Source organism: Streptomyces sp. NPDC057136 (assembly GCF_042670885.1).
GTDB lineage: Bacteria > Actinomycetota > Actinomycetes > Streptomycetales > Streptomycetaceae > Streptomyces.
Genome location: NZ_JBHUUV010000050.1, coordinates 1 through 41,454 on the forward strand (window position 1 = coordinate 1; position 41,454 = coordinate 41,454).

32 protein-coding genes are annotated in these 41,454 nt (G+C 71.9%); 14 read left to right on the forward strand and 18 right to left on the reverse strand.

The annotated features are described in order from the left end of the window. Positions 1–452 precede the first annotated feature (452 nt). Both ACFT7S_RS34935 and ptsP read left to right on the forward strand, forming a co-directional pair. On the forward strand, positions 453–902 hold the full coding sequence (locus ACFT7S_RS34935) for a PTS glucose transporter subunit IIA (RefSeq protein WP_382739273.1): 450 nt from the start codon (positions 453–455) through the stop codon (positions 900–902). Between the two features lie 75 nt (positions 903–977). Further along, a complete protein-coding gene (ptsP, locus tag ACFT7S_RS34940) occupies positions 978–2,648 on the forward strand; it encodes a phosphoenolpyruvate--protein phosphotransferase (RefSeq protein WP_382739276.1) in 1,671 nt (556 codons plus the stop codon). Positions 2,649–2,722: 74 nt separating this feature from the next. Here the strand turns inward: ptsP and ACFT7S_RS34945 are convergent, their stop codons facing one another. Continuing rightward, complete coding sequence (locus ACFT7S_RS34945; RefSeq protein ID WP_382739279.1) at positions 2,723–3,622, reverse strand: hypothetical protein; 900 nt, start codon at positions 3,620–3,622, stop codon at positions 2,723–2,725. A gap of 78 nt (positions 3,623–3,700) precedes the next feature. Further along, complete coding sequence (locus tag ACFT7S_RS34950) at positions 3,701–5,677, reverse strand: acetoacetate--CoA ligase (RefSeq protein ID WP_382739281.1); 1,977 nt, start codon at positions 5,675–5,677, stop codon at positions 3,701–3,703. Between the two features lie 374 nt (positions 5,678–6,051). On the opposite strand from ACFT7S_RS34950, the gene ACFT7S_RS34955 reads away from it, so the two are divergent. Further along, complete coding sequence (locus ACFT7S_RS34955) at positions 6,052–8,430, forward strand: glycoside hydrolase family 31 protein (protein ID WP_382739284.1); 2,379 nt, start codon at positions 6,052–6,054, stop codon at positions 8,428–8,430. An 89-nt stretch (positions 8,431–8,519) separates the two neighbouring features. On the opposite strand, the gene ACFT7S_RS34960 is transcribed toward ACFT7S_RS34955, so the two are convergent. Beyond that, positions 8,520–8,978 carry an NUDIX domain-containing protein gene (locus tag ACFT7S_RS34960; RefSeq protein WP_382739287.1) on the reverse strand — a complete coding sequence of 153 codons (459 nt, stop codon included), beginning with the start codon at positions 8,976–8,978 and terminating at the stop codon, positions 8,520–8,522. A gap of 141 nt (positions 8,979–9,119) precedes the next feature. On the opposite strand from ACFT7S_RS34960, the gene ACFT7S_RS34965 reads away from it, so the two are divergent. The 4 genes from ACFT7S_RS34965 to ACFT7S_RS34980 all read left to right on the forward strand — a co-directional run bounded on the left by ACFT7S_RS34965 (position 9,120) and on the right by ACFT7S_RS34980 (position 12,156). Next, positions 9,120–9,926 carry a M15 family metallopeptidase gene (locus ACFT7S_RS34965; RefSeq protein WP_382739290.1) on the forward strand — a complete coding sequence of 269 codons (807 nt, stop codon included), beginning with the start codon at positions 9,120–9,122 and terminating at the stop codon, positions 9,924–9,926. A gap of 131 nt (positions 9,927–10,057) precedes the next feature. Then, positions 10,058–10,405, forward strand: coding sequence for an Mpo1-like protein (locus ACFT7S_RS34970; RefSeq protein ID WP_382739293.1), 348 nt, complete (start codon positions 10,058–10,060; stop codon positions 10,403–10,405). 48 nt (positions 10,406–10,453) lie between these two features. Then, on the forward strand, positions 10,454–10,969 hold the full coding sequence (locus ACFT7S_RS34975) for a Zn-ribbon domain-containing OB-fold protein (protein WP_382739295.1): 516 nt from the start codon (positions 10,454–10,456) through the stop codon (positions 10,967–10,969). Further along, the gene (locus tag ACFT7S_RS34980; protein WP_382739298.1) at positions 10,966–12,156 is read left to right on the forward strand and encodes a lipid-transfer protein; all 1,191 of its coding nucleotides are present in this window, start codon (positions 10,966–10,968) and stop codon (positions 12,154–12,156) included. The genes ACFT7S_RS34975 and ACFT7S_RS34980 overlap by 4 nt, the downstream gene beginning before the upstream one ends. Positions 12,157–12,243: 87 nt before the next feature. Here ACFT7S_RS34980 and ACFT7S_RS34985 read toward each other — a convergent pair whose 3' ends face one another. The 4 genes from ACFT7S_RS34985 to ACFT7S_RS35000 are packed head-to-tail and all read right to left on the reverse strand — an operon-like array spanning position 12,244 to position 16,485. After that, positions 12,244–12,849, reverse strand: coding sequence for an ATP/GTP-binding protein (locus tag ACFT7S_RS34985; RefSeq protein WP_382739301.1), 606 nt, complete (start codon positions 12,847–12,849; stop codon positions 12,244–12,246). Next, complete coding sequence (locus tag ACFT7S_RS34990; protein ID WP_382739303.1) at positions 12,830–13,267, reverse strand: DUF742 domain-containing protein; 438 nt, start codon at positions 13,265–13,267, stop codon at positions 12,830–12,832. Before ACFT7S_RS34990 ends, ACFT7S_RS34985 begins: the two co-directional genes overlap by 20 nt. Positions 13,268–13,276: 9 nt before the next feature. Next, positions 13,277–13,720 (reverse strand): roadblock/LC7 domain-containing protein, encoded by a 444-nt coding sequence (locus tag ACFT7S_RS34995; RefSeq protein WP_382739307.1) that lies wholly within the window; start codon positions 13,718–13,720, stop codon positions 13,277–13,279. After that, positions 13,717–16,485, reverse strand: coding sequence for a nitrate- and nitrite sensing domain-containing protein (locus tag ACFT7S_RS35000; RefSeq protein WP_382739310.1), 2,769 nt, complete (start codon positions 16,483–16,485; stop codon positions 13,717–13,719). The genes ACFT7S_RS34995 and ACFT7S_RS35000 overlap by 4 nt, the downstream gene beginning before the upstream one ends. A gap of 473 nt (positions 16,486–16,958) precedes the next feature. Here ACFT7S_RS35000 and ACFT7S_RS35005 point away from each other — a divergent pair, with 473 nt between their 5' ends. After that, complete coding sequence (locus ACFT7S_RS35005) at positions 16,959–17,399, forward strand: hypothetical protein (protein ID WP_382739312.1); 441 nt, start codon at positions 16,959–16,961, stop codon at positions 17,397–17,399. Positions 17,400–17,437: 38 nt separating this feature from the next. Here the strand turns inward: ACFT7S_RS35005 and ACFT7S_RS35010 are convergent, their stop codons facing one another. From ACFT7S_RS35010 to ACFT7S_RS35055, 10 genes are all read right to left on the reverse strand, one after another. Next, a complete protein-coding gene (locus ACFT7S_RS35010) occupies positions 17,438–22,237 on the reverse strand; it encodes a hypothetical protein (protein WP_382739315.1) in 4,800 nt (1,599 codons plus the stop codon). Between the two features lie 78 nt (positions 22,238–22,315). Then, positions 22,316–23,221, reverse strand: coding sequence for a hypothetical protein (locus ACFT7S_RS35015; protein ID WP_382739318.1), 906 nt, complete (start codon positions 23,219–23,221; stop codon positions 22,316–22,318). Continuing rightward, positions 23,218–23,343 (reverse strand): hypothetical protein, encoded by a 126-nt coding sequence (locus tag ACFT7S_RS35020; RefSeq protein WP_382739321.1) that lies wholly within the window; start codon positions 23,341–23,343, stop codon positions 23,218–23,220. Before ACFT7S_RS35020 ends, ACFT7S_RS35015 begins: the two co-directional genes overlap by 4 nt. Then, positions 23,340–24,866, reverse strand: coding sequence for a hypothetical protein (locus tag ACFT7S_RS35025; protein ID WP_382739324.1), 1,527 nt, complete (start codon positions 24,864–24,866; stop codon positions 23,340–23,342). Before ACFT7S_RS35025 ends, ACFT7S_RS35020 begins: the two co-directional genes overlap by 4 nt. A 99-nt stretch (positions 24,867–24,965) precedes the next feature. Beyond that, positions 24,966–28,583, reverse strand: coding sequence for a hydantoinase B/oxoprolinase family protein (locus ACFT7S_RS35030; RefSeq protein WP_382739327.1), 3,618 nt, complete (start codon positions 28,581–28,583; stop codon positions 24,966–24,968). Next, entirely contained in the window at positions 28,580–29,509 is a 930-nt protein-coding gene (locus ACFT7S_RS35035; RefSeq protein WP_382739330.1) for an SGNH/GDSL hydrolase family protein, read from the reverse strand. The genes ACFT7S_RS35030 and ACFT7S_RS35035 overlap by 4 nt, the downstream gene beginning before the upstream one ends. A gap of 5 nt (positions 29,510–29,514) precedes the next feature. Further along, positions 29,515–30,690 (reverse strand): glycosyltransferase, encoded by a 1,176-nt coding sequence (locus tag ACFT7S_RS35040; RefSeq protein ID WP_382739333.1) that lies wholly within the window; start codon positions 30,688–30,690, stop codon positions 29,515–29,517. Further along, on the reverse strand, positions 30,687–31,841 hold the full coding sequence (locus tag ACFT7S_RS35045) for a glycosyltransferase family 4 protein (protein WP_382739336.1): 1,155 nt from the start codon (positions 31,839–31,841) through the stop codon (positions 30,687–30,689). Before ACFT7S_RS35045 ends, ACFT7S_RS35040 begins: the two co-directional genes overlap by 4 nt. Before the next feature lie 123 nt (positions 31,842–31,964). Beyond that, complete coding sequence (locus ACFT7S_RS35050; RefSeq protein ID WP_382739339.1) at positions 31,965–33,383, reverse strand: HEAT repeat domain-containing protein; 1,419 nt, start codon at positions 33,381–33,383, stop codon at positions 31,965–31,967. Between the two features lie 277 nt (positions 33,384–33,660). Next, positions 33,661–34,053, reverse strand: a complete 393-nt coding sequence (locus ACFT7S_RS35055; protein ID WP_382739342.1) for an ankyrin repeat domain-containing protein — start codon at positions 34,051–34,053, stop codon at positions 33,661–33,663. A gap of 314 nt (positions 34,054–34,367) precedes the next feature. Here ACFT7S_RS35055 and ACFT7S_RS35060 point away from each other — a divergent pair, with 314 nt between their 5' ends. Both ACFT7S_RS35060 and ACFT7S_RS35065 read left to right on the forward strand, forming a co-directional pair. Beyond that, positions 34,368–34,562: a hypothetical protein gene (locus tag ACFT7S_RS35060; protein WP_382739345.1), complete on the forward strand. Its 195-nt coding sequence runs from the start codon at positions 34,368–34,370 to the stop codon at positions 34,560–34,562. A 37-nt stretch (positions 34,563–34,599) separates the two neighbouring features. After that, positions 34,600–36,219, forward strand: a complete 1,620-nt coding sequence (locus ACFT7S_RS35065) for a hypothetical protein (RefSeq protein ID WP_382739348.1) — start codon at positions 34,600–34,602, stop codon at positions 36,217–36,219. A gap of 76 nt (positions 36,220–36,295) precedes the next feature. On the opposite strand, the gene ACFT7S_RS35070 is transcribed toward ACFT7S_RS35065, so the two are convergent. Further along, on the reverse strand, positions 36,296–37,795 hold the full coding sequence (locus tag ACFT7S_RS35070; RefSeq protein ID WP_382739351.1) for a PLP-dependent aminotransferase family protein: 1,500 nt from the start codon (positions 37,793–37,795) through the stop codon (positions 36,296–36,298). A 101-nt stretch (positions 37,796–37,896) separates the two neighbouring features. Between ACFT7S_RS35070 and ACFT7S_RS35075 the strand changes: the two genes are divergently transcribed. From ACFT7S_RS35075 to ACFT7S_RS35090, 4 genes are all read left to right on the forward strand, one after another. After that, positions 37,897–38,577 carry a YitT family protein gene (locus tag ACFT7S_RS35075; RefSeq protein WP_382739354.1) on the forward strand — a complete coding sequence of 227 codons (681 nt, stop codon included), beginning with the start codon at positions 37,897–37,899 and terminating at the stop codon, positions 38,575–38,577. Continuing rightward, positions 38,574–39,338 (forward strand): glycerophosphodiester phosphodiesterase, encoded by a 765-nt coding sequence (locus ACFT7S_RS35080; protein ID WP_382739357.1) that lies wholly within the window; start codon positions 38,574–38,576, stop codon positions 39,336–39,338. The genes ACFT7S_RS35075 and ACFT7S_RS35080 overlap by 4 nt, the downstream gene beginning before the upstream one ends. 45 nt (positions 39,339–39,383) lie before the next feature. After that, on the forward strand, positions 39,384–40,748 hold the full coding sequence (locus ACFT7S_RS35085) for an MFS transporter (RefSeq protein WP_382739360.1): 1,365 nt from the start codon (positions 39,384–39,386) through the stop codon (positions 40,746–40,748). A gap of 274 nt (positions 40,749–41,022) precedes the next feature. Beyond that, positions 41,023–41,397: an RNA polymerase-binding protein RbpA gene (locus tag ACFT7S_RS35090; protein ID WP_382739363.1), complete on the forward strand. Its 375-nt coding sequence runs from the start codon at positions 41,023–41,025 to the stop codon at positions 41,395–41,397. Positions 41,398–41,454: the final 57 nt, after the last annotated feature.

Here is a 41,454-nt window from a genome sequence, read left to right on the forward strand (position 1 = left end):
CTTCCCTTCGTTCTTGCGTTTCCGACTCTATCAGACTCTTTCGTGTCCGATTCCCGGTCGAAGCGGGCCCCCTGCAGAGCAGGAGAATTTTTACTGCGCCTTTCAGGAATTCGCTTTCGCGTTTCCCTTTCCGGCGAGTCCGACTCTATCAGGCCTTTTCCGTTCCCTTTGACCAGTCCTGCAGGCATGCAGAAGCAGGAGTCAGGGTTAGGATCTGGGCTTAATGGTCGCCGCCGACCCCCGACTCAATGTCGCGTTGGGGTCAGGCAGAAGTACGACAGTACAGGCCGCCGGGAGTCGAGGCAAATCGTTTCTGGTGCACCCCTAGGTCCGCCAACCGGTAGGTCTCGGGCGGAACCATGACTTCATATGACTTACCCTGCTGATCAGTACGCCGTCCCCCATCAGCCGCGGCGGCGACACACCAAGCTCCACCCCCTGGGAGGCTCCCCATGACCCACGTGACGTCCCCTCTTGCTGGACGCGCCATCGGACTCACCGCGGTGCCGGACCCGGTCTTCTCCGGCGCCATGGTCGGCCCCGGAACCGCTATCGATCCCGTGCGCGAGCCCTCGGAGGCCGTATCCCCGGTCGACGGCATTGTGGTCTCCCTCCACCCGCACGCCTTCGTCGTCGTCGACAGCGAAGGCCATGGAGTGCTGACGCACCTCGGTATCGACACCGTCCAGCTCAACGGCGAGGGCTTCGAGCTTCTCGTCAACAAGGGCGACACCGTCGTCCGCGGGCAAGGCATCGTGCGGTGGGACCCGGCTGCCGTCGAGGCGGCCGGCAAGTCGGCCATCTGCCCGATCGTCGCGCTGGAGGCCACCGCCGACTCCCTCTCCGACGTCCGCGAGGACGGCGACGTGAAGATCGGCGACACACTGTTCGGCTGGCAGTAGCACCTTCGTAGACGTAACAGCCAGTTGGACAACCGCCGCGGTGGCACGATCACCGCACAACCGGAGACGGGTGAAATGGAGACAACGCTGCGAGGCGTCGGTGTGAGCCACGGTGTGGCGATCGGCGAGGTTCGGCACATGGGTACGGCGGTCCTCGAACCGCCTGCCAAGCAGATTCCACCGGAGGAGGCCGAGCGCGAACAGGGGCGTGCTCGCCAGGCTGTGGAGGCTGTGGCCGCCGACCTGATTGCACGCGGCAATCTGGCCGGGGGCGAGGCTCAGCATGTGCTCGAGGCCCAGGCCATGATGGCGCAGGACCCCGAGCTCATCGCTGATGTGGACCGGCGTATCGCTGTCGGCAGCACCGCCGAGCGCGGTATCTACGACGCGTTCGCCGCCTACCGTGCTCTGCTGGCCAACGCCGGTGAGTATCTGGCGGGGCGCGTCGCGGACCTCGACGACGTGCGGAACCGGATCGTCGCCCGGCTGCTCGGTGTCCCGATGCCGGGCGTGCCCGACAGTGACGAGCCGTACGTGCTCATCGCGCGGGACCTCGCTCCGGCCGATACGGCTCTGCTCGACCCGACTCTGGTTCTCGGGTTCGTGACCGAGGAGGGCGGGCCCACCAGCCACAGCGCGATCCTCGCGCGGGCGCTCGGTGTGCCCGCTGTCGTGGCGCTGCCGGGTGCCGGTGAGCTGGCCGAGGGAACAGTTGTCGCGGTGGACGGCTCGACCGGCGAGATCTTCGTCGATCCGAGCCCCGAGAAGCGCGCGGAGATGGAGAGCGCCGCCGCGGCCCGCAAGGCCGCGCTGTCCGCTTCGACCGGTCCCGGTGCGACCTCGGACGGGCACAAGATGCCGCTGCTCGCCAACATCGGCGGTCCCGGCGATGTGCCGGCGGCTGTGGAGGCGGGCGCCGAAGGCGTCGGGCTGTTCCGCACGGAGTTCCTGTTCCTGGACAACAGCAAGCAGGCGCCGTCCGAGGAGAAGCAGGTCGCGGCGTACCGCGCGGTGCTGGAGGCGTTCCCCGAGGGCCGTGTGGTTGTGCGGGTGCTGGACGCGGGTGCCGACAAGCCGCTGGACTTCCTGACTCCGGCGGACGAGCCGAATCCGGCGCTGGGCGTGCGGGGGCTGCGCAGTCTCCTGGAGCACCCCGATGTGCTGCGCACGCAGCTGACGGCGCTGGCGAAGGCCGTTGAGGGGCTGCCCGTCTATCTCGAGGTCATGGCGCCCATGGTGGCCGACCGTGCTGACGCCAAGGCGTTCGCCGATGCCTGCCGCAACGCCGGCCTGCAGGCGAAGTTCGGTGCGATGGTGGAGATTCCGTCCGCCGCGCTGCGGGCGCGTTCGATCCTGCAGGAGGTGGAATTCCTGTCGCTGGGCACCAATGACCTGGCGCAGTACACCTTTGCCGCCGACCGTCAGGTGGGGGCCGTGTCCCGGCTCCAGGACCCGTGGCAGCCGGCGCTGCTGGACCTCGTCGCGCTGTCGGCCGATGCCGCCAAGGCCGAGGGCAAGAGCTGTGGTGTCTGTGGTGAGGCGGCCTCGGACCCGCTTCTCGCCTGTGTGCTGACCGGTCTGGGTGTCACCTCTCTCTCGATGGGTGCCGCGTCCATTCCCTACGTACGCGCCACGCTGGCGAAGCACACGCTGGCCCAGTGCGAGCGTGCGGCCGCCGCCGCGCGTGCGGCCGACTCCGCCGAAGAGGCGCGGAACGCCGCGCAGGCGGTGCTGTCGGGCGAGTAGTCCGGCACAGGTGCTGGTGAAGGGGCTTCCCGCCGATGGTGGCGGGGAGCCCCTTCGTCTTGTCAGCAATGCTGTCAGTGATGCGTTTCCGGTTCGTCGGCGCCGATGTCGAATCCGGCGCGGTACTCCACGCCCGATTCCGGGGCGACCGGTTCGCCCGTGTCGGCGTCGGTGCAGTAGGCGCTGAAGACCTCTCCTTCGGTGAGGGGGACGAGGCCGCCGCGGATCAGCCGCCAGCCGTGGACCCGGTCCGGGGTGTCCGGGCCGCTCGTGCGGAGCACTACTCCCCCGCGGGTTTCCAGGGCGATGCCCACCGCGAGGACGGTGGCGAACTCGGCTCCTTCCGTGGAGTCGAGCCGGGCCGGGCCCGTGAGGCCGCGCTCGGTGTGGAGGACGGCGAGGAGCTGTTCGTTCTCCGTGGGGGTGCTGCACACCATGTGGTGGGTGCCGGGGCCGGCTGTTTCCATGAGGCGGGCCAGTAGGTGGGAGGCCCGGTCGAAGGCGGCGCGTCCGATGTCCTGCCCGCAGTCGACGCACTCGCCGAGGCCGGCCAGGAGCATCGTGGCGTACTCCCAAGTGGCCCGGCGGACGGCCCGGCTGATGAGGAGTGGCACCAGTGTGTCGATGGGCTGGCCCGTGTACGCCACGGTGGCGCCGCCCGCCGCGATCTCCGCGGTGAAGCGGGTGCGGCTGGAGCCGCTGTCCGGATCGAGGTCCGATTCGGCGCAGAACTCCGCGTAGTCCTCGGGGTCGAAGAGGGCGACCGTGGTGTGCATGCCCTGGGCCGCGAGTGTCTTGAGCAGTCCTTCGACCTGCTGGAGATAGACGGTGTGGTTGTCGAAGGTGAAGCTGCGGTAGTCCCGCATAGCCGCGAAGTCCTGGGCGTCGACCAGGAGGCCGAGGGTGCTGGGTGCTTCGCGGCGCAGCGTGCGCCGCATGGATGTGCCCTGCCTGTACTGCCGGGTGTGCGCCATGTGTCCCCCTGTGCGCTGTCGATCAATGCTCACTCAGCGTAATCAGGGGGACTGACAGTGGCTTCGCCGTGCGGGCGGTCATTGGCGTGTGCGGGCCAGGTCCACGTAGAAGTGGAGGAGTTCGAGGTTGTCCACGGAGCCCGGGTTGACGGCCTTGGCCAGGGGTGTGCCCTGGAGGAGGCGCTTGACCGGAACCTCGATGCGCTTGCCGGTGAGGGTGTGCGGGACGGCGGGCACCTCGATGACCTCGTCGGGAACGTGGCGTGGGGAGAGGTTCTCGCGGATGGTCCGTTTGATGGTGTCGCGGAGCTTGTCGTCCAGGGTGGCGCCTTCGGCGAGGTGGACGAAGAGCGGCATCCAGTAGCCGCCGTCGGGTTCCTCCAGGCCGATCACGAGGGATTCGCGGATCTCGGGGAGCCGTTCGACGGCCTCGTAGATGTCGGCGGAGCCCATGCGTACGCCCTGCCGGTTGAGCGTGGAGTCCGAGCGGCCGTGGATGACGACCGAGCCGTGGTCGGTCATCGTGATCCAGTCTCCGTGACGCCAGACGCCGGGGTACATGTCGAAGTAGCTGTCGTGGTAGCGGCTGCCGTCGGGGTCGTTCCAGAAGCGGATGGGCATGGAGGGCAGCGGGTTGGTGACGACGAGTTCGCCGACCTCGCCGATGAGCGGTTGGCCCGCGGGGTCCCAGGCCTGGAGGTCCGTGCCTAGGCAGGGGGCCTGGAGTTCGCCGATGTGTACGGGGAGCGTCGGGACCGCGCCCGCGAAGCAGCTGCAGACGTCGGTGCCGCCGCTGACCGAGGCGATCCAGAGGTCTTCGGCCACCTCGTCGTGGAGCCAGCGGAAGCCGTCGGGGGGCAGCGGGGAGCCGGTGGTGGCGACGCACTGGACACGGGAGAGGTCGTAGTCGCGTCCGGGGTGGATGCCGGCCTTGCGGCAGGCCATGACGTACGCGGCCGAGGTGCCGAAGAGAGTCGCTCCGGTCTGTTCGGCGACGCGCCACTGGGCGCTGACGTCGGGGTAGCCGGGGCTGCCGTCGTACAGCACGACCGTGGTTCCGGTGAGCAGGCCGGAGACGAGGAAGTTCCACATCATCCAGCCGGTGGAGGTGTACCAGAAGAGGCGGTCGTCGGGCCCGAGGTCGCAGTGCAGGCCGATCTGCTTGAAGTGTTCGAGCAGGATGCCGCCCTGGGACTGGACGATCGCCTTGGGGAGTCCGGTGGTGCCGGAGGAGTACAGCACCCAGAGCGGGTGGTCGAAGGGGACCTGCTCGAATAGGGGCTCGATGTCCGCGGAGGTGAGCGCGGACCATTCGAGGGCGCCTTCGGGAGCGTCCGTGCCGAGCAGCGGGATGTGGACGACGGCGCGCAGGGTGGGGAGCTCGCGGCGCAGTTCCTCGACGGTGTCGGTGCGGTTGTGTACCTTGCCGCCGTAGCGGTAGCCGTCGACGGTGAACAGGACGACGGGTTCGACCTGCTGGAAGCGGTCGAGGACGCTGCGGGCGCCGAAGTCGGGGGCGCAGGAGGTCCATACCGCGCCGACGGCCGCGCTGGCGAGGAAGGCGACGACGGCTTGCGGAACGTTGGGCAGGTATCCGCTGACCCGGTCGCCGGGGGTGACGCCGAGTGCGCGGAGTTCGGCGGCGAGGGAGCCGACCTGGCGGCGCAGGGCCGACCAGCTGATCGGCACCTGGGTGTGGGTCTCGTCCACGTGGATCAGGGCCGGGGCTTCGGCGCGGAGGGGGTCCTCGGCGGTGCGCAGGGCGTGCTCGGCGTAGTTGAGGGTGGCGCCGGGGAACCACTGGGCGCCGGGCATGGAGCGTTCGCCGATGACGGTCTCGTACGGGGTGGAGAACCGTACGTCGAACCAGTCGGCGACGGCCTTCCAGAAGGTGTCGAGTTCATCGACCGACCAGCGGTGCAGTGCGGCGTAGCCGCCCTCGGCCGGTGCTCCGTACCGTCCGGCCGCCCAGTTCTGGAAGCGGGTGACGGCCGCGGCGGCGATGCGGTCGGCGTCGGGCTGCCACAGGGGGGCTTCTTCGGCACGTGCGGTCATGGGTCGGCTCCCTGGCTGTACGGGTACGCGGGGTGGGCGTGTCGCGCGCGCGAGGGGAGGGTGCTGAAGACCTTGGCCGGCTCAGGGAGCCCGTCTGGTGCGTGCAGCTGCAAGGCGCTGAAGTGTCCTCGTAGCGGAGCTACCACGACACTTCGGCAACGCCGCAGATATGCGTGCCAGACGCCGCGAGCCCGGCCAAGATCTTCAGCACCCTCCCGTGCGCGTGAGCGGGTTTTACGGACGATGCCATGTGATCGTCTTTCGCACCAGGGTCGCCCTGCCATGGTTGCCCGTCCCGTTATGTGGTCCGGCCACGGGTGAACGGAAGTTGAACGCGGCCTGTTTCGCCGCGGCCGGCTGGCAGGGTGGGCCGTATGGACGGTCGTGACCTGGTGCGCTCGGTGAAAATGGTCGGTTCGGTACAGGGGCTGCGCACGGTGCGCACGGCCTGGCGGCACCGGCGTGCGGATGCGCGGGCGCTGCCGCCGCGCGGGGCGGAGCGGGCGAGAGTGCCGGGCCTGTTGACGGGGGCAAAACCGGGTCCCGGCGGGGGTGTCGTGAGGTTCGCCCGTTCGGAGCTGCGGATACGGGTCGCGGCGGGCGGCGCAGTGTTCTGGGCCTGGGACGGGGCGGCGGCGTTGCCGTCGTACGCCTTGCCCGGTTCCGAGCCGGAACCGGACCCGCGTGCCGCGCTGGAGCCGGACAAGGACGGCGGCTGGCAGGTGGTCTCGGAGCGGCTGACGGTGGCGGTGTCGCGGCACGGGGCGATCGAGCTGCGTACGCCCGGCGGGCTCGTGCTGCGGCGGGAGTTGCCGCCGCGCTGGTGGGAGCCGGTGGCGGGAGGTGCGGCGCGGTGGGTCCAGCGGTCCGAGGTACCGGCCGACGCACGCTATTTCGGGCTGGGTGGTCGGGTATGCGGTGCACGGCTGCGTGAGGGGACGTACCGGTTGTGGAATCCCGGTCCGGGCGGAACGTCCGGTCCTGGTGACGAGCTGGGCGATCTCCCGATGCCCGTGCACCTGGTCGTGTCCGACGCGGGAACGCACTTGTTCTTCCACGACAACTCGTGGGCGGGGCAGGTGACCTTGCGTGAGGGCGAGGAGGGTGCGGGCTCCGGGCACGACAGGCCGGGGACCTGTGAGGTGCGGATGGACGGCGGTCCCCTCCGGTGCTGGGTCGTCGCGGGGACCCCGGCGCGGGTGCTGCGGGGCTGGACGGCATTGACCGGTGCGCCCGCGCTGCCGCCGTCCTGGGCGCTGGGTGCGCAGCATGCCGGGTCGGGGGCCGGCGGTGAGGAGGAGGTGCGGCGGATCGTGGCGGCGTACCGGGAGCGGGGGCTGCCGCTGTCGGTACTCCACATGGACATCGGCCAGGGCGACGGGCGGCAGGTGTTCGGCGTCGACCGCGAGCGGTTTCCCGGTCTGCCGCGGCTGGCGAAGGAGCTGCGTGAGGACGGTGTCCGGCTGGTGTCGGCCGTCGGGCCCGCGGTGCCGGCGGAGCCGGGGAACGCCGTGTTTGACGGCGGGCAGCGGATCGGGGCGGCTGGTGCGTACGTCCGGGACGCCGGGGGGCGTGCGGTGCGGGGTGCGGGGCGTGCGGTGCGGGTGGCGGGGCGTGCGGTGCGGGGTGCGGGGCGGCCGGGCACGTGCGTCTATCCGGACTTCACCGATCCGCTGGTGCGGGAGTGGTGGGGTTCGCTGTACGAGGAGCGGCTGGAGCAGGGGTTCTCCGGGGTGTGGCACGAGCCGGGTTCCCTGTCGGCCGAGCCAGGTCCGGCGCTTCCGCTGTCGGCGCGGTACGCGCTGGAGGGACGCGGTGGTGATCATCGCGAGGCGCACAACGTGTACGGGCTGGCCATGGCGAGTGCCGGGTACGAGGGGGTGCGCCGGCTGCGGCCGGACGAGCGGCCGTTCCTCGTCTCGCGTTCCGGGTGGGCGGGGGTGCAGCGGTACGGGGGTGTGCGGTCCGGTGAGGGGGCGGCCGGCTGGCATGGGCTGCGGGCCTCGCTGGCGCTGGTGCTGGGTCTTGGGCTGTGCGGGGTGCCGTATGCGGGGGTTGACGGGGGCGGGGCGGAGGAGTCGGACGAGCTGTATGTGCGCCGGCTTCAGCTGGATGCCTTTCTGCCCCTGTTCCGTACCCGTGCGGACATGGGTTCGGGTGGGCGGGAGCCGTGGGAGTCCGGGCCGCGGGTCCTTGAATACGCGAAGGCCGCGTTCGGGGGGCGTGAACGGCTGGGCCCGTACTTCGTGACGCTGGCTCAGGTGGCCCGTCTGACGGGCGCCCCGTATGTACGGCCGTTGTGGTGGGGGACGCCCGGCGACCGGGCGCTGCGGGACTGCGAGGACGCCTTCCTGCTGGGCGATGCGCTGCTCGTGGCGCCGGTGCTGGAGTGCGGAACGGAGCGGCGGGCGGTGCGGCTGCCGCGCGGGCGCTGGTACGACACGGTGACCGGGGAGGCGTACGAGGGCCCCGGCCAGGTGCTGATGGATGCCCCGTTGTCACGGATTCCTGTGCTGGCGCGGGCCGGTGCGGTGATTCCGGTGCGGGGTGCGGAGGGCGGTCTCGAACTGGAGGTGTGGGCTCCGCCGGTGGGCCGTACGGGCGGAGGTCTGGTGGTGCGTGACGCGGGCGACGGATGGGCGCGGACGGCGGTCGAGCGGTATACGTCGCGGATGGCGGGCGGGCGCGTGGTGGTCGAGCGGGACGGTGGGGAGGAGGGGGCGATGCCTCCGGTGCGGGTACGCGGGCTGTAGGGCCTGTCCGGCGGATCACGGTCGCCGTGACCCCGGCCATGATCCGCCGGACAGGCCATAGGCGGCTCGTTGCCCGGTGTGCCGGGCGGTCAGCCGTACTGGCCTGCGAACCAGGCGTGGGCGGCTCGGGTGTGCAGGGGGAAGGCCAGTTCGCGGGCGGAGCGCAGCACTGCGTGGCCGTCGGTCTCGTCGGTGGGTACAGAGGGCGGCAGGGCGTCGGCAGGGCGTGGGGGCAGCAGGCCGAAGAGCAGCAGGTGGCCGTCGGGGCTGCTCATCGCGTCGGCCAGGCGGACGTCCTGCTCGTGGGCCTCGATGCCGGTTTCCTCGCGAAGCTCTCGTACCACCGCGTGGCGCCAGTCCTCCGCGTGGTCGACGAAGCCGCCGGGGAGCGCGATGCCGCCCTGCTGGGGTGGGATCGTGCGGGTGATGACGACGAGTCCGCCGCCGTGCGCGTCGGTGACGGGGAGCAGGGCCACGGCGACCGGCAGCGGATTGCGGTAGGCGGTGGCGCCGCACGTCGCGCAGGTCCTGGGCCAGACAGCGGACATCCGCGCGGAGTACGGCGTACCGCAGCTGCCGCAGTGAGAGTCCCGGGCAGGCGCCGTGGGCGGGTTCGTGAGTGCGGACACGGGCGGACTGTATCCGATCACCCTTTCGCAGCGGCCCCGGAGCTGATAGACGATGTGCCCATGACAGGAATTCGCACCGCCTTCCGTGCTCTGGCGGCCACCGCCGCCACCCTGCTCGCCGTGACCGTCGCCGCCCCGGTGGCCGGGGCCTCACCCGAACCGAAGGCCCCCCGGGAGTTCGTCTCGCTGCGCTCCGTCGATCCGACGATCATCCAGGAGATGCGCTACACCACCGCCCACAACTTTCTGGGGACGCCCGTCGACGGCTACCGGCAGCCGGTCTGCATCCTGACCCGGCCAGCCGCCCGCGCGCTGCACGAGGCGCAGAAGCTGCTGCTGCGCCAGGGCTATTCGCTCAAGGTGTACGACTGTTACCGGCCGCAGCGGGCGGTGGACCACTTCGTGCGCTGGGCGAAGGATCTCGACAATCAGGCCATGAAGGACGAGTTCTACCCGCTGGTCGACAAGACGCGGCTGTTCGAGGACGGTTACATCGCGGAGAAGTCCGGTCACAGCAGGGGCAGCACGGTGGACCTGACCCTGGTGAAGCTGCCGGCGCTGCCCACCAGGCCGTATCTGCCGGGCGAGGTGCTGACGTCCTGCTACGCCCCGCAGTCCGAGCGCTTCCCCGACAACTCGGTGGACATGGGGACGGGTTACGACTGTTTCGACACCCTGTCGCACACCGATGACCCGCGGATTCAGGGGGTCCAGCGCGACAACCGGCAGTTGCTGAAGCAGACGCTCGTCGGTCTGGGCTTCGTGAATCTGGCCGAGGAGTGGTGGCACTTCACCTTCAAGCCGGAGCTCTTCCCCGACACCTACTTCGACTTCCCGGTGGCGAAGCGTTCCGTCGCGGGCCACTGAGGCTCCGGCGCCGGCTCCGGCACTGGTGAACGGGCGGCCGGGACCACCCCCGTGGGCTCCGGCCGCCCGTTCTCCTCTTCGGACGCGGACGGACCGTATCCGGTTGCCGTTCCAGCCATTACGGTGCCCGTATGTCGCAGCAGACGTTCGATTCGTACGAGGAATTCTGGCCCTATTACGTGGCGATGCACTCCCGGGCCGCGACCCGCTGGATGCATCTGACCGGGACCCTGACCGGCCTCACGATCGCCGCCTACGGGCTGACACGCGGGCGGCGGCGGTACGCGGCGGCGCTGCCGCTCATCGGGTACGGGACCGCCTGGCCGGCGCACTTCTTCATCGAGAAGAACAACCCGGCCTCGTTCGGGCACCCCGCGTGGTCGCTGCGCGGTGACGTGCAGATGATCCGGATGATGCTCGCGGGCCGGGACCGGGAGCTGGCCGAGACCGCTGCCAAGTGGCTCGCCGAGAACCGCTGACCGTGGCACACTTCTGACGTTCCGTCAGATCCAGTGCCGGGAGGGGCTTTGTCGCGCACGCGCACACCCGTGGTGGCCGGTTGGTTCACCGAGGACAGCACCGATGAGGACTTCCGGCTGCTGGGGACCCGGTGTTCCGGGTGCCGGACGGTCTTCTTCCCCCGCGAGGACCGCTACTGCCGCAACCCGGGCTGTCCCGGCGGGGAGTTGGCCGAGGTGCCGCTCTCCAAGCGGGGCACTGTCTGGTCGTTCACCGACGGCCGTTACCGGCCCCCTCCCCCGTACGTCTCCGATCCGGATGTGCCGTGGGAGCCCTGCACGCTGATCGCCGTCGAGCTGGCCGCCGAGCGCATGGTCGTCCTGGGGCAGGCCGCACCGGGGGTGGGGGTGGCGGATCTGGCGGTCGGGATGACGGTCGAGGCGGTGCCCGGTGTGCTGGGCGAGGCCGCCGGAAGCGGGGGCGTACGGACGACGTGGAACTGGCGGCCCGTACCGGCCCCGCGGTCCGCGGCCCCGCACTCCGCGGCCCCGCACTCCGCCGCGCCGGACGGAGGCGCGGCATGACCGGCGATGTGGCCGTCCTCGGGGCCGGGATGCACCCGTGGGGCAAGTGGGGGCGCAACTTCGTCGAGTACGGCAGGGTCGCGGCGAAGGCCGCGCTCGCCGACGCGGGCCTCGACTGGCGGGACGTGGGCTCGGTGGTCGGCGCGGAGACCGTGCGCGGCGGCTATCCGGGGTACGTGGCGGGGGCGACGTTCGCGCAGGCGCTCGGCTGGCAGGGCGCGCGCGTGACCAGTGTGTACGCGGCCTGCGCGTCGGGCGCCCAGGCCGTCAACGCCGCCCGCGCCCAGATCCTGGCGGGCCTGGCCGATGTGGTGCTCGTGGTGGGGGCGGACGCGGCACCGAAGGGCTTCTTCGCCCCGGCGGGCGGCGAACGGCCCGACGATCCCGACTGGTTGCGCTTCCGCGTCCTCGGGGCGACGAACCCCGCGTACTTCGCGCTCTACGCACGCCGCCGGATGGCCCTGTACGGGGACACGGCCGAGGACTTCGCCCTGGTCAAGGTCAAGAACGCGGCGGCGGGCGCACTCAACACCCTCGCCCGGTACCGCGCGCCCGTGACTGCCGCGCAGGTCGCCGCATCCGCCGTGGTCGCCGATCCGCTGCGGCTCCTCGACATCTGCGCCACATCCGACGGCGCGGCGGCACTCGTCCTGTCCAACATGGACTTCGCCAGGCGCCACGGGGCCGCGGACCCGGTCCGTATACGCGCGGTCTCGACCGTCACGCCGACGTTCCCGAGGGAGGTGCTGGATCTGCCGGACATCGCGACGGATTCCGCGGTGGCGGTGGAACCCGCTCCGGAGAGCTTCCGCGCCTCGATCGCCCGGGCCGCGTACGAGGAGGCGGGCATCGGCCCGCAGGATCTCTCGCTCGCCGAGGTGTACGACCTCTCCACCGCGCTGGAACTGGAGTGGTACGAGGACATCGGCCTGTGTGCACCGGGGGACGGCGCGAAGCTCGTACGCGAGGGAGTGACCGCGCTCGGTGGGCGCGTTCCGGTCAACCCGAGCGGTGGGCTGGCCTCCTTCGGGGAGGCGGTGCCGGCCCAGGCGATCGCTCAGGTCTGCGAGCTGACGTGGCAGTTGCGCGGAACCGCGGGCAGGCGGCAGGTGCCGGGCGCCCGTGCCGGGATCACGGCGAATCAGGGGTTGTTCGGCCACGGCTCCGCCGTGATCGCGGTGCGCTGAGACCGGGCAGGCCCTGCCGGGCCGCCCGTACGACGCGCGGCCCGTACCCCGGTCGGCGGGGGTACGGGCCGTGTGCTGCGCCAGGTGTCACGTGGTCGCGGGTTCCCGGAGCCTGTCGGCGCGAGTCATCGCGTGCTCCACCACCGCGACCAGCACGTCCCGTACGGACGGGCGGTCGCGTGCGTCGCACAGGAGCACCGGGACCTCGGGGTCGAGGTCAAGCGCCGCCTGCACCGTTTCGATGGGGAACCGGTCGGCGCCCTCGAAGCAGTTGACGGCGACGGCGAACGGGATCGCCCGTCGCTCGAAGTAGTCGACCGCCGCGAAACAGTCCTCCAGCCGTCGCGTGTCCGCCAGGACGACGGCGCCCAGGGCTCCCTGGGACAGCTCGTCCCACAGAAACCAGAAGCGGTCCTGTCCCGGGGTGCCGAACAGATAGAGCACCAGGTCCTCGCGGAGCGTGATGCGGCCGAAGTCCATCGCCACCGTGGTGGTGGTCTTCGCCTCGACGCCCGCCAGATCGTCCACCGGACGGCCTGCTTCGCTCAGCCTCTCTTCCGTACGCAGCGGTCTGATCTCACTGACCGCTCCCACCAGGGTCGTCTTGCCCACTCCGAAGCCGCCCGCCACCAGGATTTTCAGGGTAACGGGCTCAACGGGCCGCCTCTTGCGGCTAGAGCGCCCGAAGGCCATTGATCACCTCGCGAAGAATGTTCACGTCCGGCAGCTCGGCCGGCGGAACGGGACGGGTTACGTGCACCAGCTCGTCCTCGACGAGATCACCGACGAGGACCCGGACCACCCCTACGGGAAGGTCGAGACCGGCCGCGAGTTCCGCGATCGACTGGGGCATGTCACTGCAGAGTTCGACGATCTCCACGTGTTCCGGGGAGAGCGTCTGGTCCCGGCCGGGATCGTCGGCCGCAGGTTCGGGGACGACGATCGCGATCAGGTCGAGGCGGTGGCGGGACGCGCTGCTGGTACGCCCCCGGGTCATCGCGTACGGGCGGACCACCGGTCCCGCGTCGGCGTCGTACCAACGCGAGGACTGGGAGACGGTGGACGCGGCCGGGGGTCCGGAGACGGCGCCCCGGGAGGAGTCAGCGCTCATGCCATCCACTCACCCTCCGGCGTGCAGACCGGTCGTCCGGGGGGCGTTGGCCAGGTGGGCCCCCACGCGTTTGACCATCAGGGTCATCTCGTACGCCACCTGGCCGACGTCGGAGTCGGAGTCGGCCAGGACGGCGAGGCAGCTGCCGTCGCCGGCCGCGGTGACGAAGAGGAACGCCTCGTCGAGCTCGACGACGGTCTGGCGCACCCGGCCCGCGTCGAAGTGGCGGCCCACGCCCTTGGCGAGGCTGTGGAAGCCGGAGGCGACCGCCGCCAGATGCTCGCTGTCCTCGCGGGTCAGATCCTTGGACGTGCCGGTGGCGAGACCGTCGCTGGAGAGCACCAGCGCCTTGTGGATGCTGCCGACGCGATCGACGAGTTCGTCGAGGAGCCAGTTGAGTTCGCCGGAGCCGTGGCGGCTCCCGCTGGATGCTGAGGCGTTCGGTGCGGTCATGGACCGTCCCCTCCCGGAGTGGTTCCTGGTGCTGTCTCGCCGCGGTCGGCCACGTCTTCGGCGTTCTCGCGCCGGCCACGCTGCCAGCCACGTTGTAGCGAAGCCATGCGATTGCGTACTTCTTCCGCGTCGCGTTCGAGATCGTCGGCGGCGTCCGCGGGGGCGTGGCCGGGAGTCCGGTGCGCGGATTCCTCCCGGAGCTGGTGGGCGAGGCTGGCCTGCCGGACCCGGCGGGGCAGACCGCCCACGGTCTCCCGTACCGGTTCCGCCGCCGGAGCCGGGGCGGCCGGCCGGTCTGTCGTCCCGGGAGGTGACGGGAAGGCGTCGGGGTGGGTGCGGCCCTCCTCGTCCACCCGGCGGCCCCGGTCGGCGACCAGGGTCGGCGGCTTGCGGCGCGGCAGGGGTACCGGGCCTGCGGGCCGCATCGGGCGGACATCGGCCTCGCGTTCGCCGGTCTGGTCGGCCGCCTGCTGGTGCTGCTCGCGGTCGGCGTCGCGGCGCAGGTCCCGTGCGCGGAAGATGCCGCCGCGTTCGCTCTCGGTGTCCTCCAGGTCCGAGACGCCGTCGAGTACGGGAGCGAGTGCCGAATCGAGCTCCGGGTCGACGGCCCTGCCCTGCGGGAAGCCCAGGGCGTCGAGCGGGCCTTCGAGTTCCACGGGGCCGTCGAGGACGGACGGTCCGACGAGTCCGGTGGGAACCGGGGACAGGACGGCGGAACGGCCGCCCTCCTTCGTACCGCTGTCCGGGACGCCGTCCTGCGATGCACCGTCCTTGTGGGACCGGCCGCCTGACGCGCCGATGCCCGGGCGTCCGCCGCCGATCGCCTTCTCGGCTCTGCGGTCGAGGCGGAATCCGGTGCCGTGGGTGTCCGGTGCGTCCGTCAGCAGCGCGGCCGGGATGAACACGACCGCGGTGGTCCCTCCGTACGGAGACCTCTGGAGGGAGACGCGTACGTTCTGCCGCTGGGCGAGCCGGCTGACCACGAAGAGGCCCAGCCGGTCGGTGTCGGAGAGCTCGAAGTCGGGGGTCTCGGCGAGCCGGAGGTTGGCGTCGAGGAGGATCTCGGGGGCCATGCCGAGACCCCGGTCGTGGATCTCCAGCGTGAAACCGTTGGCGACGCGCTCGCCGTGCACCTGGACCGCGGTGTGCGGGGGCGAGAACACGGTGGCGTTCTCCAGGAGTTCGGCGATCAGGTGGGTGAGGTCGGCCACGGCGGGGCCGCCCACGCCGATACGCGGCATCCGTCGGACCTCGATCCGTTCGTAGTCCTCCACCTCCGCGACCGCCGCCCGCACCACGTCCATCAGCTGGATCGGCTTGCGCCACTGGCGGGACGGGGCGGCGCCGGAGAGGATCACGAGGCCCTCGGCGTGCCGCCGCATGCGGGTGGTGAGGTGGTCGAGGCGGAAGAGGTCGGCGAGTTCGTCGCTGTTCTCGGTGCGGCGCTCCATGGTGTCCAGGAGCGTCAGCTGGCGGTGCAGGAGGACCTGGTTGCGGCGGGCGAGGTTCACGAAGACCTCGGAGACACCGCGGCGCATGTCGGCCTGCTTGACCGCGGCCTCGACGGCGGCCCGCTGAAGGGTGTTGAGTGCCTGGCCGACCTGGCCGATCTCGTCGCGCTCGTACTGGAGGTGCGGGGCCTCGGTCTCGACGTCCACCTGTTCGCCCGCGGCGAGCCGGCGCATCACGCTCGGCAGTCGCACACCGGAGACCTCGTGGGCGTCCTTGCGGAGCCGGGAGAGGTCGCGGATGAGCTCGCGGCCGATGCGTACGGAGACGAAGACCGAGACGAGCAGGGCGAGGAAGCCGAGCACACCGGCGATCCCTGCCTGGATCAGGACCCGGTAGCCGGCCGGTTCGGCGCGGTCCTGGAAGCGGTTGGTCATCTCGGTGGTGTCGTTGGCGAGCCGGTTCAGGACCGGCTCGGACACTTCCTGCCACCGCTCCCCGTCGACGCTGCCCGGCCGGGTGAAGGGGCCCGCGCCGATGAGCGTCTTCTCCGCGCTGCGCAGGGGTTCGGTGTCGGGGCTGCCCCAGTAGTGCTCCATGCGGCGGCGTTCGGACGAGGGCAGGAGTTCGAGGTTCACCTCGTACAGCAGTTTGCGGCCGGCGACCAGGTCGGAAGCCGCGCGCAGCTCTCCGGCGTCGAGCCGGCCCGCGATGAGGCCGGAGGCGATCAACGCGTCCTCTCGGGAGAGCATTTCGCGTGCACGGGAGATCCCGATCAGCGCCCGGACCTGCTTGTCCATCGATACGTTCTCCATCGTGTGGAGACCGTTCAGGAAGCGGTAGCAGGGGTCGATGAGCCGGTTGTAGAAGTCCAGTGCCCGGTCGCGGTCGATGGTGCGCCGCTCCACGGACTGCCGCAGGGCGTCCAGGCCGTCGACGGCGCTGAGGATCGAATCGAGCCTGTCCTCGGCGTCCGGCCGCAGTGCGTCGCGGATGTCCTTCTGGTGCGCGTTCTCCCTGACGTCCGCCACGACACGGTCGGTGGCGGCGCGTTGGCGGCGCAGGAGGGGCAGGGCGTCGGAGGCCCGGGGGTCGGCGAGGAAGATCAGTGTCTGGCGTCGTTCGCTCTGGACGGCACGGACCGTGTCCTCCAGAGGGTGACCGACCTTCTCCATGATGGAACCGGCACCCATGAGTTCGCCGGCCTCACGGCCCGTGATGTAGGTGGCGAAGACCCAGAGGCCCGTGAGGGAGACGAGCGGCACCATGAGCAACGCCACGATCTTCCTGCGGATGGACTTCCCGCGAAAGCGCATGGCCTCCCCCAGCTCGGCCCCGCGGTGCGGGGGTTGTGTACGTCGGTGGCTCGCCGGGTCCTTGTCGCTGACCGGTCGGCGTTCCGTCGGCATCCGTCAACAAACGGCGCGAGCCTACTACCGACACACAGACAACTCGAAGGCATGTCCGGACGAATTTCGGCCGCCCTGCCATGGCTTGATCATGAGTTGTCCCGGTATTCCCTGAGATGAAACTCGCGAAAGCGACAGCTGAGGCCGTGCGGACCGACACATGCACGACACGGGCAGTTGGCTGGAATTCTTCGTTCTATGGCCTTCGGGGCTTGATGACCCACTTCCGCGGGAATCTTCGCGGCCCGGCATTCGTCCCTCTGTACGGGGCAGGGAGCTACATGGGTGCGTACGGCAGGGCAGCAGGCTCCGCCCGCGTAGAACGTCCGTAATCCGGGCAGCCACCCTGAAGTCGGACAGCGGTGGGGAGTTGAAGGTTCTTGGACACGGAAGAGCGTCGGAACGAGCAGTCGTCGGAGCGGTCGGCTCGGATTCCGCGGCAGCTCTGGGTGGAGGAGCCCGCGGAGCGGCGGAGGATGCCGGACCCGGTGCGGACGGCGGCCGTTCGGGCCGTCCTCATCACGTCACTGACCCTCATACAGGCCATGGTGGCCTTCCTGAGCGCCGTGACGGGCTCCTGGCTTGCCTTCCCGATGATGCTCAGCAGCGTGGGCAGCACGGTGGTCGCGACATGGTCGGTCCTGGATGTGTGGGTCACGCGCCAGGTGTGGAATCAGCGCAACGGTGTGGTGTCCGTGCCGAGCAGCACGGCGCGGCGGATGCGCCGTGAGCGGCGCCGGGCACGACGGACGGCCCGGAGCGGGGCGCGGCAGGCCACGCGGATACGCCGCCGGGGCACGGGCGGCCTGTCCCGGGCCTGACCGGCCGCCTGCGCCCCGGCTCACGGAGATGTGCGCGGCTAGACAGTGCGCTTCGGGGCCTCGGCCCGGGCCGCTTGTGCCTGGGCCGCGGCTTCGGCGGCCTGGGGGGTGCGCTTGAACATCCGGGTCGCGGTGATCTCGCCGTGGACCGTCTCGACGTCCGGGTCCTGCTGCGGCAGTCCGGGCCGCAGGTGCTCCTCCACGCTGATGTACTTCAGCCCCGCCCGCAGGTCCGCGTCGTTGCGGAGACGGATGACCAGCGGGAATTCGGCGAGCGCCGTGGTATCGAACAGGCCGGTCGTGTAGAGCAGTTGGACACCGAGCGCGTCCGAGACCGCCCGCTGGAGCTCCAGCAGATACGTGGCGTTGGCGCGGCCGATGGGGTTGTCGAGGAACAGGGTGCCTGCGTGCCGGTGACGGTCCCGGCCGCGGTCGTTGCTGCGGAGCGCCGCCATCGTGCAGTACAGGGCGATCGCCGCGGTGAGCAGCTGGCCCCCGGAGAAGACGTCGCCCATCTGTCCGACCGGGACTCGTTCGGCGCGGAGCACGGCGTCCGGCTTGAGGATCTCCACGGCGATGCCCTTGGGTTCGAGGGCTGCCTGGACGCCGCGCAGCAGCAGGGACATGCCGTCCCTGCGCAGATCGGAGTTCTTCTTGAGGGCGGCGTGCGTGGCCTCGTCGATGACCTCGCCGAGCCGCTCGGTGAGCGTGGCCTGGTCGGGTTCCTCGAAGCGGATCCGCAGGAATTCCTGGCCGGACCACTCCCCCAGTCCCTCGGGGAGCTGGGAGAGCCGCTGCGCCGAGCGGAGGGTGGCGAGGGCGGACTCCACGAGCCCGCGGAGCCGGTCGACGATGGAGTCGCGGTTGCGCTCCAGCTGGGCCATCTCGTCGGTGAGGACGCGGAGACGGGGCGCGAAGGCGACGGCCCACTTCTCCGCGTGCTCGGGCAGGGCCGAGGCCGGGAGTTCCCGGATCTGCTGGCGTGCGGGGGTGCGGACCTGCTCGTACCGGGTGGAGTTGGCATGCCGTACGAGCACATCGCTCGCTTCCCGTACGGCGGTCTCGGCGGCCGACAGGTCGGCGGCGCAGCCGCGCAGGGAGCGGCGGGCCTCGGCGGCGGACTGCCGGGCCTCTTCGAGGGTGCCGGGATACGGCTCGGGGCCGTCGGTCTCGTCGTCGGCGCCGTGGTCCCGAAGCAGGTCGCGCAGGAGGGCCGCTGTCTCCTCGAATCCGCCTGCCGAGTCCTCCGCGGTGCGGTGCGCGTGGAGCAGTTCGGTGTGGGCGGCCCGGGCGGTGTCCAGGGCGTCGGTGGCGGATGCCAGTTCGCCCGTGGCCGTCCGGAGCAGGCTCTGCGCCTGTTCGGCATCGGCCGGGACCAGCTCGTCGGGCAGTTCCGTGTGGTGGGGCTCCTCGTCGACGGGGGCGAGCCGTTCGGCCTCGCCGCGGAGCCGGCCGAGCTGCTCGCTGGCCGTGGACGCCCGGGTCTCCAGGAGCTGGACCAGGGACTCGGCGCGGGCTGCCGCGGCCTGCCGGGACGGGCCGTCGGCGCCGTCGGTGCCTTCGAGGAGCTGGGCGGCGCGGGTGCGGACCTTGTTGGTCAGGCGGTCGAGCTCGGCGAGCGCGGCGCTTTCGTCGCTCTCGGCGCGGGCCTGTTCGGCACGCAGATCGGCGCCGACGCCGACCTTCTCGTACAGCTGGGAGGCCGCGCGGTACGCCTCGCGGAGGGCGGGCAGTGAGATACGGGCGGCGTCGCCCTCCGGTTCCGGAAGCTTCTCCGGTGCGCCGGCGATCTCGGCCCGCTCGGCGCGCAGGGCGCGGGCGGTACGGCGGGCGTCGTCGCCGGCGCGCTGGGCCGCTCGGCGGTCCTCGTCGGCGGCGCGTGCGCGGTCCAGGCAGGTCGTGGCCCGGGCCTCGGATTCGGCTGCCTCGTCGACGAGTTCACGCAGCCGGGACTGCCAGCGGGACCGTTCGCGCAGGCGGTGGGCGAGGCCGGCGAGGGCGTCGGCCGCCCGGCGGGCGCGCTGGGCGGCCTCCTGGCGTTCCTCACGGACGCGGGCGGTGTCGGCGGCGGCCTCGTCGGCCTCGGCGCGGACCGCGCGGGCTTCCGCGAGAGCGGCCTGAGCGGCTTCGGCGGCCGTGCGGGCCGTATGTGCCGCCTCGGCCAGTTCGGTGAGCCTGCCGGGCGGGCAGTCGGCGCGCCAGGAGCCGATGCGGGCGGCGAGGGAGCGGTCGGCGGTGAGCCGGGCCGCCAGGGTCCGGATGTCCTCGTCGCGGGCGGCGGCCCGGTGCCTGAGCGCCTGCCTCTCCTCGTCGGCCGCGTGCTCGTCGTGCATCGCCGGGTTCGGCGGGACGAGGAAGACCCCGTCCGTGCCGTCGCCCGCTCCCGGGGCGGGGACGGGGGCGAGGAGCGCAGCGGCCGTACCGACGGCCACCGCCGAGCGGGGCAGCAGGGCGGCGCTCCCCAGCACGTCGCGGGCGCGGGCGTGGGATTCGGGGTCGGTGATCACGACGCCGTCGACCAGTTCGGGGCGGGCCGCGAGGACCGACGCGTGGTCGGCGGGGTCGACGGCCTGGGCGAGGTAGCGCCAGCCGGGCAGGGCGGGGATGCCGTGCTCGCCAAGGTATTCGACGGTGGCCAGGACGTCGGGGCCGGGCGGCAGCAGTCCTCCGTCGCCGAGCGCGCCGAGGATCCGCGCGTCGTCGGCGGCGGCCGTGCGGAGCTCGAAGAGCCTGCGCTCGGCGGCGGTGACGCCCTGGTCGAGCAGCTCGCGCAGCTCGTCGGCGCTGCCGTCGAACTGCTCGGCGCTGAGGGTCTGTTCGGTGGTGACGGGTTCGGCTACAGCGACCTGCCCGCCGGGCACGGACGCAGAGTCGTGGGCGGCGTCACCGGGGACCGGCGGGCCGTCCTGTGCGCCGCTGCCGTGCGACGCGTCCGGCTCGGTGGCCTCGCCGCCCGCCCCCTGACGGGGCCTGGGCACGCCCGTGGGCTGCGCCGACGAGAGGCCGAGGAGGTCGGCGAGACGGTGGTCGGCGGCGATCGACTCGGCGGCCCTGAGCTCCGCCTCGTACGACTGTTCGGCCGCCTGCGCCCCGTCGGAGGCCCGGGCGGCGGCGAGTTCGGCCCGGCTCTCGGTCGCGGCCGCTTCCCTGGCGGTGTCCGCTGCCGCTCCGGCCGCTCCCCTTGCGGTGTCCCAGGCGGCGACGGCCGCCTGCTCCGACTCGCTCGCGGCGAGGGCCGCGCGGGCCGGGTCGGCGTCGGGCGCCGTGTTGTCGAGCCAGCCCGCCCGTACCGCTTCGGCCGTCTCCTGCTCGACCTCGGCCAGGCGCTGGCGCAGATGGCCGGCCTCGCTGCGGGCCCGCTGGGCCTCGGTGGCGGCGGTGGTGGCGTCGCGGTGCGCCCGCTCGCCCGTCTCCTGGAGGACGTCGGAGCGCTCCTCCTCCTCGTTGGCCACGTGCTCGCCCGCCTCGGCGGCGGTGTGCAGGGCGCGTACGAGGTCGGCGGCGGCCGTGGCCCGTGCGGCGAGGGCCGGGGCGGCGTCGCGCTCGGCCTCGCGGATGGCGACGGCGACCCGTGCGGAGCGGTCGGCCGCCGCACGGTGGCGCAGGACCGCTTCGGCGGCCTGCCAGGCGGAGTGCAGTGTCCGTGCCTCGGCCAGTTCGCGGCGTTGGGCGGCCGCGCCCTTCTCGGCGGCGGTCAGGGCCAGCGAGGCGTGCCGGTAGGCGAGTTCGGCGGCGATCAGGGCGCGGCTGCCGCGGGCCTGCTCGGCCTCGGTGACCCTGTGGGCGGCGGCCGTGACCTGCTGGGCGAGCTCGCCGGTGCGGGCGCGCTCCTCGGTGGCGCGGGCGGAGAGCCTGCGGGCGAGGGTGCGCGTGCGGCGTTCGGCGCCTGCGTGGACGTCCCTGCTGCGGGCGCGGATGTCCGCCGCCTCGACGATCCGGCCGAGCAGATCGACGGAGCCCGCGGTGAAGTCGCGCTCGGCGGTGAGCTCGGCGCGGCGGCCCAGCTTGTTGCCGAAGCCGCTGACCAGGTCGGCGAGACCGTCGGTGTCGCGGGTGTCGGTGACGGCGCGGAGCAGCAGGTCGGTGAAGTCGGAGTCCTTCTTGACGGCGAAGAGACCGGCGGCCTCTCCCTCGTCGGCGTTCATCTCGCGCTGGTAGCGGAAGAGTTCGGGGTCGAGCCCGAGGTCGCCCAGGTGCTCGTTCCACCGGTCGTGGATCTCTTCCCAGTGCACATCGAGGTGCTGGTAGAACTTGCCGGCGTCCGTGAGGGCGTCGCGGAAGCCCTTCATGGTGCGGCGCCTGCCCCGCGCGCCGGAGACACCTTCGGCGGGGCGGCCGACGGCGGTGGCCTCGGCGACCGGCAGCGAGTCGAGGCTGAGGCCGGGCCCGGGGCGGAAGGAGTACCACGCCTCGGCGAACTTGCGGGGGTCACTGGAGACCTGGCGTCCGCGCCACTCGCTGACCTTGCCGACGACGACGCACTCGCCGGTGAGGGTGTGCTGCCATTCCAGCGCGACATGGCCGCAGTCGTCGGCGAGCAGGAACTTGCGCAGGACGCCTGAGCTGGCGCCGCCCAGGGTGTTGCGGTGGCCGGGCAGCATCACGGAGAAGATCAGCTTCAGCAGGACGGACTTGCCGCCGCCGTTCTCCAGGAAGAGCACACCGGCGGGCGCGGGGCGGCGCGGCGGGCCGACCGGCTCGTCCTCGAAGAACTCCGCCTGGGCCGGGGCGGGGTTGGGTACGGGCTCACCGACTCCGCGCAGGTCAAGCACGGTGTCGGCGTAGCGCGCACCGGCGGGCCCGATGGAGTAGAGGCGGACCCGGGACAACTCGTACATGGCGGCGGACTCTCGTCGTTCAGGCAGCGGGAGGGAAACGTCGGGGGCGGGGACCGGTGGAGGCGGGCCCGCGGCGGGTCAGGCGTGGAAGGGCAGGCCCTCGTCGGCGGCCAGCTCGGGGCTGTCGGCATCCGGCGGGGGCAGCAGGGTGGCCGTGCCGTCCGAGACCGGGACCACTCCGAGCTCCAGCAGTTCGGCCATGGCGGCGCTGCCCGCCATGTCGCGGACCTGGAGCTGGTAGCGGGCGGTGGTGCGGTACGCGCCTCCGGCGTCGTCGCCGGTGCGCTGGAGGAAGCCGGAGTCGGTGAGGAAGGCGACGGCCTTGCCGATGATGCCGGTGGTGGAGCCGGCCAGCCGCCGGGCGTCCTTCGTCGCGCCGGTGGCGCTGCGCCGTGCGTAGATCCGCCACCCGGCTTCGAGGCCGGGGGCGTCGGTGGCCGGGTCGGTGTTGTCGCCGTGCTCCTCGGCCCGCTCCTCCAGGCGGTGGCACGCCTGGCGTACGAAGGCGTCGACGCCGTTGACCGTGATGCGGCCGATGTACCCGTTGTCGGCGAGGTCCTCGGGGCGCGGGAAGGCCATGGCGGCGACGGCGAGGTGGGCGAGGCCGTGCAGGAAGCGGTCGGCGGAGTCGGACGCGGCGCGCCGGGCATAGTCGCCCATGCGTACGGCGAAGACCGAGTCCTCGCCCGCGGTGACGGCCATCCCGGCGCGGGTGGAGACCTCCATGACGATCAGCCCGAGTCCGGTGGCCACGGCGTCGGCGAGCCGGGCGAAGGCGGGCTCCTCCCGGTAGCGGCGGAGCAGCTCGGCGTACTCGGCGTCGCGGGCGGGCAGCAGCTTGGGCTGGAGCCCGAAGGAGACGAGGCGCGCGGCGTCGGCGGTGTCGGCCGGGGTGACGGGCGCCGGAGCGCTCGCCTCGGCCGCCGGGGCGGGGACTGCCGTCTCGCTCCACGCGTCGGTGTGCTCGGCGTGGTACTCGCTCACGGTTGGGGCTCCTCGGTGCGGAAACTGCGGAAACTCCGGGGTACGGAGGGGTGGCGGCCGTCGGCCCGTGGGTCCGGGGCGTCGGGGTGGCTGCCGGTGTGAGTCGTGGCGCGGGGGTTCATGACGCCTCCCTGCGGTCCGCGGTCGCCGCGGCCGTGTCCAGCAGTGCGGTGCCCACTATCAGGTCGGCGCCGCCGAACTCCGGGTCGTCCAGCTCCGTACCGTCGTCCACGGCGAAGAGCAGGCGCCGTTCGCCCTGGCGGTACGCGGTGCCGACCGGGGGGCTGGCCGCGTGGACCGCGAGCAGGGCGACCAGATAGGGCAGGTCGGGATCGCTGAGCCGGGCTTCGGCCAGGAGGCCGGAGAGCCGGCGCGGTGCGTCGTACTCCAGATCGAGCAGCGCCATGGCGTGCGCGAGCTGGTCCTCGCTGAATCGGCTGTCGTCGGGGGTGGCGATCACGTCCGGTTCGGGCATTTCCACGCCCAGGTGATCGCGTTCCATGGGCGGCGTGAGCAGCATGTCGACGAGATCGCCGACCCGTACGGACGTGGGCGTACGCAGCCCCGTGCCGTTCGCGAAGAAGGCGTCCGTGACCCGGATGGCCTGTTCGACGGGGAGCGGGAGCAGCGGGGTGACCAGTTGTCCGTACAGATCGAGGCCGGTCCGTACCGTGGGGGCGGCGAAGGCCTGCCGGTCCTGCTCGGCGCGGAACAGCGGACCGGCCTCCAGCAGCCTGGACTGGAGCTGGGTGTGGCGGCGGATGCAGTCCTTGACGATGTCGACGAGCTCGGCGGCGCGCCGCTTGTGCTCGGGGTCCTCGGCCTCGTCGCGCGACTTGCGGATGTTGGTGAGGATCGCGTTCTCGTGGCGGTAGCGGTCGGCGACGTGGTCCAGCGCTTCGGCGATCATGTCCGGCACGGTGTTGAGCCAGTCGACGGCGCGGACGTTGCGCCGGGTCGCCTCCAGGGTCCTGCGGAGCGTTTCCGCGTACTGCACGGTGCGGTAGCGGGCCTGCTCGGCGGCGAGCTGCGCGTCGGCGAGACGTCCGCGGCTGATCAGGACCTCCAGCTTCACCTCTGCGGCGATCTGTGCGCTGGTGACGTCCGTGTCGAGGGCGCCGACCAGGACGTTGACCGCCTCGTCGGTGGCGCGGAGGTAGACGCTGCCGCCGTAACCGGGGACTTCTTCGATGAGTTTGAAGTCGTAGTCCCTGCGGACGTACACCCCGTCGGGTCCGAACGTGCCGTACACCGCACGGAAACCGCGGTCGACGCTCCCGACGTTGATCAGGTTCTCCAGCACCCAGCGGGCGACCCGCTCGTGCTCGGCGACCGGGCGCCGGGGGGCCTGCGCCCCGACCCGCGGCAGGACTCTGGCCACTATCTGTTCGTGGTCGGCGCCCGTGTCGAAGTCCATGTTGAGCGTGACCAGGTCGATGACGGCGAGTGCGACCTCGGCCATCGAGTAGACCGTGTACTCACCGGCGAGATTCGTCTTGCGCACGTCGAGGTCGTGCAGCGGCGCCGTGCAGGCGAGCGCGCGCAGCCGTCGCGAGAGCCCCTCATCGGCGGCGGGGCCCTGGGCGGGCCGCGGTCCCCCGCTGAGCTGGGGCGCAGCGTTGTCCGTGTAGGCAGGCGAAGTCACGCTGCACAGATTAGGTCCTCGCACCGACAACGGTCGAAACGGCGCAGAAGCGACCGAGCGCCCGTCCCGTACGGAGCGGCCCGGTCAATGGCCCGTCGGTCACTCGCGGGGCCCGTATCCGCCACCGCCCGGCGTGCGCAGCACCAGTGCGTCACCGGCCGCCAGATCCGCAGTGTCGCAGCCCTCCAGGGGAGTCACCGTCGTACCGTCGGCGCGCTCGATGTGCTGGCTGCCCAGCGCGCCCGGTTCGCCGCCGGCCATTCCGTACGGGGGCATGCGGCGGTGGCTGGACAGCAGCGCCACGGTGACCGGTTCGAGGAAGCGGATGCGGCGCTCCACTCCCTGGCCCCCGTGCCATCGGCCCGCCCCGGCGCTGTCGGCCCGTACCTCGAAGCTCTCCAGCAGCACCGGGTAGCGCCACTCCAGGACTTCGGGGTCGGTGAGCCGGGAGTTGGTCATATGGGTCTGTACGGCGTCGGTGCCCTCGAAGCCGTCGCCCGCTCCCGATCCACTGGCGACCGTCTCGTAGTACTGGACGCGCTCGTTGCCGAAGGTGAGGTTGTTCATCGTGCCGGAGCCCTCTGCCTGGACGCCGAGCGCCGCGTAGAGGGCGCCGGTGACGGCCTGGGAGGTCTCCACGTTGCCCGCGACGGTCGCCGCCGGGTGGGCGGGAGCCAGCATCGACCCTTCGGGCACCCGTACGTCCAGGGGCTTGAGGCAGCCGCTGTTGAGCGGGATGTCCTCGGCCACGAGCGTCCGGAAGACGTAGAGGACGGCGGCCATGACCACGGATTTCGGTGCGTTGAAGTTCCCGGACTGCTGCGGTGAGGTGCCGGCGAAGTCCAGTACGGCACTGCGGGCCGCCCGGTCCACGGTCAGCTTCACCTCGATCACCGCGCCGTTGTCGGTCTCGTAGCGGTACGAGCCGTCGTTCAGACCGGCGACGATGCGGCGGACCGACTCCTCCGCGTTGTCCTGCACGTGACGCATGTACGCCTCGACGACGGCCGGTCCGAACTGCTCCGACATGCGCCGCAGTTCGCTGATCCCCTTCTCGTTGGCGGCGATCTGGGCGCGGAGATCGGCGAGATTGGTGTCGGGGTCGCGCGAGGGGTACGCGGCGGTCGTCAGCAGTTCCCTCGTCTCGGCCTCGCGGAGCCGTCCGTCGCGAACGAGCAGCCAGTTGTCGAAGAGGACACCCTCCTCGTGGATCGTGCGGCTGAAGGCGGGCATGGAGCCGGGGGTGATGCCGCCGATCTCGGCGTGGTGGCCGCGTGAGGCCACGAGGAATCGCGGTCCGCTCCCGGGTTCCCCGGAAGGCTCGTCGAACACGGGCGTCACCACCGTCACATCGGGCAGGTGGGTGCCGCCGTGGTACGGATCGTTGATCGCGTACACATCGCCGGGGCGCATGGTGCTCCCGTTGCGCCGCAGCACTTCCTTGATGGACTCCCCCATCGAGCCGAGGTGAACCGGGATGTGCGGGGCGTTGGCGATGAGGTTGCCGTCGGCGTCGAACAGGGCGCAGGAGAAGTCCAGCCGCTCCTTGATGTTGACGGAGTGGGCGGTGTTCTCCAGGCGTACGCCCATCTGCTCGGCGATCGACATGAAGAGGCTGTTGAACACTTCCAGCATGACCGGGTCCACACCGGTCCCCACGGCCGTCCGGTCGGGGCGCGGGCGGACCCGGGTCAGCACCAGATGTCCGGTGGGGCCGGGCGATGCCTGCCAGCCGGGGTCGACGACGGTGGTGGCGTCGTTCTCGGCGATGATCGCGGGGCCGCTGATGGTGTCTGCCGCACGGAGTTCCGTACGGCGGTACAGACGTGCGTCCTGCCACTGCCCGTCGGTGAACATCCGTACGGTGTCGTGGGGTTGCGGCCCGTGCGCCCTGTCCGTCGGGTCTCCCGCCCGTGCGGTGAGGTGGGGTCCGGCAGCTCCGGTCGCTTCCACGGAGACCGCTTCGACGACCAGCGGCTTGTCCATCGTGAAGCCGTAGCGTGCCCGGTGTACGGCAAGGAATTCCCCGGTCATGGCGGACACCGTGCCGAGGTCGACGGGGAGGCTCGCGTCCGTCCCGGCGTAGCGCAGGAGCACGCGGGCCCGGGTGGTGACGGCGGAGTCCGGTACGCCGTCGGCGCGGAGGTCGGCCCTGGTGCGGCCGGCCAGCTCCTCGCAGAGTGTCTCCAGGCGGGTGCGGGCCTCCTCGTCGAGTTCTGCCTCGACGGACTGCTCACGCATCGCGGTGGCGTCGGCGAGACCGATGCCGTACGCGGAGAGCACCCCGGCGAACGGGGGTACGAGGACGGTGTCGACGCCCAGGGCGTCCGCGACCGCGCACGCGTGCTGGCCGCCCGCTCCGCCGAACGCGGCCAGGGCGTAGCGCGTGATGTCGTGCCCGCGCTGCACGGAGATCTTCTTCACGGCGTTGGCCATGTTCAGCACGGCGATCTCCAGGAAGCCGGCCGCGACCTGCGCCGCTGTCCGCCGGCTTCCGGTGGCCCGCGCCACCTCCCCGGCCAGTGCCTCGAAGTGTTCGCGCACGGTCGCGGAGTCCAGGGGCTGGTCGCCCCGGGGTCCGAAGACGGCGGGGAAGTGCGCGGGCTGGACCCTGCCCAGCATCACGTTGGCGTCCGTGACGGTGAGGGGTCCGCCGCGGCGGTAGCAGGCCGGGCCGGGGTCGGCGCCCGCGGAGTCGGGTCCGACCCGGTAGCGCCGGCCGTCGAAGTGCAGGACGGAGCCGCCGCCCGCGGCGACGGTGTGGATGCTCATCATGGGTGCGCGCATCCGCACACCGGCCACCTGGGTACCGAGTTCGCGCTCGAACTCGCCCGCGTAGTGCGACACATCGGTGGATGTGCCGCCCATGTCGAAGCCGATGACCAGGTCGTGTCCGGCCTGTTCGGAGGTGCGGGCCATGCCGACGACGCCTCCCGCGGGCCCGGAGAGGACTGCGTCCTTGCCTCGGAAGTGGGCGGCTTCCCGCAGTCCGCCGTTGGACTGCATGAACATCAGCCGGATGCCCCGGAGTTCACCGGCGACCTCGTCGACGTACCGGCGCAGGATCGGTGAGAGGTAGGCGTCGACGACCGTGGTGTCGCCCCGTGGCACGAGCTTGATCAGGGGACTGACCTCGTGGGAGCAGCTGATCTGCGTGAAACCCAGACTGCGGGCCGCGGCGGCGACGGCGGATTCGTGACCGGGGTGGCGGTAGCCGTGCATGAGCACGACGGCCGCGCTGGTGATTCCGTCGTCCTTCGCGGCCCTCAACCGCTCGGTCACCGCCGGGAGGTCCAGCGGTTCCACGATCGTGCCCCGTGCGTCGACCCGCTCCGGCACCTCGATCACCCGCTCGTACACGGCCTCGGGGAGCAGGATGTGCCGGTCGAAGAGGCGGGGCCGGTTCTGGTAAGCGATCCTCAGCGCATCACGGAAGCCTTCCGTGATGACGAGGACGGTCGGCTCGCCGGTGCGCTCCAGGAGTGCGTTGGTCGCGACGGTGGTGCCCATCTTCACTACGGCGACCCGGTCGGCGGGGACGGGGTCGCCGGGCCCGAGATCCAGCAGCCGCCTGATCCCGGCGACGGCCGCGTCCCGGTAGCGGGCGGGGTCGTGCGAGAGGAGTTTGTGGCTGATCAGGTGGCCCTCGGGGTCCCGGCCCACCACATCGGTGAACGTGCCGCCACGGTCGATCCAGAACTCCCAGCGTCCGGTCATCCCTCCATTCTGGCCCGGGGCACGGGTGAGGGGGCGGGCGGGTCCGAAGTACGGTGTCCTGCCGCGGGCGGTTTCAGGGCGGCCAGGGCACGGAGCAGTTCGCGCTCGGCCCTCCGGTCGAGCGTTGCGCTCGTACCGCGCGCCGCGTGACGGATTTCAGCCGCCGCCAGGCACAGCAGCTGGGGCAGCAGATCGGTGGAGCGGCGGGCCAGCCAGCCGGTGCCCTCGGTGGCCAGCCAGAGCGCGGCGGCGGCGCGGGTGGGCGGCGGCTGCCGGGGTTCGGTGCCGGGCGGGGCACCGGGGGCGAGTCCGCGTTCGAGGAGGAGGCGGTGGAATCCGGCGGCTACCTTGCGGTGTCCGCGCTCGGCGGGGTGGAGGCGGTCCACGCTCCACAGGGAGCGGTCCTCGACCCAGGCCCGGCCCGAGGCGTGCAGATGGACGGCGTCGTAGCGCGCGGACAGCGCGTGCACGACGGCGTTCACCGCACGCTGCCGCCGGGCCAGGGGGCGGGCGAGCGGCGCGGGCAGCCCGAGCACGGACCCGGGATCGGGCAGGCAGGCGGTCAGGAGTACGGCTCCGCCCGTGGCCAGGAGCGCGCAGACCTCGTCGAGCCGCTGCGCCAGGCCCATGAGGTCGAAGGACCGGCGCAGGGTGTCGTTGACACCGACGACGACGGAGGCGATGTCGGGGCGGAAGGCTGCTGCCGCGGCGGCCTGGCTGTCGCGGACATCGCAGGACAGGGCGCCGCTGACGGCGAGGTTACGGAACTCCACGCCCCGTACCCCGTCGTCCATGCCCTCGGCGAGCAGCGCCGCCCAGCCCCTCCGGCCGCCCGGCACGGGGTCGCCGACGCCCTCGGTGAACGAGTCCCCGAGCGCCACGAACCGGACGGGCGGACAGTGGCCGCGTACCCGTGCAGGACTCACCCCGTTCATGGCCGGGCCCCGGCGGTCTCGCGGTGCTCCGGCACCTCGTGGGCTGCCAGGAAGGCGGCCACCGAGCGGTCCCAGCCGAAGAGTTCGGCCCGGGAGCGGGCTGCCGCGCGGCGCTCCTGTTCCGGGCCGGCCAGCAGGGCGCGTACCGCCCTGGCAAAGGCCTCACCCGTGTCCGGCGCCGCCGACCCGGCGGCGCCGACGACCTCCGGCAGGGCGGAGGCCGCGCTCACCACCACCGGTGTGCCGCAGGCGAGTGCCTCCAGCGCCGACAGGCCGAACGTCTCGGCGGGGCCCGGCGCCAGGCAGATGTCGGCTGCGGCCTGAAGGTCCGCCACCCGCTCCCGGTCGGCCACGTGCCCCAGGAACTCGACCGGCAGGCCCTCGGTCCGGGCCCGCTGCGCCAGCCCCGCCCGCAGCGGCCCGTCCCCGGCGACGAGCAGCGCCGCCCGCACACCGAGGTCCCGCAGCACCGCCAGCGCGTCCAGAGCCCGGCCGGGCCGTTTCTCCACCGAGAGGCGGGAGCAGAGCAGCAGCAGGACGTCCTGGCCGTGCAGATGCCGGGTACGCACCGCCGTACTGCGCCGCTCCGGGCGGCAGCGCAGCAGGTCCACACCGAGCGGGGCGCGCACCACATTGCGTGCGCCGATCCGGACGAACTCGCGCTCCGCCCACCGCGTGGTGCAGACGATCCGCGTGTAGGCACGGGCGCTGCGCGCGTTGAGACGGTCGGCCGTGCGTGCCGCCGCCGCGGCGGGGACGCCCCAGGTCCGCAGGACGCCGTCCGCCGTCTCGTGGGAGACCATCACTGCGGGCGTTCTGGCTCGCCGCGCCCACTCGCCCGTCCACCGCAGCGTCGTACGGTCGGACACCTCCAGCCGGTCGGGGCTCAGGGTTTCCAGCAGGCCGGTGAGTCGTCGGCGGCCCGCCAGTACGCGGTAGCCGCCCGTGCCCGGCAGCAGCGGTCCGGGCAGCGTGACCACTCGGCCCTGCGGTGTCCGCTCGTCGCGGGCGGTGGCGCCCGGCACGATCAGTACGGGCTCGTGTCCTGCGGCGAGATAGCCCCGGCCCAGTTCCTCCAGGGCCGTGCGCAGACCGCCGGATGCGGGCGTGACGAAGTTGGCCAGCCGTACGATCCTCAGCCCCTCGGGGCCTCGCACGCCACGGGAGTTCACGCGGCCACCGCCGTCCGGTCGCGCAGCACCTCGTCGTAGTGGCCCAGGAGCCGGTCTCCGACGGCCTCCCAGGTGCGGCCCTCGACCGTGGCCCGCGCCGCCCGTCCGAAGGCCGCCGCGTGTGCGGGGTCCGCGACGAGTGAGCCGACCGCGGTCCTGACCGCGTCGGCGTCGTGCGGCGGGACCAGCAGCCCGGTGCGTCCGTGGTCGACGAGGTCGAGCGGTCCGCCCGCCGCCGGTGCGACCACCGGCACACCGGAGGCCATGGCCTCCTGCACCGTCTGGCAGAAGGTCTCGTACGGGCCGGTGTGCGCGAAGACGTCCAGGGAGGCGAACAGCCGGGCCAGGTCGTCACCGGTCCGGCGGCCGAGGAAAGCGGCGCCCGGCAGGGCCGTACGCAGCGACGCCTCGCTCGGTCCGTCGCCGACGACCACGACCCGGACGCCGGGCAGTGCGCAGGCCCCGGCGAGGAGTTCGACATGTTTCTCCGGGGCGAGCCGTCCGACGTACCCGACGAGCTTCTCGCCCGCCGGGGCGAGACTGCGGCGCAGTGCCTCGTCCCGCAGCTCCGGCCGGAACCGTACGGTGTCGACGCCGCGCGGCCACAGGTGCACCCGGGGCACGCCGTGTCCGGTGAGGTCGCGCAGGGCGGCGGTGGAGGGGGCGAGGGTGCGGTCGGCAGCGCTGTGCACGGCGCGCATCCGCCGCCAGGCGGTGTTCTCGCCCGTGCCCAGATACGTACGGGCGTAGCCGGCCAGGTCGGTCTGGTAGACGGCCACGGTCGGCAGCCCCAGCCGCGTGGCGACGGCCATGCCCCGCACCCCGAGCACGAACGGCCCGGCCAGATGGACGAGTTCGGCGCGGTGCGCGGTGAGGGCGGCCGCGAGGCGGCGGCTGGGGAGGGCCACTCGGACCTGCGGATAGCCGGGCAGCGGCAGCGAGGGCACGCGCACCACGGGGCACGGCTGGCCGGCCTCGTAGGTGCCCGGTCCTGCCGAGCTCCTGGTGGAGGCCGTCGCCCCGGGCGTGGCCGGGGCTATGACGAGCGGATGGTGACCGCGGGCGGCGAGATGCCGTGCGGTCTGCAGGGTGCAATGGGCCACACCGTTGACATCGGGCGGGAAGGACTCGGTGACGATGACGACACGCATACCCGTGTTGTCGCCGCGCCGGGCGTGCCTGGGCCGACTTGGATCTTTCCGCCCGGGGAACGTCCTATGAGCGTTTGCGCCGCGCGCCCCGTCGGCGCACCCGCCGTCCTCGCGTGCCCGCCGTCAGACGGCGGGTGCGTCGGGCCCGATCCTGCTGCGTACCGCCGTCTGCACCTCGGCCTCCTCGGCCGGATCCGCGGCCAGCCGACGCAGGCGTTCGGCGACCCTGATGTCACCGGTCTCCGCGTGCAGGGCGGCGACCTCCCGGGTGGTCTCCTCGCAGTCCCACAGGCATTCGACGGCGAATCCGGTGGGGAAGGAGGGGTCGGTCGCGGCCAGGGCCCGGGCGGCCCGTCCGCGCAGATGCGAGGAGGACGTCTCGCGGTAGACGTGGCGCAGCACGGGAGCGGCGCAGGCGATGCCGAGCCTTCCGGTGCCGTCGACGAGGGTCCAGAGGCGCGGGGCGTCGGGGCCCTCGCCCCGTACGGCCTCGCGCAGGGCGCCGAGGACGAGCGGGGCGTCCTGCGCCCCGCCGCGGCAGGCGAGCACTCCGGCGGCGGAGGCTCCGAGCGCGTCGGGCCGGGGGGCCCACCGGCGGGCACGGTCCACCGCTGCTTCCCCGCACATCCGCTCGAAGGCGCCGACCGCGGCTTCGGAGACGGTGCGCGAGGGGTCGGCCGCGGCGGCCTCGATCAGGTCGAGAACGGCGGGGTCCCCGGCCTCGACGAGGTAGTGGAGCGAGGCGCAGCGGGCGCCTTCGGGGCCGCTGCGGGCGGCCTCGATGATCAGGGGCCGGTCGTCGGGACCGGCGACGGCTGACAGGCAGCGCGCTGCCGGTACGTGGAGGACGCTGCCCCGCTCCAGGCCCTGCTGGGCCCAGTCGAACACGGCCTGGACGCTCCAGCCGGGGCGCGGGCCGCCGGGTCGCATCTGCCGCTGCCAGCGGTCGAACGAGCCCTGTTCGGAGGCCGCCCTGACCCGGGCGCCGACCTCGTCCCGCGGGTCGTCGGCCCACAGCCGCCAGGGGCGCGGCTCGAAGGCGTCGCGGACGACCGCGGCGAGCTCGGCGGTTCCCTCGGGGGTGGTGGGGAAGCGGCCGAGTACGGGCACGGCGAGGGAGCGCAGCCCGGCGTCGTCGTCGCGCAGGGCGAGCTCGTCGAGCGCCCAGGCCCAGTTGGAGCCGGTGGCCGCGTAGCGCCGCAGCAGGGCGAGGGCGTCCTCGCGTCCGTAGGAGGCGAGGTGGCCGAGGACCGCGAGGGCCAGGCCCGTGCGGGAGTCGTCGGTGTCGAGGTGGTCCTCGGGATCGCACAGGTGCCGTTCGATCTCTTCGATGCCGCCGTCGAGATCGAGGTACAGGCGTGCGTAGTAGAGGGAGCGGTTCTCGATCTGCCAGTCGTGACGCGGATCGCTCAGGACACAGTGGTTGAGAGCCGCCAGGGCCTCGGGGCGTGGTGCGGCGAGCGCGTGGAGCGTGCCGTCGCCGCGGCCCCTCTGCAGCAGGCCGAGCAGGGTGCCGCTCGGCGCTATGAACGGATCAAACATGGGAAAAGCCTCACATCAAGCTGTCGACGCAACCGGGACTGTGCAGTTCCAGGTGCCGGGAAGGCACCGGGGCCGGCCCTAGGCCGCGCAGCAACATGATCGGCCGACCGCCGTCTTCTGCCTGGTGTAGACCATCTTCCTCTGCCTCTCGTCGGTGGTCCTGAGCGGACCCGCGACGTCATGATGACCCAGCCATTTCGCCACCGCGACCACATTTACGGCGCAACGGTCGGTGCGTGCGCCGGCGAGCGCCCCGGCAGGCACCTGCGCGCTCATGTCAGCGGGCCCCGAAGAGTTCCAGCAGGTCGGCCTTGCCGAACATGCGCGCCGTGTCGAGCGCGGACGGCGTACCGGACTCCGGGTCCGCCCCCGCGGCGAGCAGTGCCTCGATCACGGCGTTCTCGCCCTTGAAGACGGCGCCCGCGAGCGGGGTCTGCCCCCGGTCGTTGGCCCGGTCCGGGTCGGCACCCCGGCCGACGAGGGCCGTGACCGCCCCGGCGTGCCCGTGATAGGCGGCGAGCATGAGCAGTGAGTCGCCCCGGTCATTGGTGAGGTTGGCGGGCACGCCCGCGTCGACGTACGCGGCGAGCGCGTCGGCCTCACCGCGTCGGGCCAGGTCGAAGACCTTGGTCGCCAGTTCGACCACCTCGGGATCGGGGGTTTCGCTCATCGGACGGACCGCCTTCCATAACCGTTGTCGCTGCCGCTGACCTGCTGGGGAGTACGGCTCAGGGCCATACGAGTGAATCGACAGGGTACTGCCCCCGCGCCGACATGACCCGGCCGGTATGAGGCAAAAGATCACCACGTGCGACCCATTTCGGTCACGGAACGTTGAAGTGTTCCGCCCGGACAACCACCCCTTGTCCGCCAGTCAAGTGAAATTGCCAGCTTTTCACTCAATTGCACCTTTTATCGTATAGATACTTCCCGTAATCCTGGAAGGACTCATGGTGACTGTCCCCCCAACCAGGAGAACGACTCATGATCCTTTCCATCTCGGGCGTCGTACTGCTCGGCATCATCGTCTTTCTGTTCTTCAAGAAGGACGGCCTCAAGGCATCGCACGCCATGATCTGCGCCCTGTTCGGCTTCTATCTGGCCGGCACCGCCATCGCACCGAGCATCACCGCAGGCGGGGCGAGCCTCGCCGGCATGCTCAGCGGGATCAAGTTCTGACGCGCGGCAACCGTTCCCACCCCTTCAGGAGACCGACGTGGCCCGGCGACCACTCCCCCGCATTCTGAGCAGCGGCAGCGCATCGATCACTCGCAGTCGAGAGATCGCGCGTACGGCCGCCGACAACGCCACCGACGTCCTCCATCCGCTGATCACGATCGCTCGTGGTCTGCGGCTGCTGGCCGCAGCAGGACGGCAGAAGTGGGCCGCGACGCCCAAGGAGCGGCGTGGTCCCACACTGTTCCTCGCTGCGGCCTGCGTACTCGTGGTGGCGCTCATCCCGTACGGGCCTCTGCTGGCCGTGATCACGGTGATGAGCGCTGCCGCATGGAAGGGGCGCGGCCGTACGTCCGTGAAGACCGGCCCCGACGAGGCGCAGGCCGGACGGCTCCAGGCCCTGTACGAGGCGCTCGTGCCCTACTTCTCGACGGCCGACGATCCCAGTCCGCTGTTCTCCCACGGCGGCGACTGGGAGAAGGGCTTCGGCAGCCACACCTTCGACGCCGACGGGCGCCTCACCAGCCTCCAGGTGAACTACCCCGCGTACTTCACCGACAGCGAATCCTCCTCCCGCACCCGGATCGAGCAGCTGCTCCGGGCCAAGTCCGGCCGCGGCCGCGAATACCACTTCGCCTGGGACGAGGAGAGCAACCACCTCGTCATGACCGTGCTCGACGCGCTGCCCGTCTCGATCGCCGCCCAGCGCTTCGTGACCGCACCCGGCGAGACCGTGCTGGGCTTCACCGACGCCGACTCCGTACAGCGCACCGTGCCCGTCCGGGACGGCGACGCCACGCGGGACGCGCCGCCGGTCGTCTGGCGCACCGGGGCCCGCTCCACCGAGCCCCATCTCCTCGTCGTCGGGCAGCCCGGCAGCGGCACCACCACCCTGATGCGCTCCATCGCGCTCCAGGCGCTCCAGTACGGCGACATCATCGTCGTCGAAGGCAGCGGGACCGGCGAGTACGGCTGCCTGACCGGGCGTACCGGAGTGCTGGCTGTGGAGTGCGGCCTCGCCGGGGCGCTCGCGACGCTCGAATGGGCCGCCCACGAGACGGAGCGGCGGCTGATCGCCGCCAACCGGGCCCGCCAGGCCGGACACCCAGCCCCCGAGGACACCAAGCGTCCGCTCTGGATCCTGCTGGACCGGCCGAGCGTCCTCGGCCATCTGGCCGCCGCCGACGGCAGGCCCGACCCGCAGGAGCTCCTTCAGGTCCCGCTCCGGCACGGCAGGGCGGCCGGGGTCACCGTCGTCATGGCTGATCAGTTCGACAGCACCGACTCCCTGACCGAGACCGTACGGACGCACACCCACGCCAGGGCCGTCCTCGGCCCTGCCGCACGCGAACAGATCGAGGCCGTACTCGGCGTGGAGCCGCACACGACGCCGACCCCGGACGTCCCGCCGGGCCGGGGCTATGTGCGTCTGGGTACGGGTCCGGTCCTGCGGCTCCAGGTGCCGGCCACGCCCGACCCGTACGACGACGCCACCAGCGAGGCCCATCGGCAGGCCGTGCTCGACCTGCTGCCCGACCGACAGTCCGCCGCCGACGCCGAGCCCGTGACCGCGCCCGTCCCCGTGGCCGTCGAGGCCGCCGTCGCGGAGCCCGCGCCCCGGGACCCGCTGATCGGCGCGCCGGCGACCGTCGAGGGGTGACGAGGGCGGGACGAACGGCCGGTGGGCGGGTGGCGGACTCCGTGTCCGTCACCCGCCCACCGGCCGTTCCCGCCCGTCAGGCCACGAACGTCCTCGGCGCCTCGGCCCCCGCGCTCGCGCCGGAGCCGACGAGCTCCGCCGCCGCCGCGAGCCGCAGGGCCGCCTCGTCCGCCACCGGACCGCCCACGGTGAACGGCAGCCGCACATAGCCCTCGAAGGCCCCGTCGACCCCGAACCGGGGCCCGGACGGCACACGGACGCCCACGCGCTCGCCCGCCACGGCCAGCCGTGAACCGGAGAGTCCTCCCGTACGCACCCAGAGAGTGAGTCCGCCGCGCGGTACCTCGAACTCCCACTCCGGCAGCTCCCGGCGCAGCGCACGCACCAGGTCGTCCCTGTTCTCCCGGGCCTGGGCGCGCCGGACCTCCACGGCCTGCTCCCAGCCGCCGGTCCTCATCAGCCAGTTGATGGCGAGCTGTTCCAGCACCGGCGTCCCCATGTCCGCGTAGGCGCGGGCCGCCACGAGGCTGCGGATCACGTCAGGCGAAGCGCGAACCCAGCCGATCCGCATCCCGGCCCAGAACGCCTTGCTCGCGGAGCCGACGGTCAGGACTGTGCTGCCCGCCGGGTCGAAGGCGCAGACCCGGCGCGGCATGTCGACGTCCGCGTCGAGGTAGAGCTCGTTCATGGTCTCGTCGACGACGAGGACCGTACCGGCGGAGCGGGCCGCGTCGACGAGAGCGCGTCGCTGCTGCTCGTCGGCGAGCGCCCCGGTCGGATTGTGGAAGTCGGCGACCACGTACGCGAGGCGGGGTGCGGCGTCGCGCAGTACCTGCCGCCAGCGGTTCATGTCCCAGCCGCCGAGCCCCTCCTCCATCGCGACCGGCACCAGCCGGGCACCGGCCTCCCGCATCAGCTGGAGGATGTTGGCGTACGAGGGCGACTCGACCGCGATCCGTTCGCCGCGCCCGGCGAAGAGGTGACAGATCGCGTCGATGGCGCCCATCGCCCCGGTGGTGACCATGATCTGTTCGGGCATCGTCGCGATGCCGCGTTCGGTGTAACGCGCGGCGATCATCTGCCGCAGAGCCGGCAGCCCCGCCGGGTAGTCGCCGTGGGTGTGCGCGTAGGGCGGCAGCTCCTCCAGGGCGCCCTGCACGGCCCGGGTCAGCCAGGGCTCGGGCGCGGGCAGCGAGGCGCAGCCCAGGTCGATCATCGAGCCGAGCGACTCCGGGGGCAGCGGTTCGAGACCGCGTGCGGGCAGCGGATTGCCCGCGGGCACCGCGGTCCAGCTGCCGGCGCCGCGGCGGGACTCCAGGAAGCCCTCGGCCCGCAGCGCCTCGTAGGCGGCGGCGACGGTCGTACGGCTGACGGAGAGGGCGAGCGCCAGTTCCCGTTCGGCGGGCAGCCGCGCGGCCACCGGGACCCGGCCTTCGAGGACGAGCAGCCGTACCCCGTCGGCGAGGGCACGGTAGGCGGGCTGCTTACGGCTGCCGGGCCCGGCGGGCCGGTCCTGCTGCGCCTGAAGCTGCCGCGCGAGCTGCGCCGCACCGACCGTTGAAGTCCACTGCGCCATGGAAATCAGTCCACCTTCCTCGGATTGGCCATAGTTGGTAGCCAATCCCCCGCCACAGAGTGACACGCAGCAGTCCACTACCACCACACCAGGGGCACCACTTGTCCGATACCACCGGCCACAGCCGCACCCATGTCACTCGGCGGCTGATCCAGCTGTACGGGGGCCTGACCCTGTACGGGGCGAGTGCGGCGCTCCTGGTCCGTGCCGAACTGGGCCTGGAACCGTGGGGCGTACTGCACCAGGGCCTGAACGAACTGACCGGCATCTCCATCGGTGTCGTCTCGATCGTCGTCGGCGCGATCGTGTTGCTGCTGTGGATTCCGCTCAGGCAGCGTCCCGGTCTTGGCACCGTCTCCAATGTCCTCGTCGTCGGCCTCGCCATGGACGGCACGCTCGCCGTCGTACCGGAGATCCACGGGCTCGGCGCACAGATCCCGGCGATGGTCGCCGGGATCGTGTTCAACGGTGTGGCGACGGGGCTGTACATCGCTGCCCGATTCGGTCCCGGCCCGCGCGACGGGCTGATGACCGGCCTCAACCGGGTCACCGGGCGCTCCGTCCGCCTGGTCCGTACGGCGATCGAGGTGGCCGTCGTGGTGACCGGATTCCTGCTCGGCGGCTCGCTGGGCGTCGGCACGGTCCTGTACGCCCTGGCGATCGGCCCGCTCGCCCAGTTCTTCCTCGGCGTGTTCACCGCCGCCGAGTCCACCCCCGAGCCCACCGGTGTCACCAGCGAGGTCGCCGAGCCGTCACCCGAGCAGGCGATACTGCCGCAGTGACTCATGGACGCCACCCCTACCTGGACCATCCCTCGACGATTCCGTTCGCCCACCGCGGCGGAGCGGCGGACGGGATGGAGAACACCGCGGTGGCCTTCCGCCGGGCCGCGGACGCGGGCTACCGCTACTTCGAGACCGATGTACACACCACGTCGGACGGTCGGCTGGTGGCCTTCCACGACCCCACGCTCGACCGGGTGACGGATGCCAGGGGGCGGATCTCCGCGCTGCCGTGGAGCGAGGTGCGCCGGGCACGCGTGGCGGGCCGCGAACCCCTGCCGCTCCTCGAGGAACTGCTGGAGGAGTTCCCGGACGCCCGGTGGAACGTCGACATCAAGGCGGAACCGGCCCTCGCCCCGCTCATCGAACTCATCCGCAGGACCGACGCCTGGGACCGGGTGTGCGTCGGCTCCTTCTCGGAGTCCCGGGTGGCCAGGGCCCACCGCCTGGCGGGCCCGCGACTGGCGACCTCGTACGGCGTGCGCGGCGTCCTGGGCCTGCGGCTGCGTTCATACGGGATACCGGCGGCGCTCCGGGCGGGCGCCGTGTGTGCGCAGGTCCCGGAGAGCCAGAACGGCATCCGGGTGGTGGACCGCAATTTCGTCCGGACGGCGCACGCGCGGGGGCTCCAGGTGCACGTGTGGACGGTGAACGACCCGCAGCGGATGGCGGCGCTCCTCGACCTCGGGGTGGATGGCATCATGACCGATCACATCGAGACGCTGCGCACGGTGCTGAGCGAGCGGGGGGCCTGGGCCTGACGCCGGGCCGTCCGCGTCGGCACGGGACGAGCGAGGGGGCGCGGTGTGAGCACCGGTACCGCAGGAACGGCCGATCCGGCGGAGCGGCCCGCCGGGGCCGACGAGCGCCGCCGTGAGCAACGCGGCTGGTATTTCTACGACTTCGCCTGCTCCGTCTACTCGACGAGCGTCCTCACCGTGTTCCTCGGCCCCTATCTGACGTCGGTCGCCGAGGCCGCCGCCGATGCCGAGGGCTTCGTGCACCCGCTCGGCATACCCGTGCGGGCCGGGTCGCTGTTCGCGTACACCGTTTCGGTCTCCGTGGTCGTGGCCGTCCTGCTGATGCCGGTGGTGGGGGCCGCAGCGGACCGTACGGGGCGCAAGAAGCCCCTGCTGGCCGTCGCGGCGTACACGGGTGCGGCGGCCACGACCGGCATGTTCTTCCTGGACGGCCACCGCTATCTGCTCGGCGCGTTCCTCCTGATCGTGGCCAACGCCTCGATCTCCGTGTCGATGGTGCTGTACAACTCCTACCTCCCGCAGATCGCGGAGCCCGACGAACGGGACGCGGTCTCCTCCCGGGGCTGGGCCTTCGGATACACCTCGGGCGCACTCGTCCTGGTGCTGAATCTGATCCTCTACACGGGACACGACTCCTTCGGGCTCTCCGAGTCCGAGGCGGTACGGATCTGTCTCGCCTCCGCCGGTGTCTGGTGGGGCGCCTTCACCGTCGTACCCCTTCGGCGGCTGCGCGACCGGCATGTGCACCCGGACGGCCGCGGCGCGGTCGGGTCCGGCTGGAAGCAGTTGCTGGCGACCCTTCGCGATATGCGCCGGCACCCGCTGACGCTGTCGTTCCTGCTCGCCTACCTCGTCTACAACGACGGAATCCAGACGGTGATCTCGCAGGCCTCGCTGTACGGCTCCGAGGAACTGGGCCTCGACCAGACGACGCTGATCACCGCGGTGCTGCTGGTTCAGGTACTGGCGGTGGCGGGTGCCCTGGGGATGGGGCGGCTCGCCCGGGTGTACGGCGCGAAGCGCACGATCCTCGCCTCCCTGGCCGTCTGGACGCTGATCCTCCTCGCCGCGTATGTACTTCCGGCGGGTGAACCGGTCTTCTTCTACTCCCTGGCGGCGGCCATCGGCCTGGTACTGGGCGGCAGTCAGGCCCTGTCGCGGTCGCTCTTCTCCCACCTGGTGCCGCGCGGCAAGGAGGCCGAGTACTTCTCCGCGTACGAGATGAGCGACCGCGGACTGAGCTGGCTGGGGCCGCTGGTGTTCGGCCTCGCGTACCAGCTGACCAGCAGTTATCGGGATGCGCTGCTCTCGTTGGTGATCTTCTTCGCGCTCGGTACCGTGCTGCTGGCGCGGGTGCCGGTGCGGGCAGCCGTGGCGGCTGCGGGCAACCCCGTTCCGGCCCGGATTTAGACGTTGAAGTGAAAGGCCGGTAGTGTACGCCTTTGGCCTGCCCGGAGGACCGTTACTGCGAGCGGAAGAAGCCAAACCGTTGGGTGACAACTTCTGCCAGATGTGACAAACCGGGCATTGGTGGGTACCTAGAACCCTGGAAACCCAGTACAAGCAGCGGCACGACGGGCGACGCAGACCGGCAACGGGAATCTTTACCGCCGACCGGACGTTGACCGGATGACGACGACAGCGACACCTGTCCTGTGGGCGACAAGCCCGGGAGGCACGATTCATGAGTGAGCGAGCTCTCCGCGGCACGCGACTCGTGGTTACCAGCTACGAGACGGACCGCGGCATCGATCTGGCCCCGCGCCAGGCGGTGGAGTACGCATGCCCGAACGGACATCGATTTGAGATGCCGTTCTCGGTAGAGGCGGATATTCCGCCGGAGTGGGAGTGCAAGGCGTGCGGCGCCATGGCACTCCTGGTGGACGGGGATGGCCCCGAGGAGAAGAAGGGCAAGCCTGCGCGTACGCACTGGGACATGCTCATGGAGCGGCGCACCCGCGAGGAGCTTGAGGAGGTGCTGGCCGAGAGGCTGGCGGTTCTGCGCTCCGGAGCCATGAACATTGCCGTGCACCCGCGGGACAGCAGGAAGTCTGCCTGACCGCGTACAGCCGCACAGATCCAGAAAGCTGCGGGCCCGGACACAGAATGTGTGTCC

Excerpts from the sequence above, each read along its gene's own strand:
- ACFT7S_RS34935 (WP_382739273.1), top strand. The coding sequence starts at position 453 with ATGACCCACGTGACGTCCCCTCTTGCTGGACGCGCCATCGGACTCACC.
- ptsP (WP_382739276.1), top strand. The coding sequence starts at position 978 with ATGGAGACAACGCTGCGAGGCGTCGGTGTGAGCCACGGTGTGGCGATC.
- ACFT7S_RS34945 (WP_382739279.1), bottom strand. The coding sequence starts at position 3,622 with ATGGCGCACACCCGGCAGTACAGGCAGGGCACATCCATGCGGCGCACG.
- ACFT7S_RS34950 (WP_382739281.1), bottom strand. The coding sequence starts at position 5,677 with ATGACCGCACGTGCCGAAGAAGCCCCCCTGTGGCAGCCCGACGCCGAC.
- ACFT7S_RS34955 (WP_382739284.1), top strand. The coding sequence starts at position 6,052 with ATGGACGGTCGTGACCTGGTGCGCTCGGTGAAAATGGTCGGTTCGGTA.
- ACFT7S_RS34960 (WP_382739287.1), bottom strand. The coding sequence starts at position 8,978 with ATGTCCGCTGTCTGGCCCAGGACCTGCGCGACGTGCGGCGCCACCGCC.
- ACFT7S_RS34965 (WP_382739290.1), top strand. The coding sequence starts at position 9,120 with ATGACAGGAATTCGCACCGCCTTCCGTGCTCTGGCGGCCACCGCCGCC.
- ACFT7S_RS34970 (WP_382739293.1), top strand. The coding sequence starts at position 10,058 with ATGTCGCAGCAGACGTTCGATTCGTACGAGGAATTCTGGCCCTATTAC.
- ACFT7S_RS34980 (WP_382739298.1), top strand. The coding sequence starts at position 10,966 with ATGACCGGCGATGTGGCCGTCCTCGGGGCCGGGATGCACCCGTGGGGC.
- ACFT7S_RS34985 (WP_382739301.1), bottom strand. The coding sequence starts at position 12,849 with ATGGCCTTCGGGCGCTCTAGCCGCAAGAGGCGGCCCGTTGAGCCCGTT.
- ACFT7S_RS34990 (WP_382739303.1), bottom strand. The coding sequence starts at position 13,267 with ATGAGCGCTGACTCCTCCCGGGGCGCCGTCTCCGGACCCCCGGCCGCG.
- ACFT7S_RS34995 (WP_382739307.1), bottom strand. The coding sequence starts at position 13,720 with ATGACCGCACCGAACGCCTCAGCATCCAGCGGGAGCCGCCACGGCTCC.
- ACFT7S_RS35000 (WP_382739310.1), bottom strand. The coding sequence starts at position 16,485 with ATGCGCTTTCGCGGGAAGTCCATCCGCAGGAAGATCGTGGCGTTGCTC.
- ACFT7S_RS35010 (WP_382739315.1), bottom strand. The coding sequence starts at position 22,237 with ATGTACGAGTTGTCCCGGGTCCGCCTCTACTCCATCGGGCCCGCCGGT.
- ACFT7S_RS35020 (WP_382739321.1), bottom strand. The coding sequence starts at position 23,343 with ATGAACCCCCGCGCCACGACTCACACCGGCAGCCACCCCGACGCCCCG.
- ACFT7S_RS35030 (WP_382739327.1), bottom strand. The coding sequence starts at position 28,583 with ATGACCGGACGCTGGGAGTTCTGGATCGACCGTGGCGGCACGTTCACC.
- ACFT7S_RS35045 (WP_382739336.1), bottom strand. The coding sequence starts at position 31,841 with ATGCGTGTCGTCATCGTCACCGAGTCCTTCCCGCCCGATGTCAACGGT.
- ACFT7S_RS35050 (WP_382739339.1), bottom strand. The coding sequence starts at position 33,383 with ATGTTTGATCCGTTCATAGCGCCGAGCGGCACCCTGCTCGGCCTGCTG.
- ACFT7S_RS35055 (WP_382739342.1), bottom strand. The coding sequence starts at position 34,053 with ATGAGCGAAACCCCCGATCCCGAGGTGGTCGAACTGGCGACCAAGGTC.
- ACFT7S_RS35060 (WP_382739345.1), top strand. The coding sequence starts at position 34,368 with ATGATCCTTTCCATCTCGGGCGTCGTACTGCTCGGCATCATCGTCTTT.
- ACFT7S_RS35070 (WP_382739351.1), bottom strand. The coding sequence starts at position 37,795 with ATGGCGCAGTGGACTTCAACGGTCGGTGCGGCGCAGCTCGCGCGGCAG.
- ACFT7S_RS35090 (WP_382739363.1), top strand. The coding sequence starts at position 41,023 with ATGAGTGAGCGAGCTCTCCGCGGCACGCGACTCGTGGTTACCAGCTAC.